Genomic DNA, 57,671 nt, shown 5'->3' with positions numbered 1-57,671 from the left:
TGAAACCAGGCCAGGCACAAAATCACAATCCCCACCCAACTGGTACCGCTCAGTTTTAGGATGTTTACAATATCAAAATTAATCTTTGAGTTAAAAATCAGCCCGAAAAAAATATCGTCGGTATCCCATACAATTTTACCGATTAGCACCATTAGGGCTGCCTGAATAATCAGTCCTACAGCCTTATTGCGTTTTATCCACTCCGGAAATTTATATTGCTCTTTGTGGTTATACATAAAAAGCAGCAACCAGGTGAGGACGATAACATTCAACAGGAAATCGCCCAATGAAGGCATCAGAAAACTATCTGCGTATATCTTTGGGTCAAAAAGATCTAAAATAAAGCGGTGGTTAAACCAACCAAAATATAAATCGGATAAGCGGAAGGCAAGAAAGAAAAAGAGCAGCAGGAAGGTACCCCAGGCTATATGCCCACGGCGGGCAATGAGCGAGCTAAGGGAATTAAAAAACATACAGATACACAATATCCCGGCGATGAACAGCCATAACTGTGTTCCCGAATAGTAGGTTTCGGCATAACCCTGCTTTACTTTAAGCCCGAACAAAAATTTATTATCTAGGCTTTTGATTACATATACATCCTTATCGGTAAAGGAAGCAAACGTTAATAATTTTGTAGTGGATAAAATCGGATCAATATCATTTTTAAAGTATTGAGTTTCTTTAAAAGGATACTGCGACTGGATGGATATCAGAAAAATAAGGCTAAAATTGCCCTGCGTGCTTTTAATCACCTCGTACCAGCCATTGGCAAAAAACAATACCGAACTACCCTCTTTAATGGTATTGGGGTCTATATCCGAAACCTTAATGGTACTCCAGTACTTAAGCTCACTGTTTTCGAAGGTTAAAAGATTTACGCCGTTTATGTCGCGATAACGATTGATAAAGTCGATCCCGCTTTTAGGATTGATGTGAAAATGCCTGGCTTTAGCTACTTCTTTTTTATTGGCCAGAAAGGCCTGTACCAATCTTTCTTTAGCCGAAAGATTCTGCTGTATCTGTTCAGCATCGTGCTCGAGCAATTCGCTTTTGGTGGTAAAACGGCTCAGCGAAATAGATGTTACCATGAGGCAACAGCCCAAAACGAGCAATAGAAACCTAATTTTTACACCAAAGCTCATTTTCATCTTAGTGATAAAGATATTAAATATTGATAAAAAGCAACGCCATAAACTTTGGGCTTATGGCGTTGGCATTGTTATATTTTATTGCATTAAATTAAGCAACAGTAGCGCTGCTGGTTTGCACTTCGCGGCTTACTTTTTTAACCAGGCCCTGTAATACATTGCCTGGGCCTACTTCAACAAATTCAGTTGCACCATCAGCAAGCATATTGCCCACTGTTTGTGTCCAACGTACAGCACCCGTTAATTGTTTAATTAAATTTGCTTTAATTTCGGCTGGATTTGTATAAGGCTTTGCATCAACATTCTGATACACCGGGCAAATTGGGGCCGAAATATTTGTAGCTTCAATAGCTGCCTGAAGTTCGATTTTTGCAGGCTCCATTAAAGGAGAGTGAAATGCACCACCTACATTTAATTTTAAGGCTCTTTTTGCTCCTGCTTCAGTTAATTTTGCACATGCCAGATCAATACCTTCAATGCTTCCGGAAATTACCAATTGTCCGGGACAGTTGTAATTAGCTGGTACCACTACCGCATCAACTTCGGCACAGATTTTCTCCACCACATCATCAGCCAAACCTAAAATGGCAGCCATAGTTGAAGGTTGCGCTTCGCAAGCTTTCTGCATGGCATTTGCACGTGCAATTACCAATCTTAACCCATCTTCAAAACTTAAGGCATTTGCCGCTACGAGAGCAGAAAATTCGCCTAAAGAGTGACCAGCAACCATATCAGGTTTAAAATCATCTCCTAAAACCTTTGCTAAAATAACCGAATGTAAAAAGATAGCAGGCTGGGTTACATTGGTTTGTTTAAGTTCTTCATCCGTTCCGCCGAACATAATATCGCTAATGCGGAAACCGATAATTTCATTGGCTTGTTCAAATAAAGCTGCAGCTTTTGGGTTTTCGTAAAGATCCTTACCCATGCCTACAAACTGTGCTCCCTGTCCGGGAAAAATATATGCTTTCATTATAATTAGTTTGGCGTATCGCGTTTGGCGGCTGGCGTTTTTTATCTATTGCCTTATCTTGATACTTATTACTTTCTACTAAATACTATTAATCTAAACTCGCTGTAATTAACCTTAAAAACTCCGCTCTTGTTTTATCGTTGCTTAAAAAAGTTCCGGTAAAGGCAGATGTTGTGGTCACTGAGTTTTGTTTTTGTACACCGCGCATCGACATACATAAATGCCTGCACTCCATTACCACGGCTACTCCCATTGGGCTGAGTGTGTTTTGGATACAATCTCTGATTTCGTTTGTTAAGCGCTCCTGTACCTGTAAACGGCGGGCAAAAGCATCAACCACACGTGGAATTTTACTTAACCCAACAATGTGCCCGTTAGGGATATATGCAATATGCGCCTTACCAAAAAACGGCAGCATGTGGTGTTCGCACATCGAATACACTTCAATGTCTTTTACCACTACCATTTGGCTGTAATCTTCCTGGAACATGGCAGATTTGAGGATTTCATCCGGTTTTATATCATAACCGTGCGTTAAATACTGCAAAGCCTTAGCTACACGTTCCGGCGTTTTCAGCAAACCTTCGCGTTCAGGGTTTTCGCCCAGTTGCCCTAATATATCTTTATAATGTGTGGCTACAGCTTCAATTTTTTCTTCGTTGTAACGGTCTACTTTTACATACCCGCGTTCCGATTCGCCATTTAATATGTCTTTATCGCTCATTAATTTAGGTTTTTAACCAAAGTATTCAACAAAATTATTTTCAGTTTCGTAGATTTTTACGCAATGCAGAACGGCACCGCTTTCTGCGATTGGCGCCTCTAACTGCTTCCAGATTTCGATGGCCAGGTTTTCGGTAGAAGCCAGTTTACCTTTCATAAAATCAACGTCGAGGTTTAAGTTTTTATGGTCAACTTTATCTACTACGTAATTGTTCATTACCTCTTTAAGCCATTTCAGGTCGACAAGAAAGCCTGTTTCCGGGTTAACTTCGCCTTTTACTGTAACATACAGCCAATAGTTATGGCCATGCCAGTTGGGGTTGGCACATTTACCATAAACTTCACTATTTTTATCATCATCCCAATCGGTACGCGCCAATTTGTGCGCCGCATTAAATGATGCTTTTCTCGTTATGTAAATCATTACTATAAAATAAAATGCAAATATACGGATAAAATGGATGATGGAAGAGGGATAATGGATGATGTAAAACATGCCTCGCCTATATTCATCTTAGATTTATTCTCTTCCATCATCCTTATTCCATTTTACATCTTACATATCTTCGCTAACTTTACCGTATGAAAACTTTAGTTGTTGCTGCTACCAAAGCCGAACTCACCTTTTTTTACCAGCACTTTAACCTGCCAGAGGGGAATTTTGTAGAAAGTAAAAATTTCGACCTATTAATTACAGGTGTGGGGATGGTGGCAACAGCATTTGCGCTGGGCAAACACCTTTCGCATCAATATAACCTGGTGGTCAATTTCGGCATTGCAGGTTCTTTCGACAAGAGTATTGCCCTGGGTACTGTATTGAACATTACTGAAGATACTTTTGCCGAGCTTGGGGCAGAAAATGGTGATGAGTTTTTAACCATAACCGATTTAGGTTTTGGGGAGAACCATTACACCGCTAAGACCCAACGAAAAGTCGGTTTGCCACTGGCTAAAGGCATTACGATGAACTGCGTAACCGGAAGTGAAAAAAGTATTCGAAACCTGATAGAAAGGCTGAACCCAACCACCGAAAGCATGGAGGGTGCCGCTGTTTTTTATGCGGCAAAACAATTGAATATAGATTGTTTACAGATCAGAAGTGTATCCAACTATGTAGAGCCCAGGAATAAAGAGAACTGGAAAATAGGCCTCGCAATAAAAAACCTGAATGACTGGGCGATTGCTTTTATTGGAGAAATGAACTGATTATGACCAATTACTATGGCGCAGTAGTTAATTTTGATTTATGAACCCGACACAATTAAAATAATTATTTTAATTGTCAAAGGCTCCATCTAACACCTGAAAACAAAAAATAAATAGATGAAACTTACACTTGGATTTTCACCCTGCCCTAACGATACTTTTATTTTTGACGCCCTGATTCACCATAAAATTGATACTGAAGGATTAGAATTTGAGGTTTTTTACGATGATGTAGAAACTTTAAATCAGAAAGCAATGAAGGGTGAGCTGGACATTACCAAATTAAGTTTTCATGCTTTTGCTTATGTAGCCAATCAATATGCATTATTGGATGCCGGTAGTGCGCTTGGCTTTGGCGTTGGCCCCTTACTGATCAGTAAAAACCATTTCGAAGAGACCCAACTTCAAACTCCCAACTCAGAACTCAAAGTCGGTATCCCGGGAAAATATACCACCGCAAATTTCTTGTTGGGTATTGCCTATCCTCATTTGCAGAACAAACAGGAACTTGTTTTCTCCGAAATCGAATCGGCCCTGCTTGATGAGCAGATTGATCTGGGACTGATTATCCATGAGAACAGGTTTACCTACCAGGATAAAGGTTTAACAAAAATTGTTGACCTGGGCGATTACTGGGAGAAATTAACCGGCTGTGCCATTCCTTTGGGCGGGATCGTAATCAACCGTAATTTAGACCGTGAAGTGCAGTTAAAAGTAAACCGTTTGATCCGGCAATCGGTAGAATTTGCTTTTGCACATCCAAAATCAGGCATCGATTTTATCCGCCAGCATGCACAGGCCATGGACGAAGCCGTGATGTACAAACACATCGAACTTTACGTAAACAAATACAGCATCAACCTTGGCGAAGAAGGCCGCAAAGCGGTTGATACTTTATTCAAACTTGCACAGGAAAGGAATATTATTCCTGCTATTAAAGAGAACCTGTATATATAGATAGTTGTAATGTTGAAAAGTTAAAAGTTGGAAGGTTGGTTTTGGCGCGCAAAACATTTCAACCTTAAAACATTCCAACCTTTAACAACTCGGGAAAATTATATGTTTAAGAATCATGCTCCGGAACATTCTAACCTTAAATACCTTAGCTCACCAACAACTTATAACCCTTCCCATGCACATTGATAATCTCTACGGCCGGATCAGCACGAAGGTATTTACGCAATTTGCTTAAAAACACATCCATACTTCTTCCGTTAAAGTAATTATCATCATGCCAGATGCTTAATAAAGCTTCTTCTCGGGTTAAAACGGTATTCTTTTTTAAACACAATAAACGCAATAATTCAGCTTCTTTGGTAGAAAGCTTCTGCTGCTGATCATCGTTGGTAATGATCTGGGTAGTATAATCAAAATGATATTTGCCAATAGAAAACTGTGTTTCTGCCGCTTCATCACTGTTATCTGTTTTATTGGCTACGCGCTTAAACATTGCGTTAATGCGCAATAAGAGTTCTTCTATACGGAAAGGTTTGGTAATGTAATCATCACCGCCCAAATCATAAGCAGCAGATTTATCTTCCAGCATGGTTTTAGCTGTTGCAAAAATGATCGGAACCTGTGTATTTACCTTCCTAATGTCTTTACCGAGCGTAAAGCCATCTTTTTTCGGCATCATCACGTCCAAAATACATAGATCGAAGTTCTGCTTATTAAATGCTTTTAATCCATCCTCACCATCAGTGCATAACACTACATCAAACTTGCCTTTAAGCTGCAAATAGTCTTGTAATAATAATCCTAAATTTGGGTCGTCTTCTACCAGAAGTATTTTTTTCATTTTCTTAATTTTATTCACGTATGTAGCATTACCTACACTGAAAGTTTGATTCTGAGTATGCATAACGGTTTAATTTATGTTGTAGATTAAATTAATACACTACTATATTAGGCAAATTAAACCCTTTGTTTTTTAATGTGTCGACAAAGCAAGCTTTTGTACCGACGGTTATCCGTTATATAAAGGTAAAGATATTTCGAACGTAGTTCCCCTATCTTTTTCGCTACTTACCTTAACCGTTCCGTTCAGTTTTTTAATAATATCCTGAACGTAGTTTAAGCCCAGTCCAAAACCCTTAACATCATGCAGGTTACCTGTTGGCACCCTGTAAAACTGATCGAAAATGCGTTTTGACTGATCTTTGGTCATCCCAATGCCTTTATCCGCTATTTCTACAATTACACTTTTATGGGTATTACGCGTAGTAATGGTAATTTCAGGAGTATCGGTACTATATTTATTTGCGTTATCAATAAGGTTATAAATCACATTTGATAAATGCAGTTCATCGCCAAAAACCACTGCATTTTCGGCATCGGTATTAACATGGATGATTGCATTTCTTTTTTGCAGCTGCAACTCCATACTATCAAGCACAATTACGATCAAGTCGTTCATATCCACCTCGGTATTCTCCAGTTTAAGTTCCCCTTTTTCTAAACGGGCAATACTTAAAACACGTTCAATGTGACTACCCAAACGCACGTTTTCATCATAAATAATGCCTGCTAAACGTTTTAAGCGGGCCTTATCTTCTGTCACTTCGGGATCCCTTAAAGCTTCGCTGGCAATCATGATCGTGGCCACGGGCGTTTTAAACTCATGCGTCATGTTATTGATGAAATCCGTTTTCATTTCGGTTAATTTCTTTTGCTTTAAAATGGCATAAAGGGTGTAAGAAAAAATGAAAACAAGTACCAGTAATAATCCTACAGACGATGCCAATGTCACGCTCAGGTTGGAAATAATGGCCGAATTTTTATTCGGAAAGCTTACAAAAAGCATCCCCGGATCGCGGAACAGATCGTTCCCGAATAAAGGGGTTTTATAAGTATTCTCTGGTAAAAATTCTCCCTTTACATTGGAAGCCGCCATAAAAATAGTCGAATCTTTTTGGGCAAGAGAAATGCGGTAAGCAGGTTCCAGGGTAATATTATGCGCTAAAAGCTCATCTTTTAATAAGTTGCCAAGGACATCGAAATTAATGCGTTTATAGATTGGTATTCTGGTTTCCTGCAGTTCTTTTGATACATCCTCAACCACACTTAACCTAGTATACGAAAAAGTATCTTTGCCCAAGGCTGCAATTTTTAATTCCAACTGCTTTTTAGCAATCTCATCTTCGCGTTTAAACTTTTTCTGTAAGTCGCTTGGTATCTTTGGAACATTGGCAAAACCCGGGCTACCATCCCTCGGGTCGAAAACCAGATATCTCAAAGTATCGGGCAAACTTTGTAAACTTTTAAACTCAAATGCTTTTGGCGGTGTAGCAAAAGGCTTTGTACGCATACTGTAACCTTTTATAATCAGGCTTTTCATATCCACGAAAACATCCACCTGCAAATCAAGCTTATCGCCGTTTTTTGAGCTTAACGAACTAAATTCCTTTTCAGAAATTACCGCAGGCGCACGGTAAGTATTACGGATAATACTATCCTGCTGGTTCAGGTAATTTTCGATCTCATTCTCTCGTTCAACTTGTTTTAATTCGCTTTGCTGCACATATTGCTGTCTTAAATCCTTAATATCAAGTGTGCGCTGCCTTGAGTCCTGGAGCTGTTTCAGCTTGTTTTCTGCGTCTTTACGGTTAAGGTGATCGGCAACATTTCTGCGTTGGATTTTATTTACAACGGTAGTTAAGGTTTGGTTTACCTGTTCATCAAAAAGCTGAGATTTTAGCTTATAGGATTCCCTGATGTAATACAACTGCATTACAAAAACACCCAGCAAAGCAACCGTCATCAAAACAGTAATTAACCAAAAACTCTTTTTCTTCATTGAACCAGAATGGTTTTAAGGATAAAAAACCAAATCGCAATCTTTTTAAATCTAAACAGATATCAAAAATACTGAATCGCAAAGCTAACTGTTTGTTTTTAACATATTTTAACAGCGCTGAGCATTGGGGAAACTTCCGAAGTTAGCTAAGGCACCTTGCCCCAGGTAAACTTCGGAAATCTGGCGAAGGGGCAAAAAAAATGCCGGAGCAAAAGCCCCGGCATGGTTCAAAATTGTTTGCTTAAAAAAGATTCTTTATTTAAAAAGGCAAATCATCATCTTCACCTGGCGTACTGCTTACATCAACCGGAGCTGCATAAGCTGGAGCTGCTGCCGGAGCGCCTGCTGCAACGGCGTTGATACGCCAGATTACCAAACTGTTAAAATATGATGTTTTACCTTGTTTATCTGTCCAAGGGCGACCACGTAAATTAAAGAACACCTCAACTTCATCACCTGCTTTAAAAGTATCTAATAATGCAGTTTTATCTTGTAAAGCCTCAAAACGGATATATTCTGGGTATGTTGGATTTTCTGCGTATTCTATTATTAAATCACGCTTTTTAAACGTTTCACTTACTTGTTGTGTGGCACCTACTTCGTGCACCTTTCCTTTAATTTCCATATCTAATACTACTTAATGTACTATAAACATCAAATCTCTATAATTTTATTGATAACTTCGCATATATTATGATGCAAGTTTTCCACAATAAAAGCAAGGTAATTATTACCTGCAACAAGCGCCTTTCTGCATATCTTCAAGATGAAGTTACGGCTTTAGGCTATACAATAGTACGCGCTTTCGCCACGGGTGTTGAGCTCAATATTACCCTTACAGAGTGTATTAAGCTCAATTTAAACCTGCGTTGTGCCAGTCAGATCCTGTACTCCATTAAAAGTTTTAAGGCCATTACGCCTGATGACCTATACAAAGAAATTTCGGCCATTGAGTGGGAAGAACTGATCGATTTTTCGGGCTATTTCTCGGTTACCTCAAATGTTGATAACCCAAATATTACGACTCCCCTTTTTGCGAATTTAAAAGTTAAGGATGCCATTGTTGACCGCATGAAAGAGAAAAAAGGCATCCGCCCAAATTCAGGATCAGACGCCAATAAAGCAGTGGTACATTTATACTGGAAAGATGCCGATGCCGATGTTTTTATGGATACCTCGGGCGAAACGCTTGCCAAACACGGTTACCGTAAAATCCCCGGAAAAGCACCCATGTTAGAAGCTTTAGCTGCCAGTGTTATCTTGGCATCCAATTGGGATAGAAAATCGCCATTCATCAACCCCATGTGCGGTTCGGGAACATTAGCCATTGAAGCAGCCCTGATTGCCACTAACCGTGCACCTGGCTTATACCGCATGAATTATGGTTTTATGCACATATTAGGATATAATGAAGAAGATTTTTTTACGGAGCGCAGGATTTTAAAAGATCAGGTAATTAAAAATGTTGACCTTAAAATTATAGCTTCCGATCTCTCGGAGGATGCGGTTGAAGTAACCCTAAGAAATGCGAAAACCGCAGGGGTTGATACTTTGATCGAATTTGAAGTTTGTGATTTTGAATTAACACCCGTTCCGGAAGATGGCAGAGGTGTTGTGGTCTTTAATCCTGAGTACGGGGAACGTTTGGGTGTGCACAGTAAACTGGAGTTAACCTACAAACGAATGGGCGATTATATGAAAACCAAATGCAAAGGTTATTCTGGTTATATTTTCACCGGAAACCCTGATCTTGCAAAGAAAATTGGTTTAAAAGCATCTAAAAAAATTGAATTTTATAATGGTAAATTAGATTGTCGTTTATTGGAATACGAATTATATGATGGCTCGCGCAGGGCACCACTAATTGAGGCATAGTCTTTTTGATTGAAAATTAATATATTACGCTCTCTTACGTACCATAACGTAGAAAATTTTGAAGAATATGGAATTTGATGACATGGACCACATGCCCGAATGGGAGCATTTTAGCCGTTTTGGCCGCGATGATGAGGATGAAGAAAATCTATCGAGTGATGACGCGGAAAAAGTTAGATTAAAGGTAACCAGGGCTAAAAGCCTTTATAACCAGGCTAGGGCTGTGTATAAATATGCGGCCCTGTTCTGCGAAACGCTTGAAGGTGAAATGGCCGAAATGACTGCAAACTTAATTATGCAGAATGCACTGATGCTCTGTCCTAAAATTGTTGGTGCTGAAGGTGCCGATATGTATATTTTAAGGATGGAGAATGCTTCCATTATCCGCACCAATTGCCGAGAACTCGAAACCCAGGTAAGGGCAGCAGATATGTTCGAAATCTGCACGCCAGAATATAAAGACATTGTTTTAGACGAAATGGAGAAATTCCGTTTGTTATTTATCGAATGGGTTAAATACTTCGAAAAAGACGAATTTGAAGATGACTGGGGATTATATTAATCCTTAGCATCTAAATTTTCAACAGTTTTTTTCTTTCCTTTTTTAACAGCCGCAGCAATTGATGGAAATTGCTTATGCCACATGCCGGTGTACATGCCATCCAACTTAATAAGCTGCTCATGCGTGCCTTCTTCTATCAGTTTTCCCTCTTTTAACACCACAATCTTATCTGCATTTACCACCGTACTTAAACGATGGGCAATTAAAATAATCGTTTTTCCTCTTTCACGGAGAAGGGAAATGGCATGGTGAATATGCTCTTCGGAAGAAGAATCGAGCGAAGATGTAGCCTCGTCCAGAATCAGGATTTCCGGTTCACGGTATAATGCTCTGGCAATGGCCAAACGCTGCCGCTGTCCGCCAGATAAATTGGTTGCATTTTCGCCCAGATAAGTATCAAATCCATTGGGTAGCCGTTCAATAAAGTCCATAATGTGCAATTGGGCGCAGATGCGAATAATTTTTTTCATATCAGGCTCCATTTCGCCCACCGCAATATTCTCGATCACATTGCCTGCAAAAAGATGCACATCCTGAGGTACCACGGCCACAATTTTGCGTAAACTTTCGTTGGTAATGTAGTTGATATCGAATTCGCCTACCATAATGTTCCCCGACTGGAGCGGATAAATATTCTGTAATAAGGACAATAACGTGGTTTTACCCGATCCACTTTCCCCTACCACAGCGGTAATTTTTCCTTTGGGCACATGCAGATCAAAACCTTCAAAAACCGTTACCCTGGTCCCATACCTGAAATTTACATTCCTGAATTTGATATCTCCTATCATATCAGGCGTTAAATCGGTACGGTTTTCAGTTTTCTCCCTTTCAAGATCCATAATTTCGAAAAGCCTGTCGGCAGCAATACGGGCATCCTGAAATACTTTGTTCATCCCGATCAAACTAATCACAGGCCCTGTAAAATACCCGATTATAGCGTAAAAAGATAAAAGCTCGCCCGGGGTAATCATATTCTGCAGTACAAAACTTGCGCCTGCCCAAAGCAGGATTACCGAGAAAATACTCGAAATAAAACCACTGGCATTACCTACTAAAAGCGAATTGGTACCAGACGTGTAAACCGTTTTTAGGAGATTGATAAACCTGATTTCTGTTTTAAGGTTTGAAAAATTTTCAAGGCCAAAACGTTTAATGGTACTTACGGAGTTTACCGATTCTACCAATTGGTTTTCGAGTTCGGCGCTTTTTTCCATCAACTGGCGCTGTGTGGTTTTATTGAGCCGGTTGGATACATAATACACTAGGGCGTATAAAGGGACCACCGTAAGCATAATGAGGGCCAGTTTCCAATAGTAGGTAAACATTAAGGCAAAAGAAAAAATCAAGATGAAAACATTAACCGCAAAACCCACGAGCACATCGTTTATAAAGGCCCTGATTTTTACCGCATCGTTCATCCGCGAAATAATCTCACCTACCCTCATGGTATCAAAAAATGCCTGTGGAAGTTTTAAAAGGTGTTTGTAATAACCGAGTATGAGCCTTGCATCAATCTGTTGACCTGTTTTAATGGTGAGCAGGGTTTTGGCATAATTGATAAAGATCTGCACCAAAATGATGATGATCATCACTGTGCCCATTAAGTTTAACAGGTTGGTATTTCCTTCGGGCAAAACATTATCTACTATTTTCTGGAGAAATATAGAGGTTGATAAACCCAGTATGGTATAAAAAATTGCACCAATCAATACCTGTAGTAAAACCGATTTATGTGGCATCAACAGGTAAAGAAATCTTTTTTCGAGTGAAATCCTTTCGGTACCTGCGGTAAAATCATCTCCCGGTAAAAGCATAATCAGTACACCCGTCCACTTTTGCCTGAATTCATCCGGTGTTAACTTTTGCATTTCGCCATAAGCAGGGTCCATCACTTCTACATACGATTCGTTGATGCTGTAAAGCACAATGTAGTGCGCAATGTTATTATGGTTTACATGTGCAATAACAGGTAAGGGAATGGTAAAAAGATTATCATAGGCGGCTTTTACACCCTTTGCCGAAAAGCCCAGTCTTGCCGATGCTTCTATCAGTCCAAGTACATTGGTGCCTTTTTTATCGGTAGAGGCATACTGCCTGATCCGTGCAATGGGCATATCCAAACCATAATGGATGGCAATTGAGGCCAAACACGCTGCACCGCAGTCGGTAACATCATGTTGTTTAATAATGGTTTTCTTCGCTTTTTTTCCTGATGTTAAAGCCCCGAAAAATTGTTTTATGCTTTTCATAGGCGGGTTACTTGGGTTTCTTTACTTTGAGGGATTACGTTCGGATTTAACCAATCATCTGCTTTATCGTAAAGCAATTGGAACAATGTTCTACGGGTAACAAAAAAGCGGGCCTGTAAGGTCATCCCTTTTTTAATTTTCCCAACATAACCATTACGGAGTTTCAAGCTGTTTTTATCGAGCAGGCACCTTACCTTAAAAAAAGGTTGTGCTCCATTCTGCATAAAAACATCGCTCGAAATGGATATTACTTTCCCGGTGGCCATCCCCCATTCATTATAATTATAGGCATCAATCTGAAACCTGGCTTTGGTGCCTACATGTAACAAGCCGATATCTTTTGGCTGTACATAAGTTTCGGCAATAAGGCCTGAATCTGGCGAAATTTCGCCTAAAATTTCGTTGGCCGAAATGGAACTTCCCGGCTGGATACCTTTTAGCTGCTGCACGGTACCCGTTAAAGGCGCTTTAATGGTATAAAATTCTTTTTCCTCCTGATATTGCCGATCACGCGAATCCAATTGCTGGTTCTGGATATTCAACTGGTTAAGTTCCGTTTGCCATTTACTCCCTTGCTCTTCCCCAATTAAAGAAAGCTCGTTAAATACATTATCTTTTTTAAGTTTTACCTCATCATATTCAAGGGCCGAAACAGCTTTTCTTTTATAGAGGTATGCATAACGGTCGTAATTTTTATAAGCGAGTTGGTAACGGGCTTTGGCCTCCGTAACCCGTTGCATAAACAAACTGTATTGCTGACCATAAACACCAGATTTTAAGGGTAGTTTTTTAGACCAGTCGTTTCTTTTATAAGCATTGATCAACAGGCCAAGGTCATGCAGCTGGTCTTCAACATCAGTTTGCTGAAACTGGTTTAGCGCATCCTGACTTTCGATATTCTCTTTTTTAATAGTGAGTAAAACCTGTCCTGCCTTAACATGCAGGTTTTCCTTAATAAAAAGCGAATCGATACGGCCGGCAATCAGTGGTTTAATCTCATTCCGCTCTGCAGTTGGCCTAAAAAGCCCCGTACTTTTCACGTTTACATCAACCTTGATGAGGAACATGGCTAAAAAAGCAAGAATCAGTACCGCCAGTATTACCTGATATATAATTTTAGTGTAGGAATTATGGGTATGAAAATGGTATTCGGCCGTATTTTCAATAACTTCTTTCGGAAATATATATTTGTCGCTATCCATATCTAAATGATATACGCATTTAAGTCGTTTTGGTTTTCTTCAAAAAAATAAAGACCAAATCAATGGTCCTTATTAAAATTATTGTTCAATTATTGTTTCTGGCCTAAAAAGCCGAGATTTAAGTTAATGCCATTACCTACCGAAAGTGTAGTAGAATTTTTGTAATCGCCATAACTCCTGGTAAAAGTGAGGTTTAGTAAACTATCTGCTGTTGCCGTAAGCAATATGCCCATAGTGGCCTTATTGCCATCAAACAAGCCACCGCCACCAATAGTTACAAGTTCTTTTTCTGATAAATTTTCCATTGCTCTAAATTAAATTGAATAGAAAAAGGAGCGTAATTTTGAATTACCACTCCTTTATTCATTTTTAACTGTTATTATTTGCTTAAGCTATCAAATAAGCCAGCTAAGCTTCCGCCAATGTTATTACCGATCGATAACGAACTTGCACTTGCTTCATCACCATCTTTACTGGCGGTTTGGAACGACAATAAATTACCGATTCCGATTGATCCCAATAAACCACCATTACTTGATGAATTGTTGTTACCAAATAAACCGCCACCATTAATCTCTTTCATTTCTGTTAAATTCAAATCTTGCATTTTCATAATAAATAGATTTAATAAGCCTACTCTGTTAAAGGTTTTCAGCATTCCCTTATCGCTGTTTGAACAGCCTTTAATTAACAAACGCATTAATAAGGACATCAGATTTCGGTAAAACCAGGTATCGAACAACAGCAGCGAATACAATAAAACAACTGGTTGTCAGTTAATTAAAACAATTTTATTATTCAAAACGTTAACCGCAGGACATAAAAAAAGGACCTCCGAAGAAGTCCCTTTTTTATAAATTGAGTCGTTACGTCAAATTAGCTGGTTAAGCTTTTGAATAATCCTTCTAAGCTTCCACCAATGTTATTCCCTAAAGAGAACGAGGTTTTACTCGATTCATCTCCGTCTTGGGTTTCATTTGAGAATGATAACAGGTTACCAATTCCGATAGACCCTAACAGCCCACCTGAACTCGATGAATCATTACCACCAAATAAACCACCACCGTTGATTTCTTTCATTTCGTTTAAATTTAACTCTTGAAGTTTCATAACGTTTTCTAATTTTAATAATGCCTACTCTGTTTGAGGTTTTCGGCTACTCCTTTTATAAACCGGCTTTTAACGCCAGGGTTATTTAAGAAACGAAGCTAGGCGGCTTAAAGTTTTCGTAATGCGCTGATTAGCAACTCACAATTAGAATACATTAAACATTTAGGTTGTTCCTTTGTTGTAATAAATAATTCTTTCTACCGTTTCGCGTTATTCCTATTAGTGCTAAAAATGTGCAGTTCCGAAATCTGTTATATCAAGATTTTCGTAGATAAGAGAAGAACATTAAAAAACTATCCCTTTTATGGAAGATGTATTGGCGTTAAAGACAAAAAATGTTGCCGGGAATATTAGAAAAATTAGAGAATACAGAGATTATACTCAAGATTATCTGGCAGCGAAACTGAAAATATCACAAAATGCTTACAGCAAAATTGAGCTCGGATATAGTAAATTAACTATCGACCGTTTATTTCAGATTGCAGCAATTTTAGAAGTTGAAGTACCACATTTATTAACTTTAAATCACAGTGATTTGATCAAAATCATTGCTGATGACGAAAACAGGGCAGCGACGGCAAGCTAAACCGTCGCTGTTGATATCATTTTTTTATCCCTGCAGATAATTCCAATACCTTTGGAGAAAATTAGATCTTATGCAGGTTACCATCCAGAAAACCATTGATTTTGTAAAAGAAACCTTAGCGCATGCTGAGGCAGGACATGATTGGTTTCACATTGAGCGTGTGTTTAAAACCGCTTTAACCATCAATCAGCAAGAAAATGGCAATGAATTTGTGGTTGCATTTGCTGCATTGCTGCACGATATTGCCGATCCTAAATTTAACAATGGTGATGAAGAATTAGGCCCCAATATGGCAGCTTCCTTCTTAAAATCTATCGAAGTTGATGCAGAGACTATTGAACATGTTAAGCTGATTATTCAGCACATGTCGTTCAAAAATAGTTTTGATGGAGCAGGTTTTACTTCAAAAGAAATGCAAATCGTTCAGGATGCCGATCGCCTGGATGCCATTGGTGCCATTGGTATTGCCAGGGCATTTACTTATGGCGGATTTAAGAACAGGGTGCTTTATGATCCAGCCATCCTACCGGAAGAGCACCTGAACAAAGAAAGTTACAAAAATACCACTGCCCCAACCATTAACCACTTTTACGAAAAACTGCTATTGCTTAAAGATATGATGAATACCGTGGCAGGTAAAAAAATAGCGATAGAAAGGCATAATTTTATGTTATTGTACCTTGATCAGTTTTACAAAGAATGGGAGGGTAATTAAACCTACAGCCGGTCTGTCAAGAATTACCTATTAATCAGTATTTCAGAACAATTTATAAGGCCTTAATTTTATAAAAAATTAATCCTTATGCATTCCTATAAATTAAAATACCACAAAAATAGTGTGTTATTAATCGCAATGGTTGGCATACCCGCGATTTTTATATCCTTAATGTTGTATTGCCTTTTTAATTTACCCACTTCACTTTCAGAACTTAGCACCTTATTTTTAGTTGCTACAGCAATGATTTCGATGGCGCTGTTTTTATTATGGATAACCAGAACGCAAATATTTGTGCACAGTACAGTGCTGATCAACGAAAACGGAATCAGCATTAAACTAAAAAGTACTTCTTTCTTGTACCGAAGAACAGATTTTTTTTGCAGTTGGGAAAATGTAACGAGCGTAACCGAAATGTTTGACAACTTTAATGGTGGTTATTTTTATCAAATTGCATTTAACAATCCTGATTTTGTGGCCAATTTCAGTCCGCTTAAAAATCATGAAACTGAAGCAGACCGATTTTTTTCAGCATTACAATACTATCAGGCAAACTATCAAATGGTTCATCAGTTGCCCTTTAATCCTTCAAACAGTTTTAGTTAAGATTACGATTATTCCTTAAACGAATAGATTTAACAAATCTATTTACTAATATTTTTAGTTATTAAGCTATATTTGTTAGTAAATATTCCCCCTATGTCTGATCGAATTCGTGAAAAACTTAATATTCTTGCTGACGCCGCTAAATACGATGTTTCTTGTTCATCAAGCGGCGGCACAAGAAAAAACACTACTAAAGGGCTGGGCGACAGTCACTCTTCCGGCATTTGCCATACTTATACCGAAGATGGACGTTGTGTTTCGCTTTTAAAAATCCTCTTAACCAACCATTGTATATACGATTGTTTGTTCTGTGTATCGCGGAAAAGCAACGACATTAAACGTGCGGCCTTTACGGTAGATGAAGTGGTAGACCTTACCATGAACTTTTACCGCCGCAATTATATTGAAGGGCTGTTTTTAAGTTCGGGGATTTTCAAAAATGCCGATTTTACCATGGAGCGTTTGCTTTTAGTGGTAAAAAAATTAAGGCTGGAGCAGAATTACAATGGTTACATCCACCTGAAAACCATTCCGGGAGCCAGCGATGAGCTGATTAAAGAGGCTGGCCTTTACGCTGACAGGATGAGTATTAATTTAGAAATGCCTACCGAAGCGGGTTTAAAACTTTTGGCACCTGAAAAAAACCACGCAGATGTGATTAAACCACTGGGCTTTGTACAGCAACAGATTACGCAGTTTACCGCAGATAAAAAACTGATTAAACATGTGCCCAAATTTGTACCTGCTGGTCAAAGCACACAAATGGTAATTGGCGCAACACCCGAAAGTGATAAAGACATTATGTACACGGCCAATGCCTTTTATAAAAATTTTGCGCTCAAAAGGGTTTATTATTCGGGTTATGTACCCATTAGTAACGATACACGGATGCCAATTTTGGGAACCCAGCCACCATTATTAAGAGAAAACCGATTATACCAAACCGATTGGTTAATGCGCTTTTACGGTTTTAAGGTGCAGGAAATTTTAAATGATGCCAACCCAAACCTGGATGTGGATATTGATCCAAAACTAAGCTGGGCGATCCGCAACATGCAGCATTTCCCGATAGATATTAATACTGCCGATTATAACATGATTCTCCGTATTCCGGGTATTGGCGTAATGTCTGCCAAAAAAATTGTGCAGGCCCGGAAATTCGGCAAACTAAGGATTGATCAGTTAAAGAAAATCGGTGTGGCTTATAACCGGGCAAAACACTTTATCACCTGTTTAGATAGTCCATACCAATTGAAAGATTATCAGGGCACACAGATTAAAGCTTTTATTTTGGCCGAAAGCCAGAGTAAATATTTAAAAACGGATAGTAACCAGATGATTTTGTTTTAAAAGCGCTCGTCATTTCGAGCGGAGTGCAACGCAGTCGAGAAATCTATCATAGATCTCTCCATTTCGCTGCGCTTCAGTCGAGATGACGATTTAACAAACAACTAATGACTTACATTTTCGATGGCTCCCTTCAGGGCCTTTTAACAGCTGTTTTCGAGTGGTTTGAGCGCAAACCGGGAAAAGTTGTGTTAAAATCGACTGAAATTTTCCAGCCTGAAGCTTTTGTAGAAAGCTTTACCGTGAACACTGATGCAGAAAAAGCAGAACGGGTTTGGGCGGGATTGGAAAAGAAACTGAGAAAGGATTGGCTGCGCAAATATTATTGCAGTTATTTGTCAGAAATTCCGGAAGCATATCATCACCTCTTTCAATTTAGCATCTATATTTTTCAGCATCCGGCCGGTGCCGAAAACAATTATGGCAATGAACATGTAATTGCACTTGCCAAATATGCCAAAAGTGTAGAGCGCGAAAAACACCGCATGGAAGCCTTTATTCGTTTTCAAAAAACAGGCGATGGGATTTTTTATGCAGGTATTGATCCTGATTTCAATGTACTGCCCTTAATATCCAATCACTTTAAAAACCGTTACGCCGATCAACAATGGGTAATTTATGATTTGAAACGTAAATATGGTTTGCATTATAATTTAAATACGGTTGAAGAAATCACCATCAGTTTTAGCAATGGCGTAAATAAGCAAAATCCTGCTCCGGTTTTAATGGGCGAAGGCGAAGCGTTGTATGCCACGCTTTGGAAAGATTATTTTAAAAGTGCCAACATTGTGGCCCGCAAAAACACAAAACTGCACTTGCAGCATGTACCTAAAAGGTACTGGAAATATTTAACAGAAAAGGCCATATAAAAGTTTTTTTCAGCATTGAAAACATAATGGGCATAAGGCCGGTAAAGTTGTCATCGCTGAAGCACTAATAAAAACAACAATAATCTGGCTAAAAAAATGAAAACTTACTGCCATGCTGACACCCACATTCTCCATTCGGGTAAAAAAATTGACAATTTGGTGAAAATTTGTCCCTCCAAACCACTTGGCACAAAAAGTGTTAAATGTATGGATAGTTAAAAAACTTAAAATCAAAATAAAAAATAATAAAAGTTATGGCGTTAAACCTTAAACCAATTGCTGGCAGTTCGAACAGAGTAATAGTTGAACCGGCTGCGGCAGAAGAAAAAACTGCATCGGGTTTGTATATCCCTGATACTGCTAAAGAAAAACCATCTAAAGGAACTGTAGTTTCTGTTTCTGAAGAAGATTCTGAAGGTAAAAAAGCCAGCGTAAAAGTTGGCGATGTTGTAATTTATGGTAAATACGGTGGTACCGAATTCCCTTACGAAGGCAAAGATTACCTTATTATGCGTGAAACTGATATCTACGCTGTTGTTGGGTAAATAATTAATGATTGAATGACTGAATTTCAAATGAGAGAATTCAGCATCAATCAACAAATAAAATCATAATGTTAGAATGAGAAGAAATAAATTGAATCATTCTCTCATACAATCATTCAAAATTCAAAAAAGAAATGTCAAAACAAGTAAAATATAACGTAGAAGCACGCGACGCCCTGAAAAGAGGTGTTGATATTCTTGCAAATGCAGTAAAAGTAACTTTAGGTCCAAAAGGTCGTAACGTAATTATCGATAAAAAATTCGGTTCACCAGCAATCACCAAAGATGGTGTTACTGTGGCTAAAGAAATCGAATTGAAAGATGCAGTTGAGAACATGGGTGCTCAAATGGTTAAAGAAGTAGCTTCAAAAACAGCTGATATTGCTGGTGATGGTACGACTACTGCTACTGTATTGGCTCAGGCGATTATTACAACCGGTATTAAAAACGTTGCTGCAGGTGCAAACCCAATGGATTTAAAACGTGGTATTGATAAAGCAGTTGCTGCTGTTGTAGAAAACTTAAAATCTCAATCACAAGCGGTTGGTGATGATAACAATAAAATTAAACAAGTTGCATCTATCTCAGCAAATAACGACGAGGTTATTGGTTCATTAATTGCGGAAGCAATGAGCAAAGTTGGTAAAGATGGAGTAATTACTGTTGAAGAAGCAAAAGGTACTGAAACTGAAGTAAAAACAGTTGAAGGTATGCAATTTGACAGAGGTTATTTATCTCCATATTTTGTAACTAACGCAGATAAAATGGAAGCTGAATTAGAAAATCCTTACATTTTAATCTACGACAAAAAAATCAGCAACATGAAAGAATTGTTGCCTGTTTTAGAAAAAACGGTTCAAACTGGTAAACCATTGGTAATCATTTCTGAAGATTTAGATGGCGAAGCTTTAGCTACTTTGGTAGTAAATAAAATCCGTGGTTCGTTAAAAGTTGTTGCTGTTAAGGCACCAGGTTTTGGCGACAGAAGAAAAGCAATGTTAGAAGACATCGCAATCTTAACTGGCGGTATCGTTGTTTCAGAAGAAAGAGGATATAAATTAGAAAATGCTGATTTAACTTATTTAGGTTCTGCTGAGAAAGTTGTTGTTGATAAAGACAATACAACTGTAATTAACGGTGCTGGTAACTCAGATGATATTAAATCTCGCGTAAGTCAGATTAAATCTCAGATCGAAACGACTACATCTGATTACGATAAAGAAAAATTACAAGAGCGTTTGGCTAAATTAGCTGGCGGTGTTGCAGTTCTTTACGTAGGTGCAGCAAGTGAGGTTGAAATGAAAGAGAAAAAAGACCGTGTTGATGATGCTTTACATGCAACCCGTGCGGCTGTAGAAGAAGGTATCGTTGCTGGTGGTGGTGTTGCTTTTATCCGTGCAGTTGAGGCTTTAGCTAACCTAAAAGGTGCTAACGAAGATGAAAACACAGGTATCCAGATCATCCGTCGTGCTATTGAAGAGCCATTACGTCAAATTTGCGAAAACGCAGGTATTGAAGGTTCTATCGTAGTTCAAAAAGTTAAAGAAGGTACTGCCGATTTCGGTTATAATGCACGTACTGATGTTTACGAAAACTTAATTGGTGCAGGTGTTATCGATCCAACTAAAGTAAGTCGTGTAGCATTAGAAAACGCAGCTTCAATCGCAGCGATGTTATTAACTACAGAAGTTGTTTTAGCAGACGAACCTGAAGAAGGTGGTTCTCCAATGCCTCCAATGGGCGGCGGCGGTATGGGTGGTATGATGTAATATCACCACCATAGCGAAACTATTTCGTGTAAAAATATTCCCTCAGGGCATTTGTGCTCTGGGGGTTTTTTATGCCTTTTTACGCTTACAAACGAAATTCCATCTGCTTATAACCTGCTCATTTAGTTATTATTGGTGTAAAAATTTAGGAAATGTAATCCAAAAATTACGTCCTTTGTTCCTGAATATTTATTGGCGCGTCTTAGGCCGGGTACTCACTCCTGAGTAGTGGTTAAAGCAGGTTCAAAACAACGCTTCCAGAACGCAATAAAATCATTCCCTAGTGTTAGAGATTTATGAAGATTCGTTGTAAAAGGAAATGGCTTTTTCTTGTCCTATTTTTTGGGGCATTTTTGTGTACGTCAGCAGGTTTCGCCCAGGTTAGTATTGGCACGGTAGATCCCGGCCCATTTACCCCACGCAGTACCATTGCCGTTCCCTTCACCGTACCATCAAGTTGTTCAACGCAGGGAAATCAATTTCAACTATACCTCTCCGATCAAAATGGAAATTTCGGCACCGAAACACTCATCGGTACCTATGCAGGTTTTTACAGCACATACATTAACGGATTACTTCCTGCCACATTAGCCCCCGGCACAGGTTACCGGGTTCGGGTAAAAACAACTACTCCTAGCTCCGTAAGTGCTGCATCCAGCGCTTTTGAAGTTAAGGCTGGTCCATCCGTTGAGGCAAAACTTACCTCAGCTTATCTAAACAACAATAATAAAGAGACTTTTGGTACCTGCACCAGCAAGCCCAATAATGCCTTTTTGCTCACTAATGAATCTACCGCAAACAGTACCGTTACGGCCACTGTAACCAATGAAGGAAGCGGAGGAGGTACTACTGCCATTAGTTTCGCTACAGCAATACAAAGTTTTACTGCTCAACAATCACACTATACCATTTACACCAAAGCCGTGATGCCTGATGGTACGGTTGCCACAAAGGCTTATCTGCTCATTAATAATAAAACGGTAACTGCTTTCGCCAATACAGGAAACACAGTAGTTTGTTTGCCATTAGGGGCATTAACTTTTAATGTGGATGTGACTTCAGCCTCTGGTATTCAAAACAACTTTCCAGGCGATATTTATACCATTACCTGGGGCGACCAGACCACAACCACTTACACCCTTTGCGAAATCATTAACAATGGTGGGATTGTAGCGCACTCTTACATCAAATCTTCATGCGGAAGTGTTTCTACCTCAAGCGCCGGAACAATTTTTAATGCTTTTGATGTTTCCATCAATGTATCGAATACTTTTTGCGGGATAATCGGTACCCCGGTATCTTCATCAGCCAAAGTTGTGGTAAAACCGGTAAACTCTTTTGTTTATAACAATCCAGGATGTACCAATACTGACATTACTTTTGTAAATACCTCTACTTTGGGAGAAAACCCAAATACCAACACACTGGGCTGCACACCGAATGAGGTAACTTATAACTGGTACGTTGATGGTGTACCCGTTAAGGCAAACCAGCCAAGATCTTATAACCTCGTTTATAAATTCCCAACAAATGGTGAGCATACGATCCGGCTGGAATCCAATAGTTCGGGTTCGTGTAATGCTGATCCGGTTGAAATGAAAATCTGTATCCAGGATCCCCCGAAACCTGCTTTTAGTTTACCGTCTACCACCATCTGCTCCGGAACAACCTTAAAGCCTACAGATCTTTCCGTTTTGGATAATATTTGCAATGCTGCTAATAACTATTTTTGGTCAGTCACACCTTCAGTAGGTTATGCCGGCGGTACAAGTGCAACCAGTAAAGAACCGCAGTTCAGCTTTACTAACCCCGGCACTTATACCATTACGCTAAGCATCTCTACCCCATCTTGCGGTCCGGTGTTAAGCCTGCCACAAACTGTTGTGGTAAACGAAAGTCCAAAGGCTACCCTTTCTCCTGACATTACACTTTGCAACCTCTCTACCTACGATTTTAACAATACCACCACCGGGCCAACCAAAACGACTATCAGCGGAACATCAAAAGATTTACCAGATACTTATACGTGGACGGTTGTTCCATCGGGTGCCGGGACTTATAGTTTTGCAGGGGGTACAACGGCGAATTCGAAATACCCATCCATTAAATTTGATAGCTACGATACTTATGCCATAACCGTTACACACAAAAACAACTGCGGAACAGCAACTGATACCCAGGTGCTCACTTTCAGTACAGCACCCGTAGTTAATGCCGGTGCTGATCAGAGCATCTGCTTTAATGACCCCAGTTTCGCTTTAAGCGCAAGCATAACAGGCACAACCGCTACACAAACCTGGATAGGCGGCGCAGGAGCGTTTACTCCAGGCAGAAACGTTTTAAATGCTGTTTACACACCAACTGCAGCTGAAAAAGCTGCAGGTACGGTTACTTTAACCTTAAGGGTAACCACCTCACTTGCGCCACCATGTAACCAGATCGATGACGATATCATCTTAAAAATAAAACCTGACATCAGCTTAACCAGCGCGTCTACCAAAACCATCTGTACAGGCAATAACGTCGCCTATACGCCAGCATCTGCAGCTACTGATGTAACTTACACCTGGACAGCTACAGGAACAGCCTCAGCTAGCGGCTACACCACAAACGGAACCGGAAATATTAATGATGTATTAACCAATACAGATCTCAGTGCTGATGCCACGGTAACCTATACCATTATCCCACATTTAGATGGTTGCGATGGCACGCCATTTAATTTGGTGGTTACGGTTAAACCAACCCCAATGGTAACGGCAACGGCTGCTAACCCAACCATTTGTAATAAAACATCATCAGCCATTACCCTATCGGCCAATTTAACAGCAGTAAATTATACCTATACCAGCACAGTAACTGGTAACATAACCGGAAATACCACCAGGGCTGTTGCATCGGCAGGCACACAGATTAATGATATTTTAACCAATTCGGGCACTACATCAGGCACAGTAACTTATACCATTACACCAGTATCTTCAAATGGTTGTCCGGGTGTAGCCACAAGCGTTACCATTACGGTATTGCCAAGCGCAACATTGGCAAATGCTGGTCCTGATGATGCAATATGTAACGCAACTACTTATACCCTAAAAGGAAATGCTCCTTTAGTAGGTACGGGTAAATGGGCCATTGTTTCGGCCCCCACCGCTATAACTTTTACGGATGATACACAGGCTACAACCGACATCAGCGGCTTAGTGCCCGGTAACGCCTATATTTTAAGGTGGACGATTGCAGACGCCAACTGCTCTACCTCAAGTGATGATGTTCAAATTACCGTTAATCCATTGAGTATAGGCGGAACCACTGCCGGAGATGTAGATGTTTGTGCAGGCGCCAATGGCGGTAATATTACGCTAAGCGGACAGGTTGGAAATCTCATCCGCTGGGAACGTTCTATTGATAACGGCGTAACCTGGGCCACCATTACTTCAACAGCCAATCCTTACGTATTTTCTAACCTTGGTATTAGCACTAAATTCCGGGCAGTAGTACAAAGTGGTAGCTGCGCAGAAGCCATTTCAACGGCAACCACCATCACGGTAAATCCCGGAACGGTAGCTGCGAACGCTGGCTCAGATCAAAATTTATGTAGCGGAAATGGAATTACCTTAAACGGGAATAATCCTGCACCAAACAGTGGTAACTGGACTTTAACCTCCGCACAAACGGGCGTTACCATCACCGATCCCACGTTATATAATACCACTGTTACGGGTTTGGTGCCAGGACAAACTTATATCTTCAGGTGGACCATTGCAGGTTTTAATGGTTGCCCGCCCTCTGTAGATGAAATAACGGTTACTTATTATTCACCTGTTACCAATAACATTTCAGCATCAACTGCCCCGGTTTGCGCAAGCCAGAGCATTACCATTACGGGCGACACTCCCACTGGTGGTACGGGAACATTTGCCTATCAATGGCAAAGCAGCGCAGATGGAAATACCTGGACCAATGTTCCATCGGCAACCAATAAAGATTTAACCTTAATTGTAAGTTCATCAACTTATTTCAGGCGGCTGGTGAACAGCACCATCTGTACGTCGATCAGCAACTCAGTTCAGGTTACCGTGTTACCGGGATTAACCAACAACACCATTTCAGCCGATCAAACCATCTGTATTGGTACAGCTGCAGCACCGCTTACAGGCTCAGTACCAGGCGGAGGTAGCGGTAGTTATACCTATCAATGGCAATCAAGCACTAACGGAACGGTGTGGAGTGATGTATTGGGAGCAACCGGTGTTAGTTTTACGCCTCCAGCCCCTACCGCAACCATTTATTACAGGCGATCGGTAACCAGCGGCGCTTGCAGTAACAATTTAAGTAACCAGGTTAAAATAACGGTTAACCCTCCTGCTAAAGCCGGGTTGGTTTTTAATACCGACAAAGGTTGTCCACCTTTCATTTTAACGGCATCCAACATATCTGCAACACCTTATACCGACCGCAACAGTACATATACCTGGTTTGCTAACGGCATACAGATTGGCACAGGGATTACTTTTCCAGGTTATACCATTGCAAATGATAACGAAAGTGTTGTGATCAAACTGGTGGTAACGAGCAGCCTGGGATGTAGTAGTGATGAAACCAGTCATACTTTTAGTACCATACAAAGTGTAACCGCTGCTTATACACAGAGTGCAATATCGGGCTGCGGACCGTTAAATGTTGTTTTCACCAATACTTCCAATTCATTAACGGCGGCAACCTTCAACTGGGATTTCGGAAACGGTACCACTTCAAATTTAGCGCAACCACCAGCGGTTACCTACCAGGCAGATCCAACAGGAAAAGACCTGACTTATACGGTCACATTAAAGGCAACTACCGCCTGCGGCACCACTACACAAACTTCAACGGTATTGGTAAAAGCAAAACCGGTTTCCGTTTTTTCTCCAGATAAAACAACAGGCTGCTCACCTCTGGCGGTGGCATTTAGCAATACCTCACCAGGAAATTATACCAGTTATACTTACGATTTTGGGGATGGCTCAGCACCTTTAACTGTAACCGATAAAAACAGCGTAAGCCACACTTACACCACGTTGGCGGTTAGGGATTATGTGGTAAAAATGACCGCGACCAATGAGTGCGGAAGCAATGAATCACAATATTCAATTCGTGTGGCACCTAACGACATTACTCCGGAATTGGTGGTCAACAGCAATCAGCTTAAAGGTTGTGCACCTTTAAAAGTCGATTTCTTTAACAATACCAAAGGCGCCAGCACTTTTGTTTATGATTTTGGTGATGGCAGCACTACGGTTACCCATACCGCTCCCGAAACCATATCGCATACCTTTACCCAGCCTGGGAAATATACCATTACTTTATACGCATCAAACAATTGCTCCAACGCTTCAACAACCGAAACCGTTGAAGTTTTGCCACAACCCAGCGTAAGTTTCACCGCAGACAAAACAAGTGGTTGTGACGGAGTTACCGTAAAATTTAAAAACACCAGTACCGGTGCAATAGGTTATGTTTGGGATTTTGGAGATGGTTCGCCAACATCAAATACCATAGAACCCACGCACACCTTTAATGGTCCGGGTAAAAATTATGCAGTTACCCTAACAGCAACCAATGCATTGGGCTGTACAAACAGTACTACCATAGCCGATTATATTCGTGTTGTGGCCCCACCGGTAGCTAGCTTTACAGTTACTCCGGGTAACGAAATTTCGATCCCAAATTATTCATTTGGCTTTAAGGATATTAGTACCGATGCAGTGAGCTGGCAGTGGACCTTTGGCGATGGCGCCGTTTCTACCCTGCAAAATCCAACCCACACTTATGCCAATGAGGGCAATTACAACGTAACCCTTAAAGTATTAAATAAAGAAGGTTGTTCTTCTACCACTTTCCAATCCGTAAGGATTATTGGAGTACCAGGGTTTCTGAATATTCCAAATTCATTTATGCCCGCCAGTGCTAAAAACGAAATCAAGATTTTTAAGGCGAAAGGCCGTGGCATAAAAGAGTGGCAGATGTCTGTTTTCAATAAATGGGGACAACAGTTATGGACAACGACCAAATTGGATGACGGGGCGCCTTTAGAGGGCTGGGATGGTACCTATAACGGACAAGAGCAGCCACAGGGCGTGTATTATTGGAAAATAGAGATAAAATTTATTAATGGCAGCGATTGGAAAGGAATGACTTACGATTCATCTCCTCCAAAGAAAACGGGCGTAATATATTTAATAAGATGATGAGGAGAAGGGTAATATTATTTTTGTTTTGGTTGCTGCCAATGGTTTCGTTGGCGCAGGACCATATTTATTCGCAGTTTTACAATGCGCCGATTTACTTAAATCCCGCTTTAACCGGGCAGTTTGAAGGCGACATCAGGTTTAATGCCTTATACCGCAACCAGTGGACGGGGTTGGCGAGTGATTTTTCATACATGACGGCTTCCGGCGACCTCAACCTAAGGAGATTAAACAGTGGTATTGGGATTATTTTTAACCGCAGCAGTGAGGGTACTGCTTACCTGGTGAAGAACAATGTTGCCCTAAGTTATTCTTATATTATCGGTGGAGACGATTTTGCTTTATCATTTGGCTTACAGGGAGGCATTACCAACCAAAAGTTAAACTGGGATAAACTTGTTTTTGGTGATCAGATCGATATCAGTACTGGTTATATTCCGGGTAGTGTTTCTGGCGCCGAAAGGCCAAGCGTAGATAGCCGGTATTATTTCGACTCCAATGCTGGTGCCAATCTCGTGGTGGGGAAATTTATGATGGGACTGGCCGTGCATCACCTTAACCGTCCGGATGAATCCTTATCGGGTTTTCAGGCCAAATTGCCGATGCGCATCTCAGGTAATTTAAGTTACAAGTTAACCCTGGTGCCTGATGAGTACGATCGCGATGGCAATTACCTCATCCCGTCTATTGTTGCCTACAAACAGGGCAACGTAAAATCGTTCAGCGTGGGCATGCAATATAAATATGCGGGCATCAACGCAGGTATCTGGTACCGCAACGATGGTAATTCTAACGGAAATGATGCTGTTGTTTTTTCGGTGATTTTTGACATTTTCAACAGGCGCACCAACGGCGAAAAATTCAGATTAGGCATCAGTCACGATGCCACAACCTCTAAAATCAACTACAGCAATACAGGCGGAACATCCGAAATTGGCGTAGGTTACGAAAAATATTTTCCAAATAGTTCCAATGGTGGCCGTGCAAATGGCCTAAGATGTTACGATTTTTATTAATTTGCCTCTGATAACCCCGGGCAATGAACGACATCTTAGATCAAAACCATTTCATTACACAAAGTGAGATCAATAAATTTCTATTGGCTACCCTGCTTTGTGGCATCATCGGTGCCGAACGCGAATATAGAAGTAAATCTGCTGGTTTAAAAACCATGATGATGATCGGTTTGGGCGCTACCCTATTCACCATTTTATCCATAAAAATCGGGCCTACCAGTCAGGATCGTATTGCCTCGAACATTGTTACCGGTATTGGTTTTCTTGGTGCAGGCGTAATTTTTAAAGAAGAAAACCGCGTTAAAGGGCTAACTACAGCCTGTATCATTTGGATTGTGGCCGCCATTGGCATGGCCATAGGCTCTGGTTATTACGAACAGGCCATTGGCGTTACCATTGTGGTATTATTGGCCCTGATTATTTTTCCATTTTTAGAAGAAATCGGCGACCGCCGCTTTACCAAACGGGTTTACCGCATTGTTAAAAGACAACATACCCATGGCAATTTAGAAAGCTACGAAGAAGTTTTTAGAGAAAGTAAACTCAAACCTCAACGCGGCAAACATCAATTGGTTGATAATATCATTACCGGAAACTGGGTAGCGACAGGAACGCCACAAAACCATCAGAAGTTTGTGGAGCGCATGTTAAAAGACGATGATATTATTGAATTTGATTTTTAACCGAATCAAACAGATCTACCCTTTGGGTTTGCAAGGCCATTTTTTTCTCGTCAATCACCATGGTATCCGACCAGCGATCATGCCAGGGATCACAAGGATTACTGAGCGCACTAATTGCATTAAAAGGAATTACACGGATCATATTTCGCGTAAACGCTTTTCCAAAATCAATCTCGCTACCATCTAAGTTTACGGCCTTTGTTCCTGTAATGAGTTTCCCGATCGATTTTCCACGTGAAACGGCTTCTATTAAACACATAATAAAGCCATAACAAACCATCGCGATCAACCTATCTAAAAGATCATTGATTCCGTCTAAAATACCAGGAATTAAAATTCCGATAAAGATGTAAATGCCAAAAAGAATGATGTAAAAAACAATAACGTCGATGATGTAATTAGCGAATCTTTTGCCCGAGCTGGCACGGCAGTAGTTTAAATCAATTTCTTGATAATTGTTGTTAAAGTCCATTTTTGGAGCGTTTGGATTAGATTTTCCTAAGGTAAAATATTTTGATGTTCAGTCAAAATTAATTTAGCCAAAATCATAAAACAATCATAGCTTTGTGTAACTATATTCATAAATGATCAAGGAACAAATTTCAGTTTTCGATATTTTTAAAATAGGCATTGGCCCGTCAAGTTCACATACTTTAGGTCCCTGGCGTGCTGCCCAACAATTTACCGCTTCACTTGCACAGCAAAACCTGCTTAACGATGTTGAAGGCATTAAAATATTGCTGTATGGCTCTCTTGCCAAAACAGGCAAGGGCCACGGAACTGATGTAGCCATTTTATTGGGTTTAACCGGAGCCGATCCCGTAACTTTTGATGTAGATGCAGTTACACCCACTTTCGAAGGCATCCAACGGGATAAAAAACTGAACCTTGCTGGTCATTTAACCATCAATTTCGATTATAATCAAGATTTACTCTTTCTTTTTGCCGAAAGTTTACCTTTTCACCCTAATGCAGTTACTTTTCAGGCATTTTTAAATAACGGAAAGGCTTTTTCCGAAACCTATTACTCTATTGGTGGTGGTTTTGTGGTGAAAGAAGGAGAAGATAACAGTAAAAAAGCCCAGGTTGATCTGCCATTTCCGGTAGAAAAAGCAAAAGAACTGTTGCACTGGTGTCTGTCTACCGGTTTAAAAGTGAGCGAAATCGTAATGGAGAACGAACTGGCCTGGCGTACCGAAGCTGAGACCAAAAAAGGTATTTTACAACATTTCGCCGTCATGCGCGATTGTATTTATCGTGGCTGCCATACCACTGGCTTTTTACCGGGTGGTTTAAATGTAGCCAGAAGGGCTTTCCCCTTAAATAAACGCTTAATTAGTAAAAGTGAATATTCCAATTATAATACTTGGGTAGAAGCCATCAGGAAAGGTGGTAACGGATTTAATTATACTTTAGATTGGGTAAGCTGTTTTGCGCTGGCCGTAAATGAAGAAAATGCCTCATTTGGCAGGGTAGTAACTGCCCCTACAAATGGTGCTGCCGGGGTAATTCCGGCCGTACTCCAATATTTTATAACCTTTTGCGATGGTTATAGTGAAGAAAAAATCATCCAGTTTATTGCCTGCGCTTCCGAAATAGGCAGTATTTTCAAAAAAGGTGCTACCATATCCGCAGCAATGGGTGGCTGTCAGGCCGAAATTGGCGTTTCCTCAGCCATGGCTGCAGCAGCGCTTACAGAATGCCTGGGCGGCTCGCAAAGGCAGGTTTTAATGGCTGCAGAAATTGCCATGGAACATCATTTAGGTTTAACCTGCGATCCGATTGGTGGTTTGGTACAAATTCCTTGTATCGAACGGAATACCATGGGCGCAATTAAAGCCATTACGGCCAGTCAGTTGGCTTTACAAAGCAATCCCGATAAAGCAAAAGTGAGTCTCGATGCCGTGGTAAATACCATGTGGGAAACGGCTCTAGATATGAATGCCAAATACAAAGAAACCTCTGATGGAGGCCTGGCAACCAATATTCCGATCAGTTTGCCAGAATGTTAAATCAACTTTGTTGCATTTAAATGACTAATGTTATCGATTTATTACAAACTTTTTGACCCCAAATCATCAAGTATTTCTACATTCGCTGACTTTTTAATAATTATTCATAAAAAAATGATCAACTACACAAAAATCAGTGTGATTGGTTTGGCTTTGTCGTTATCTATATCGGCAGTTTATGGTCAAGACAATCTTGTTAATTCTTTAAAAAACAACCAAAGTGAAAACAGTGCAGCTTCTTTCAAATTCACAGAAGTAATTAACCTGGCCAATACACCGGTTCAAAACCAAGGCTCTTCGGGCACTTGCTGGAGCTATTCAACCAATTCATTTTTAGAATCAGAAATGATCAAAGCAGGTAAACAACCTGTAACCTTATCCCAACTTTTTTCTGCCCGCAATGCTTACGTAGAAAAAGGAAAAAATTATGTACGCATGCATGGTGCAGTTTCATTAGGCGATGGTGGTGCTTTGCATGATGTAATCAACATGTACAGAAAATACGGTGCGGTTCCGCAAGAGGTGTACACTGGTTTAAACTATGGTACTAAAATCAACAAAACTGCCGAGCTTGGCGATATCGAAAAAGGTGTTTTAGACGCAGTAGTAAAAAATTCGAACGGCGAGTTAACACCAAACTGGTTAAAAGCTTATACGGGCGTAATTGATGCTTATTTAGGTGCTGTGCCAGAAAATTTCACCTATAACGGTAAAAAATATACCCCACAAACTTTTGCCAAGGAAGTTGTAGGTTTAAATCCAGACAACTATGTAGAATTATCTTCTTTTAATGATCATCCTTTCTACAGCAAATTTACTTTGCTGGTACCCGATAACTGGTCATTTGATCAGGTTTACAATGTTAAGGTAAACGAATTGACAGACATTATTGATAATGCCTTAAAAGGTGGTTATACTGTTGCATGGGCTACAGATGTGAGCGAAAAAACCTTTAGCTGGAAAAATGGTGTTGCTTTTGTTCCGCAGACACCTTTTGCTGATATGACGATGAAACAAAAAGCGGAGATGTTTAACGGCCCACAGCCAGAGATGGAAATTACTCAGGAAAACCGTCAATTGGCATTTGATAATTACCAAACCACTGATGACCATGGGATGCATATCGTTGGTTTAGCAAAAGATCAGAATGGTAAAGAATATTATATCGTAAAAAACTCCTGGGGTGCTACAAACGATTATAAAGGTTATTTATACGTAACCAAAAACTACGTTAAATATAAAACGACAGCCATTTTATTAAACAAAGCAGGTATTCCGGCAGCAATTTCTAAGAAATTAGCCTTGTAAAGGAAGTTAAATTAGTTTAAAAGAGCCGTAGAAGAAATTTTGCGGCTCTTTTTGTTGGTTGTAACCGCATAGGGCGCTAAGCGATTGGCGGTAGGCGAAATTCCTCCAATACGTCAATTCGAGCGGACCCGACAGCTATCGGGTGCAACGAAGTCGAGAACCACGGAGTGCTCAGCAAAGCTAAATCTATCTCGAGACAGATCTCTCCAATCCGCGGTGATTCGGTCGAGATGACGATTTTACGCTACTTGTCGCGATAAATCAACTTCCCCGTGTTAATCAGTGCATCTTGGCAAAAAAGCCTCTGTGTTCTCTGTGATTTTCTCCGTGGCCTCTGTGGTAAAAAAACGAGGTAAATTAAACCAACCCTGAATAAGTCAGTACCAACCACCATAAACCCGTGGTGATAAATGAAAGCAATATCCCGATCCCCACTACTAAATTGGAAAGTTTTGGGTTAAGGTTATACTGATCAGCCACTACCCCTGCCGTTAATAAAGTTGGCATGGCCATTTCGAAAATGGTTATTTTGGTAATTGTTCCGCTCATCCCTAAAACTACAGCAATCAGCATCACCACCAAAGGAGCTAAAATCAACTTATATAACAAAGCAAAACTGATATGCTTCAATTCACTAAACCAGCCCCCAAACTTGAGCTGCAAACCAATTGAAAACAAGGCCAACGGACCAACCGTTCCGGCAAGCTTATCAAACAATGGATCAAGAACAGAAACATCGATAAAACGTGGAATGGTTAAAGCCAATACACAACCGATCAGCGGCGGAAAGGTTAATACTTTTTTAAGCACCAGTTTGGCGCTTAATTCCTGGTTCTGTGAGGATCGGATGGCCACAATCACCCCAATAGTCGATAGCAGCGTAAAAGTAACCTGATCGCAGATAATGGCGATTCCCAATTCCTTTTCACTAAAATAGGCCACAATTAAAGGAAAACCTACAAAAGAAGTATTACTTAAGGAGCTTGTTAATTTTAAACCACCTGAGCTTGCTTTGCTGATGTTCCTGATACGACTATAAACCGTGATGAATAACCAACCGAACAGCCATACACAAACTGGTGCCAACGCCGGGAAAAGCAAATCATTTGTCCAGGTAATATGTGGCAGGTACTTAAACGAAACTGCTGGTAAGGCAATGTAAATAATCCAGGCGTTAATACCTTTGTGTGCATCTTTAGGCAACGATTTGCTCTTTCTGAAAAGAATACCTGCCAAAATGCATAAACCGATAAGGATGAAATTTGCCATTGAATAACAAAGTTAAGCGATAAAAGAAAATGGATGAATTTCCTATCGCTAGCTAAATCATCCATTTTACATCTTCCTTTTTACATTTTAAGCTGAAGGTTTCGGTTTTTTCTTTTTATGCCAAACCTTTTTCTTGCCATTATGCTGAGGCCTTTTTTCTTCCACATGTGTAATTTCCATTGCAGCAATGCTTTCTGGCAACGGCATGCGGGGAACAGGCTTTTCAATTAGTTTCTCTATGTTATCGAACTTACGCTTATCCCTTCCGTTAACCAGTGTAATGGCTGTGCCTTTAGTGGCCGCCCTTGCGGTACGACCAATGCGGTGTACATAATCAGCAGGATCGCCGGGAACATCATAATTGATTACTAAATCAATACCTTCCACATCAATTCCTCGTGATAAAACATCGGTACCGATTAAAATAGGCAATCTTCTGTTTTTAAAGGCCAATAAAATATCTTCACGTTCTTTTTGTCCCAGATCTGAATGGAAAGCTTCTGCTTTAATGCCTAAGCCTTTAAAAGTCTTGTATAAAGCTTTTACTTTTTCTTTGGTAGAAACAAAAATGATACTGCTTTTATATTGTCCGCTTTTGAAAATCTCACTCAACAAAGCCTGTTTCTGCTGATCATGGATATTGTAAGCCTGCTGATCAATACCTTCGGCAGGTTTAGCTATCGAAATGGTAATTTGCTTGGGTTCGTGCAGGATTTTGCCGGCCATCGTCCTTATTTTTGGTGCCATGGTGGCCGAAAATAAAAGCGTTTGCCTTTTCTTTGGCAGGTAGCTGATGATCCGGATAATATCGTCATAAAAACCCATATCCAACATCCTGTCGGCTTCATCCAGGATTAAATGCCGTAAATGCTCCAGTTTTAACACACCCGAGGATAAATGGGCCATTAACCTGCCCGGCGTAGCGATAATGACATCTACACCTTCGCGCATAGAGCGTTTTTGCTGTTCATAAGCAATTCCATCTCCCCCACCATATACCGCTAAAGAGCTGATGTTGGTAAAATAAGCCAATGCTTCAACCTGTAAATCAATCTGTTGAGCCAGTTCGCGGGTTGGAGCCAGGATCAAGGTATTGTTATGCCTGTCGGTAGCTTTGCTGATCTTATCCATTACGGGCAAAAGATAGCTGGCCGTTTTCCCTGTACCGGTTTGGGCGCAGGCAATCAGATCATGGTTATCTAAAATTACCGGTATGGCTTGTTCTTGTATTGGAGTAGCGCTTTTATACCCCATGGCCATTAAGCCTTCGTATAAATCTGGGTTAAAATTAAAGTCGTTAAAATTCAATCTATTGTATTTATGTCTTTTAGCAAAAGTACCTTAAAATACCGCCAATAGCAAACGGCATTTCAATATCGCTTCAACAAACCCATTATGTAAGCCAATGCCAAAATAAAATAGCCCCAATTGTACTGAACAATTGAGGCTTGGAAATTATAATAGACGAAACTTAGTGAACCTGAATATCTTTTTCGGGTGTATTCGTTTCGGGGTTTTTAGGTAGGGTAACCTTTAAAATTCCATCAGCGTAGTGCGCCGAAATATTATCTGATAAAACCTTTCCGTTTAAGGCAAAAGCCCTTTCAAAAGTTCCATTACTGTATTCTCTCCTGCTGTATTTTTTAGCCGATTCAGCTTCTTCTTTAGGCTGGTAAGAGATGGTTAATACATCATCTTTGGTCACTACTTTTAAGTGTTCTTTAACCAGTGCTGGCGCATAAAGTTCGATGATGAAACTGTTTTCTGTTTCTTCGATATTAACCGGTACTTTTCTAAATCCCTGGTTAAACATCCCAAATTTGTGGTGCCCAAAATGTCCACCAAAGTGACCTCCAAATCTTCCTTCTCCTGCGCCGTAACGGCCGTGCATCCTGCCCGAGTGGCATCTATGTTCTTTGTACATGTTATTTAATCTTATTGTTATTTATTTTGTTAATTCACAGGTTTTAACCAATCGTTAATTGATAACCGCCTGTTCGGTTTTTGGTATACCCAAAAGCTGGGTAATGATGTTTGCATAAGGATAAGCTGGCGAAAAAACGGCATAATCAAATTTTAAACCCCTTATCTGCACCAAAATATCATCGATAAATTTCATGGGTTCGAGTAAGGCGCTGATTAATCCCGATTTCGGTTTTTCTTCATCGCTTTCATTTCTCTGCTGAAAAACATCCACCTCCCGATTGTAGGCTTTAAATTCAGCCCCGATTTCTTCTATAGGCCCCTTAAACACATCAGAACTAAAAAAGGTAACCTTTTCCCCACGGGTAATCAGCTCATTGGCCATACCCAAAATCGGACTTACATCTGCCTGGGATGGATCACTCAAAAAAAGTACTTGCGACATAACCTTATCTGTTTAGGGTGTTTACACTATCAATTGGGGTGATCACGGCCTCAGTAGCCTTTCTATTGTGATGGCTGAAACCATGATGTCTGCTGTATTCGTGCTGGCAATCTTCGGTATAGTTCCTGTTTTTAAAATCCAGGCGATCGCAGTATCCGTTTTGAACAGCCAATACATTTAAGCTGTAAAAAGTTCCTGCGGCAACAGCCAATGCCAGTAATATTCTAAATGTTCTCATCGCTAATAATTTACGTTGATGTTGTTAACGGTTCCATTGCTTTGTACATTTGGCTTGTACCACTGATTATCGATCGGCACAATCGGGTTGAAATGGTTTTCGAAACCATTATAGCGGTTGTGAAAATAATGGCGTCTTCTGCCGGCAAATACCCTGAACATAAAACCGATTAGCACGAAGGCTAATATAAATTTGAATACAAACGGGATAAAGAAAGCGGCTGCACCTAGTACGATCCCAAATCCTATAGCTTTTAATATTTTTTTCATTTTCTTATCTTTTTAAAGATTGGTAAGCAATTCACTTTAAATGAGTTGAAGCACCAACACTGTTGTTTTTGTTATTTATATAGGAAGACGGAGCAGCTTTATTTTTACTTTAAATTATTTTGATTTTTTTTTTATTTATTGAGGAATATCCCGTAGTTATGTCATCCTGAGGAATAATTATTTCATAAAATCAATATAAAAGACCGTGCTTTTTGGCAAAATGATAGGCTGCGTGAGATCGTCATTCCCAACCCGATAGCTATCGGGTCGATTGGGAACCACGGAGTGCTCATGAATGCCTCTGAAAAAAGAAAAACTTATGAATAATCGTAATGCAAGCGCTTTAAGATTCCCGCCTGCGCGGGAATGACGGCCTTGCTAATGAATTCTGTCTATTGTAGTGTAGTGAGGATCTTTTTAGTAGATTAACTTGTTGATTAGTGAGACAATAAATAGGTCGTCATTGCGAGGCACGAAGCAATCTTAATGCTTTAGTTATAGCAGCGATCGTTGTAAGATTGCTTCGTCGTTCCTCCTAGCAATGACGATACCTCTCAGAATGATCGGGTAATAAAACAAAAAAGCTCCGAATTTCTCCGGAGCTTTTAACTATTCTTTATTGCGGTGGTGGCCCCATCCGCCACACCTTCGCTTATACTCTTCTTTAAATTTTACCCGTTCCTCATCATCCATGGTTTCCCATTTGGCACGCATGCTCCTCGCCCGCTCACGGAAACCATTATGGCCCTCATGACCGCCTTTTTTAAAATTGCCGAAGAGCAACCGGCAAAGTACCAGTAAGCCCAGCGCCTGCCAATAATTTAGTTTGCCTGCATGCGCCACCTCAGGTAAAATCCAGTTCCATAAAAACATAACCACATAACCCAGTACCGCTGCAATAAGCACCGCTACGGGTAAAAAGAAAATAAATTTCTTGCGCCGATTAAAATTTCTATTCATCATGTCTGCAAATTTAATAGTTAATAAATTCCTGATATAAATTTTGTAAGCGGTTACGCAGGTGTTTCACCGCATAACCTTTTCTTGATATTAATGTTTTTATATTTTCGCCGCTTTCATCTGCCAGTTCCTGAAAAGTACGTTCTTCAAGTTCATTCTGCACAAATACATAGCGTTGATTTTCAGGCAGTTCTTCGAGCGCTAAAAACAGCTGGTCCCAGAATAATTTTTTTAAACTTTCTTCTTCCGGCGAGTAGGTTTCGGCCAATAAAATTTCTTTGAAGTTAATTTCGCCATCTTCCCCTTCGAAACTGAAATCTTCCAGCGATTCTTCCTTTTGTTTCCGGTATTTATCGGTAATCTTATTTCTGGCTACGCGGTAAAGCCAACCACTAATCTGCTCAATCGTTCCTACTTCGGGCTGATTGCTCAACTGGAACCAAACATCCTGCAAAATATCTTCCGCGTCCTCATCGGTATTCACCCTCCCGCGGATGAAACTGAACAGGCGCTTACCATAATTGGCAACGGTTGAAATGATATTTTGAGGTTCGTTTGTTGGCACTAAATTTTGTTTAATAATTCAGTAGACGGATGAAACTCAATATTACTTTAAATTTTTGTTATTTTTTTCGGCAAACTTTCGAAGTGTGATGTTGGGAAAGAGCAGGGCAAACTTCGAAAGTATTTAAAGGCCTTGTGTGCAGAAAGGATAAGGTTTTCATTCTCTTTTTTTGAAAATGAAAGGAGGATGGTCCTGGCAGACTGCAGCCCTGCTTTTTGCTATAGTCCCGACGTAAAGTCGGGAGCTGCCGCTGCCATCAGGTTTATTAACAAAGTGTGTGCACCCTGCAAACTCTAAAATGAAATGCTATTTTGGCCACCTAGCCCCGGGTGAAGCGCTACCCTGCATCCCGGGTAGCGGGGCAGCGTATAAGCGGAACACGGGAACCAGCTTATTTTTTTGTACAGGCATTGCGCTCCAAAAAACAGAATTAATCCTTTTCAGGCTTACGAAGACTCTCCTACTTTAGCGCACCAGTTGGGTTAGTCCCTTTATCAACCACCGTTTTAATGTTTCCGCTTAAATCTGACACATAAATTTTGCTCTGTGTATACGGCTTTTCTTCACCGCTATAAAAAATACGGTCGTCGGCAGTAACAAATAGGAAAGGCACATGAACGCCTTTGGGTGAGATTGGTAATACTTTTTTACTGGCAACATCAAGAATATAAGCAGCCTCGGCCCTATCATGTAAGCCATCCAGCACCTCACCATTACTGGCATTAAAGATTAATTTTTTGCCATCTCTGCTGTAGAAGAAATTGTTGCTACTTGATATGTAATATGCATTTCCGATTAGCGCTTTAATAGATTTTGTATCTATCAGTTTTCCAGCAAGATTAAATGTGTAAAGGTTATCCAGGTCATGTGCAATGATTTCTTTTTCATTTTTCCAGGCAGGCCCATAAACATTTATTTTCGATGCACTATCTAACATTATATAACCCGAATTATCAGCTTTAATTAAACCTATTTTCCAGATACTATTTTTGTTAAAAATACTAAAAGCAATATTGCTTCCATCTGCCGACCACACCGCACCGTAATAGTTGTTGCTATTTACCTGCAATTTGCCCTGGCTTTTATTTTCCATATCTGCAATCCAGATCGATCTGTTCCCTACAGAATCATTAAGCGTATAAGCCAGTTTATTTCCATCAGGTGAAATTGCCGGATCGCTAGCACCACCGAACGAAATCTGTTTCATGGTATCAATGCTAGTCGCTACAATTTTATCGCCATCCTGATAAGCCAGTGCGAAATTTTTATTGCTTAAAGAAACGGTATCTAAAACGGCTTTGGTACTTTCCTTACCTGATTTATTGTTATTACAAGCGGTGATTAACGCCACACAGGGAATTAAAACAGAAACTAATCTGATACTGATTTTCGTCATGCACAATTTTACAAATAGTTTTTGTTTCTGTTCATTAGAAACCTGCGATCGGACGATATTTTACTTAAAATAAACTTAATCAGTGGCCATGGTTCGTGTCGCCACGAACCACATCTAAACTAAATCTTTTTCTTATCCGCATAACCGAAAACTTTCTGCAATAGGGTTGTGCTTCTTGAGTTTAGGTTACCCCTTATTTTCAATTCTTCTTTGGCTACTTCAACAAATAAGCCATCTATTGCTTTTTGGGTAACATATTCTGTTAAGTTGGTATTTACAGGTTTTACCAAAGGTAAACGGTTATATTGAGAGGTTAAATCGCTGTAATATTTGGTAGCATTTACTTTGCTTAAACTGGTGGTTACAATCGGGCTGAATTTTTCCATCAGTTGCGATGTAGTTACCCTTTTAAAATATTCAGTAGCTGCATTGTTATTGCCCAGCAGAATATTAGTGGCATCAGTTAAAGTCATTTGTTTAATGGCAGAAATAAAAATAGGTTTCGCTTCCGTAGCGGCATCTTCTGCAGCACGGTTTAAGCTTACAATTACATTATCACAAAGTTTGTTCAAACCTATGCCTCGCAGTGTTTTTTCCACTTTTTGTGCTTCAGGTGGCATTAATATTTTAACAGCAAGGTTGCCTAAAAATCCATCTTTAACCGAAAGCCTGTCGGCACCGGCCGAAACTCCAATCTGTAATGCTTCTTTAATTCCCTGACCAATTTCGAAAGTAGATGGGGTTCCGGTGGCACTTGTTGAGGTGGCACCTTGCTTTTCAGTTACTTTTTTAAAAATATCGCTCAGTTTAATCTGCGCATTTGCGTTAATGCTGATGGATAGCAGCACTATCGATGTAGCTAAAATATTGATCCTTTTCATTTTGTGTGTTTAGTGATGGTTAGCAAAACAACTGCCATAATTTATTGATGTTTCAAATATAAGTGTTTGTGTGCTGCTAATCGGGAATTAATAATGCCCAATAATCCCTAAATAATTAGTTTATGTGCCATCACTCAGAAATATTTTTTATACTTGAAAGATAATTCGAAATAGCTACCATTTTTTTTGAGATTTATAAAAAACACAGCTGGAAACAACCAGCAGGATGATGCCAAATTGATTGCTGAGTATAAAAATACCGGCGACTTAGATGCATTGGGTACGCTTTATAATAAATACATGCACCTGGTTTTCGGGGTTTGCCTCAACTACTTTAAAGATGAAGAGCAGAGCAAAGATGCTGTAATGCAGATTTTCGAAGAACTGGTAACCAAATTAAAAGTGCATGAGGTACAGAATTTTAAAAGCTGGCTTCATGTTTTAACGCGGAACCATTGTTTAATGGCGCTGAGAAAATCAGCAAAGCAAAATAACGTTTCGATAGATGATACTTTTGTGGAAAACAGCGAGTTTGTGCATCTGGATATAGACAACACAAAAGAAACGCAGCTTACCATTATGGAAAAGTGTATGGAAACTTTGCCCGAAGAACAGCGAAAAAGCGTAGATTTATTTTATTTACAAGAAAAATGCTACAAAGAGGTAGCCGATATTACCGGCTACGATATGCTTAAGGTAAAGAGTTACATCCAAAACGGAAAGCGGAATTTAAAGATTTGTATAGAAAAAAATAGTGGTGAATAACGACTGGTTAGATATTGATGTGCTGGAAGATTACCTTGACGGTAAGCTTGATGCCAAAGCCATGCACTTTGTAGAAAGGCAGGCTTTGGAAGATCCTTTTGTGGCCGAAGCATTGGAAGGACTTAAACAATCGCCAAAACGCAAACAAACGCTTTCTATTTTACAAAAACAACTTTACGACCGCGTTTCGGAAAAACCGATAAAACGTAAACTTTGGGGTATTACCACACAAAGGTTAAGTATTGCAGCAACCGCTACCGTTGCTTTTATTGCTGTAAGTATTCTGTTCTTTATGCGCGAAACCAACCGCAGAAATGCAGAAGTTGCAGCACGTAAAAAGGACGGAGTGATTGTTAGGCTGGATAGCAGTACAGCTGTTGCTTCAACTCAGCCAAAAACGGATACTGCAGTACAAAGCGCAACTCAAACTGCTTTGGTAGATAAAGCCATAGCCGATGCGAAAAATACTGATCTGGCTAAAAATACGAAGACTAATACCATTATACAACCAGCTCCACAAGAGATTGTTGCTGCAAAACCAACAATTGGCTATAACCGCGCAAAATTGGCGAAAGCTGAAAAGATGAACACTTATGCTGAAAAAGCAAAAGCGGATCAAAGTGTATTAAATGAAGTTAAAGTTGCAGCGGCTCCTGCCATTGCCTCAAATAAAATTGCATTTACTGGAAATGTGGTCGATCAAAGCAATGGTCAACCCATTCAAGGAGCTGTGGTAAAATTGGCTGGTTCTAAAAATGTAACCGCAACAGATGCCAAAGGTTATTTTTACTTACCTGCCGATAGTAATGCAAAAGATAAAGATCTGCTGATTAATGCAATCGGTTTTAAAGAAGCGCCTGTTGTTGGCATACAAGACCCAAATGCTATTAAAAGTGCATTAAGCGGGAATAAGTCATTAAATGAAATTGCGTTGATTACAGGATCAAACGGACAAAAGAAAGAAAATATTCCAGCGCCAAAAATCACGCTCCGCGCAGAACAAAACCTCGACGGAAAAGCAACAGGTGAAATTACCAAACCCGTTCCGGTTTCGACGATAAACTATACCCAGTACCTGGAGAACAATAATAAGCTCTACAACCCAAAAGGCCCTGAGCAATTTGTTATTTTAAGTTTCAAGGTAAAAAAGAACGGCCGGCCCAGTAACATCGTCGTTATAAAATCGCTTAATAAAAAAGCCGATGCAGAAGCGGTCCGGCTTATCCGGGTCGGTCCGGATTGGGTGCTACCCAAAAAAGGAACTGATTTAGTAGAAATCAGCGTTAAGTTTTAACTTCCCTTTATTCAACCACTGAGTACACGAAGAGTTACACAAAGAACACAGAGGATAATATCAGCTTAGTGTTCCCGGTGAAACCTTCTTTTCTCTGTGGTAAAAATTACAACCAATGTACAAGCTCCCACATTTTACAGCTAATAATCAAGATGAAATTCTTGAATTTATGCACCAGAATACTTTTGTAACCTTAATTGGTTTCGATGGCGAATATCCTGTTGCTACACAAGTACCGGTTAAAACGGTAATTGATGGTGAATCGATAAAACTGATTGGCCACGTTATGACCAAAACCGACCATTGTAAGGCCTTTGAACAAAACCCAAATGTAATGGCCATTTTTACTGGTGCCCATGCTTACATCAGCGCCTCCGTTTATGAAAAGCCGGCTTCGGTATCCACCTGGAATTACAAAACTGTTCAGGCTAAAGGCATTATCAGGCTGATGAGCCCGGAAGAAACCTACCAGGCCATAAAAGAGCTGACCAATAAATATGAAGATCCGGAGACAAGTCCGGCTGCATTTAATAAAATGGATGAGGACTATATCCAGAAACATTTAAAAGCGATTACTGGCTTTGAAGTTTTAGTGAAGCATATTGATCATGTTTTCAAAATGAGCCAGAACCATTCAGCTAAAAACCAGGAAAGTATTGTGGCAAATCTGGAGAAAAGTGATGATATATTTGCAAAGGAAGTAGCGAAAGAGATGAATAAAAATTTGTAAGTAAGTCTATTATTTTACCACCGAGTCACACCAAGAAAAGGCACAGAGGGCGCTGAGAAGCGATCTATGTCAGTGTCTGAGCGGAGTCGAAGACTAGCCACGGAGACACAGATTAACACGGAGTAGTTTTCGCTTATTGAGCTCTCTCCCAAAGTTCGGGAATGCGCTGCAGTTGGGATGACCTTCTCTGTGTTACTCGGTGTAAAATTCCGTGGCCTCTGTGGTAATACAAAGTCGCTTTGCGAAAAACTTAGCGTTCTTTGCGTTAAAAAATGTGAAAACGAAAAAAGACCAAAGCTAATGCCTCGGTCTTCGAATATATAAAGGATTTTGTTTTTATTTAAAGAAGTGGATTGCAGCATAAATAATGGCTGCTAATGTAGCTGAAACCGGGATGGTTAATATCCATGCCCAGATTAAGTTGATGGTTACCCCCCAACGAACTGCCGAAACACTTTTTACCACGCCTACCCCAACAATCGAACCTGTAATGGTGTGTGTAGTAGAAACCGGAATACCGAAATGCTCTGTGATTCCCAATGTAATGGCACCTGCACCCTCGGCAGCTACACCTTCCAATGCGGTTACCTTGGTGATTTTCGATCCCATTGTTTTAACGATTTTCCAACCGCCACTCATGGTACCTAACGATATTGCCGAATAACAAGATACCGGAACCCACCAAGGCATGGCCTCGAAATTTGGAATAACCTTAGCGGCGATTAATGCTGTTGCAATAATACCCATAACTTTTTGGGCGTCGTTACCACCATGGAAGAAACTTAATGCTGCAGATGAGATCAGCTGCAAACGTTTAAACCATTTCTCTGCTGTTGCAGGTTTAGCATTACGACAGATATTAATAATAATAAGTGTTAAAACAACTGAAATGACCAATCCGATTACTGGCGCAAGTACAATAAATGAAACGATTTTAATTACATAACCCATTTCTACAGCAGCAAGCGGACTCGCTCCGATTAACAAGGCATGTGTCATACCCGCACCGGCAAAACCACCAATAAGCGTGTGAGATGAACTTGACGGGATACCATACCACCATGTTAAAAGGTTCCAGATAATTGCGGCGATTAAACCTGCCAGGATAACTTCTAATGTGATATAACTTTCAATTACTGTTTTTGCAACCGTATTGGCCACTTTGTGGTCGGTAAAGTAAAAGTAAGCCGCGAAATTAAAAAGCGCAGCCCACAAAACCGCCTGAAAAGGCGTAAGAACTTTCGTAGAAACAACTGTTGCGATCGAGTTAGCGGCATCGTGAAAGCCGTTAATGTAATCGAAAGCAATAGCCAGAATTACAACAATAACCAATAAGACCATGTTTATTTTTTATTAAGCGTTTTTAACCAAGATAGTTTCAAGCACATTCGCCACATCCTCACACTTATCTGTCGCTTTTTCTATCGTTTGTAAAACCTCTTTTTGTTTAATTAATTCAATCGCATTGGTTTCGTATTCAAATAAACGGGCAACCGCTAATGTAAATACATAATCGGCCTGGTTTTCGCCACTGTTAATGCGGATACAGGCATCAGCAATTACACGGATGTTTTTGAAACTGCGTAATTCTTTAATGGCTTTATCAATATCAGTACACATCTCTACCAAAAGTTCGGCGATTTTAACAATCGGCTCGTTAATGGTATTCATATTATACATTTGCATACGGTTTGCAGTTCCGTAAATATAATCGGCAACATCATCAACAGCAGTAGCCAGTTGGTGAATGTCTTCTCTATCAAATGGAGTGATAAAGTTCCTGCTAAGCTCAAGAAAAATCGAATGGGTAATATCGTCACCAACGTGCTCTAAGCGTTCAATCTCTTTAAAAATTGTTTTTCTGCTTTCAGCATCACCTGTACTAACCATTTCTAAAAGGGTTTCGGCAATCTTTAATGCATTGCTACCAGCTTGTTCGAAAAGTGGATGAAACTTTTTGTCCTGAGGCGTAAAGAACTTAAAAATATTGTTCATGTTAATTTTTAATATGTTGCAAAGCTACAAGCCCAATGTTAAGTTAATGTTAATTCATTAATTATATTAAGAAATTATTACCTGTTTTCGTTACATTTTATTGCTTTCAACTTTCTTTTAGGTATTTGATAATGAAACCGATAAAGGTTTAGGAAAATAATAAAGGTAATTCGGAATGGTTTTGAGGTGATCCGTGAAATAGAAACACGCAGCAACTTCCGCTGGACTATGGAGAACGTTGCTACTGAAGAATTTTTAGCCACAGATAAACACGGATTTTATACCTGCGATTAAATTATATTCACTCGCAAAAACAAAAAGTTGTTCGTGGAGACACGAACCACGGCTATGGAAGACATCCTGGTACATCTCTTTCCGTGCTTCTGTGTTTCCGTGGCGAAAAAAAAGGTTCGTGAAGTATACGAACCACGGCATTTTAATTATTAACCACAGATGCACACAGATAAACACGGATATACCTTTTTGCATCCTTTTTTATTTGTGGTTATTTATTTATATCACTCGCGAAGGCAAAAAGTGTTTCGTGGAGACACGAACCACCGCAAAGAAATGAAGACCTTCACTCAGTGTTCTTCGTGCCTTTTCTCTTTCACTCTGTGGTAAAATTCCGAGCTATCCCCCCTTTTGCAACGTAAATGCAAAGGTTGTACCAATGCCAGGCGTACTTCTTACTGAAATGGTTTGCTGATGGGCTTCTAAAATGTGCTTCACAATCGCCAATCCTAAACCCGTCCCACCCACTTCTCTTGCTCTATGGGTATCGATGCGGTAAAAACGCTCAAACAAGCGCAGCAGGTGTTTTTCTTCAATCCCAATACCATTATCGGTAACCTCAATTAAAACCTGATCATGAAGTTCGAAAATTTTGATGGCTGTTTCGCCACCATCCACACCATATTTAATGCTGTTTACGATCAGGTTAATCAACACCTGACGTACTTTTTCCCTATCGGCTAACACAGGGGTTAGTGCAGTATATTTATCTTTAAAGAAAAGCTTAATGTGTTTTGCCTGTGCACGGTCTTCGAGGTTTTCCATCACCTCTTTAGCCAGTTGCACAAAGTCGAATTTTTGATAGTTAATGGGCGATTCGCCGGTTTCGAGTTTCGAAATCACATCCAGATCGTTGATCAGGTAACTTAATCGCTCTACATTGTTTTCTGCCTTTTTTAAAAACAGCACGGCCTGATCAGGATCATCCACTAAACAATCCTGCAGGGTTTCGATATATCCCTGGATCGCAAATAAAGGTGTTTTGAACTCGTGTGAAACATTGGAAAGAAATTCCCTCCTAAATTGTTCCTGTTTTTTTAAAAGATCTATTTCTTTTTTCTTGGCTCCGGCCCATTCTTTCACCTCATGTTCTACATCGTTAATCGGATCAGCGCTTACATATTCGCCCAGTGCATCCTTTAAATCTTTACCTAATTTAAGGTTATGGATCAGCTTGTAAATCAGTTTGATTTTAGTGTAAATGTATTTTTCGAGCAGGTAATAAAAAACCAGAAAACTACACAGAAACGATACACCAAAAGAAATAGCCAGGTAATACCAGCTATGCTGAAAATAAAAATTAACCATCCCGATGGATAGGCCCACGGCAAGAGCAGTAAATAAAACCAGCACACTTAATTTCATGTTGCAATTTAAGATTTTTATGTTAAATGTGTGTTAACAACCATTTCTATTGCAATAAATGCCGAAAACAAAAAAGCTTTCCCTTTTGAGGAAAGCTTTTAAAATAAGTTGATTATAAATTATTTCTTTGTAGAATCGCTTTTAGCTGGAGCAGGAGCTGCCGGTTTAGTGCTGTTCAAACTTCCGCCAATTGGAGATGGTGATGGCGTTTTATCTAAACGTTCCTGAATAGCTGAGTTTCCAACTGCCGCAGAACCACCACTGGTTTTAGCAATTGTAGTAACAGCAAGGGTTAATACAACGATTACGGTTAACAATACCCACGATCCTTTTTCCAAAACATCGCCAGTACGTTGTACACCAAACATGTTGCTGGTGCCACCGCCTGTAGCTAAACCTCCACCTTTAGGGTTTTGTATTAAAACAAACAAGCCTAAGGCTACACACGCAATAATTAATAAAATGATTAAAAAGGTTACCATGGTAATATTATATTTTTTAAAATTTCTTTTCTATAGATTGGATAAGGTCGGCAAAGTAACGGCTTTTTTCCGGATATTTCAAACTTAATTTTTTATAAGTATCTATGGCTTTGTGGTAAAGCATCTGTTCGATATAAATTTTGGCTAAAGTCTCCGAAACGAGGTCGTAATTGTCTTCTGCACTCTTCTTTGCTTTGTTTTCACTATCAATCTGCTCTGGTTTTGGCGGCCTAATGGTTGGGTCTTCTTTTAAAAAGCGCTCAATAATTTCTGCACCCTTAGCATCTTTAACTTCGGCAGCAGGATATTCGGCCAAATGATCTGCCACCTCAAAAGGGGTTTGGATATGGAAAATATGCTCCACGTATTGCTGCTGAAACTCGGCACGATCCTGTTGCTGATTATTTTGTGGCTGTGGTTTTAATGGCCCTTGTTTAGCTGGCGCATAAGGCTGAAAAATCTGCTCATGCTCTTTACGTGTTTTAGCCAGCCACCATAAAAAGGTATATGGAAGTTTATCGTCGTTATACTGCGAAACAAAACTGTGTTCCGGATCGTCAGGTATGACCGTTTCTATTTGTGGTGCCTCTGTTACCACATCGGTACTCATTTTCTGCTCAAACGCAAAAAAATCTACAGCGGCAACACTTTCTATAAACGAATCATCTACAGCAGGCCAATCCATTAATTGATCGGTGACCGGAAGGTAATCTGGCATTTCTACCTCAGCTATTGATTTTAAAGGAGAGGTTTCACCAGGACTAATTTCACCAATCTCTTCAAAAACTTCCTGTTCATCATGATTATCTTCGGCAACAGTAGGATCAGTTTCAGCTAATTGAACCGGATTTTCAATTGCAGGCTCAATAACTTCCTCAATAACCTCTTGCTCATCAGCATCATGAGCTACAGTTGCCCCGTTATTGCTAACCGGCAATTCCTCTTCATCATAAACAGGAACCATATTTAACACATGGAACAATACATGTCCCTGACCATATAATGCGGCCTTAGGCACAAACGATGCATTGGCCTTGGCTAAAAGTAAATGGATGGGCTGTGAATACGGAAATTGCTGAACCATTTCCTGCAACATGGATGCATGCTCTGGCCTAACCTTTCCAGGTTGCGCAAGTAAATCTGCCAGTAGCTTTTTGTTATCCATTATCGAGGTTTGCCGCTAAGTTAAAAAAATGTAGCCGGGTTTTTAAAATTTTGTCTCTTACAATCCTGCTTTATTTACCACTGCGCAAAGGCACGGTTAAAAATATCTTCCGATAATTGCTTGTTAATGTTTTCGATAGCACCCGGCAACAGGGTTTGGATCGGTGCGCCATTTATCGGGAAATCGAAAAATTTGGTAAAGCTTTCTTCAAAACTTTCTTTTTCGTGTTCTTTTAGGTTGTTTTTATACTTTACAGAAACCGTAATGGTTAACCTGTTTGCTCCTGAAGTAGGTGTAGCACTGTTTTGAAGGGCTACGGGTTTGATATCATAACCTGTTATTTTACCCTCAAATGATGCATCGCCTTCACCAGTTGGCGAAATAATCAATTTGGTTTGATTACGGATACGGGTTTTTAACGATTCGGTAATCTGGTTGCTCAGGGTAGGTACCACAAGCGGCGCATTGTTTTCGAATACACGCACCACCACCGTTTTTAATCCTGTTGTAGAGGCTCCGCTAAATTTATAAGAACAGGCGCTAAAAACCGAAGCAAGCAGGATTAAGGCAAATATTTTAATTTTCATCATGATTGAAAAAATGTTATCTAAATTATGGAAAACGTGCTTTTGGTGGAGATTGATATCAGCTGTTGGGGAAATTACAGATTTAATTCTTTAATCTTCCTGTACAAGGTACGTTCTGATATACCCAGCTCCTGAGCTGCAAATTTGCGTTTGCCTTTATGCTTTTTAAGTGCTTTTTTTATCAGATCCGATTCTTTATCAACCAGCGAGAGCGATTCTTCAACCTCTTCTGCCTCGTGCGCAAAATAATCGTTATTGTTATTATTGTTAGCGTTGTTATTTACAGGGTTTGGATGCTGGATGGTAAAAGCATGCTCCTGCCCCACCGGCAATTCTACATCACGGTACAATTGATTAATATACTGCGGATTATCAGCTAAAACAGTAGCGGTATTACCACCATGCTGGATAATTTCGGCAACGAGTTTTTTAAGCTCAACCATGTCCTTTTTCATATCGAAAAGCACTTTATACAAAATATCACGTTCTGTAAAATCTTCTTTCGACTGCGAGTTGATGGCCATAGGCAGGTTACTGCCAGCCTCATTAGGGATATAGTTTAATATGGCCTGGCCGGTAACATTGCGCTCTTTTTCTAACACACAGATCTGCTCGGCAATGTTTTTTAACTGACGAACATTACCTGGCCAGCTGTAATTGGTTAAAATCTGAATGGCATCAGGCTCCAGGTGTAAAGCCGGACTACGGTATTTATCGCTAAAATCGGCAGCGAATTTTCTGAACAACAGGTAAATATCTTCTTTACGCTCTTGCAAAGCCGGTATGCGCAATGGAACGGTATTTAACCTGTAATATAAATCCTCGCGGAATTTTCCGTTTTTAACACGGTTGTATACATCAACATTGGTGGCGGCAATAATGCGGACATCAGTTTTCTGCACCTTAGATGAACCTACGCGTAAATATTCGCCGCTTTCCAAAATACGCAATAAACGGGCCTGAGTACCTAGAGGCAGTTCGGCTACTTCATCTAAAAAGATGGTACCGCCATTTGCCACCTCAAAATATCCTTTACGGGCTTCGTGCGCACCGGTAAAGGATCCTTTTTCGTGACCAAAAAGCTCAGAATCTATTGTTCCTTCGGGAATAGCACCGCAGTTTACCGCAATAAAGGCACCGTGTTTACGGGCACTCATTTGATGGATAATCTGCGAGAAAACCTCCTTACCACTACCACTTTCACCGGTAATTAATACCGACATATCGGTTGGTGCTACCTGGCTTGCAATATCTATGGCACGGTTAAGTAAAGGCGAATTGCCAATTATACCGAACCGCTGTTTAATATTTTGTGTATCCATTCTTTAGATTTGAGTATTGAGATTTGAGATATCAGACCTTATGTCCACTACCTCTACCCTCAACCTTTCTTAAACTATTTTCCCGATCAGCGTAGCTGAAGTACATTTTTCGATCAATACATTGGCGTATTCACCAGGTTTAACACCTTCGATGGCAGGAAAAATAGCCATTGCGCCACTGTCGCCCCTTCCGCAATAATCAAGATCTGATTTTTTAGAAGTGCCTTCAATCAGTACGCGCACGGTTTTACCTACCCATTCCTGTAAACGCATTAACGAATGTGCCTGTTGTTTGGCCAAAATTTCGGCTAAACGGCGTTTTTTCACCTCTTCAGGAATATCATCTTCCAGTTTACGGGCCGCTAAAGTTCCCGGTCTTTCCGAATAGGTGAAATTATAGGCAAAATCATATTGCACATAATCCATCATGCTCAGGGTTTCCTGGTGCTCTTCTTCCGTTTCGGTGCAGAAACCTGCGATAATATCGGTAGAAATTGCACAACCAGGAATAATATTTCGGATGGCATCAATGCGGTTAATGTACCACTCACGGGTATAAGTCCTGTTCATTAATTCCAACACACGGGTATTACCAGATTGAACGGGCAAGTGAATGTAATTACAGATGTTATCGTATTTGGCGATGGTATATAAAACCTCGTCAGTAATATCTTTTGGATGTGAAGTAGAGAAACGCACCCTTAAATCAGGGCTAACCAAAGCAGTTTGCTCCAACAATTGGGCAAAGTTTACGGTTTCTGTTCCATCTTCAGAGGTCCAGGTATACGAATCCACATTCTGACCTAAAAGCGTCACTTCACGGTAGCCTGCTTCAAACAATCCTTTTGCTTCTTCCACAATCGAATGGGCATCGCGGCTACGTTCGCGGCCACGGGTAAAAGGCACCACACAGAAAGAGCACATATTATTGCAACCTCTGGTGATGGAAATAAATGCAGTGATTCCGTTGCTGTTTAAACGAACCGGACTGATATCTGCATAAGTTTCTTCGCGTGATAACAACACGTTAACAGCTTTATGCCCGCTTTCTACCTGTTCAATTAAATTAGGCAAGTCGCGGTAAGCATCTGGCCCAACCACTACATCAACCAAACGTTCTTCTTCTAAAAATTTAGATTTTAAGCGCTCGGCCATACAGCCCAATACCCCAACAATTAATTTCGGGTTACGGCGTTTTTCTACCCCAAATTGCGATAAACGATTTCTTACCCTGGTTTCGGCGTTTTCGCGGATAGAGCAGGTATTAATGAAGATCACATCTGCCTGATGGTAATCCCCGGTGGTTTCAAATCCAGTTTCCGAAAGAATAGAAGCAACAATCTCGCTATCAGCAAAATTCATGGCGCAGCCATAACTTTCGATATATAATTTACGGGCATCGGCTTTTACTGGCGCATCTAAAATTAAAGCTTCACCTTGTCTGGCTTCATCATGCGTCTTATCTGGAACTTGTAAATCAATCATTATTTAAAAACTTTTGGGGATTGCAAAAATACATAAATTTAATTAAAAGTGACAATTTGACATATTTTGTTTAAATGTTTACAGTGGGATTATGATCTGCGGTTAGCGACATTATGGTTTCCCATTCTTACGGACTGAGATAAAAAGTTTTTGGAAATGTAAGGTTCGTTGTTAATGGCGGACTTCAGTCCCGCCACCGCTTCTGCCCCAATTGAAAAAATTGTGGCATCCCGCTACGGTCGGGTTACGTTACAACTGTTCTTGCGGCTATGAGGGGTTTCCATGCCACAAGCCTAACCAAATTAGCCCTTGGCGAAGCGGTACCCTGCAGGCCATTAGGCACGACGGCCAAAGCTTACAAGCGAAGCAAAGGAGCAAACAATGTTACTTATACCGCCTCTGCGCTCCAAAAGCAATTTTAACAATAAAATAATTTAACAATACGCTGCCCTTTAGTCTTTTCGCTTTCTATCAAAAAACCTTTCGCGTTTCCATCTGTTACCTATCGATAAGCCATCCCCTTATGAACACGCAGAATAGAAATAAAATTTGGACCTGGATAGGAAGTATATTCGGCATACTGGTATTAATTGTAGCGTTTGGCGCCATGCTTTTAAGCGCCAGATGGAAACCTATACTTAGCGAAAAAATAAAAGAGGGCGTTTACAATGGCTCTCACCATTTGTACCGGATCGATTTTAAAAGCATTAACTTGAATGTAATTACAGGCAGTTTGGCCTTAAGGGACGTTACGCTAATGCCGGATACTTCGGTTTTCGACAGCCTGAAGAAAAAACAACTGGCACCCGCCCATACTTTCGAACTTAAATTAAAAAAACTGCAGATTACGAGGGTTGGAATATTAACGGCCTACTTTAAAAAGCGGATAGATGTAAATGAAATTCTTTTACAGCAACCCTCCATCAACATGATTTTTAATAAGGTTACCAGGAAACCCGATACCATAAAAGATGAAAAATCGCTTTATGAGCAGATTTCGAAAACCTTTAAATCGGTACATGTTAAAAGCATTAAAATTGTAGATGCTGATTTCGATTACATCAATAAATCCTCGGCTAAAAAGACCAAAAACTCTATTAAACACCTGGATATTACCGTGAAAGACTTTTTGTTGGATTCTCTATCCGGCAATGATACCACGAGGTTTTATTATACCAAAGATGTCTCTTTTCAGCTGGCTGGTTGTAAATCGGTCACTAAAGATAAAATGTACTCGATGAAGGTTGATACAATTAAAGGTTCTACTTCATCAAAAAAAATTACGGTTAAAGGCTTTAAACTTACCCCCCTATATGACAAACTGACTTTTGCGCGCAAATATAAGGTACAGAAAGACCGCTATAATTTAGGTTTTGAAAAGATAGAATTTAATGGAGTCGATTTTATTGGCTTAAATACTAATCAGAAACTATACGCAAAATCGCTAAGGATCGGACCGGCCAATGTTGAAGTATTTATGAGCCGCGAATCGCCACCGCCACCGGGTTTTGATAAAGGTCAAAATTACCCACACCTGGCGCTGAAAAGGTTAAACATGCCAGTGTTAATAGATACCGTGAAGCTGAGAAATGTAAGCGTAAAATATTCGGAATTTAATCCAGCGAGCAAAAAAACCGGTTCAGTTGATTTTAAAGCAGTTACCGGAAATATCTTTAATGTAACCAATGATAGCCTGCAACTCAGCAAAAAGAACCATGCAGTGGCTGATTTAAACACACTTTTAATGGGATCGGGGAAACTGAACGTAAAAATTGATTTTAACCTTACCGATAAGAATGGTGCTTTCAGTTATAGCGGAAATTTGGGCAAATTCTACCTTAAAAACTTAAATCCGCTATCAAAATCATTGGGATTGGTCGAAATTGAAAGCGGCGACATCCAGCACATTGATTTTAAGGCGAATGGTAATTTAAGATCGGCAACAGGATCGATGAATATGCTGTACACCAATTTAAAAGTTAAACTGTTATCGGATAATATTGATGGGGAAGGCACCAAGGAAAAAGGATTTTTATCTTTTTTAGCGAACGCGATCCTGGTTAAAGATGAAAATCCACTAAAAGGTGAGGCACCAAGAACAGCAACGATGACCAATAACAGGATTAATTCGGCCTCGTTTTTTAACCTGATGTGGAAGACCGTTTTTGTGGGCATAAAAGATATTGTAGGTGTTGGCATTGTACCCGAAAAAAATCCGGTAAAACAGCAAAAAGTAATTGCCAAGAAAATAAGGGAACAAAAACGCTCTGACAGGAAAGCGGCAAGAAAAGCGAGAAGGGAAAAAAACTAAGCGCACATTTCTGTAATTTATGTTATAAGCGTATATTGCTGATAAAAACACAGCCTACCCTTTTTTAATGCCTGATACAAAAAGATACCGTTATAAAGCTTTGAAATGGATTGCGGGTACATTACTCGGTATTTTTATCGTACTCGCCGGTTTAACCTGGTTTTTAAATATAAAATCGCGGCCAATATTAACCGATAGAATAAAAACACTCCTTTACAAATCGACTGACAGTTTATATACGATAAGTTTTACCAAGGTATCAACCAATGTAATTACGGGCAATGCTACTTTACAAAATGTAAAAATAACGCCCGATACTAACCGTTTTAAACAGCTTATTGCCTTAAAAAGAGCACCTAACAACCTTTATACCGTTTCATTAAAAAAACTGGTGGTGAAACATTTTCACCCTTTAACCTTATACCGCGAAAAAAAGCTACAGCTGGAAGAGATCATTTTTGATAAGCCAGAGGTAACCATGGTTAACCGGCAGTTCGCATTTAACGAAGGGCGTGCACCAAGGCCAATTAAATCGCCTTACGATATCATTTCCAAAAACCTGAAGGAGTTTAGCATTAAAAGCATCCGTTTTAAAGATGTAAGCTTTAAATATGTGAATAAAAATGTGCCCAATTCGGTACCCTTCGATATTGACGACCTTAATATTACCTTAACCGATCTTTTAGTCGACTCTACCTCTGCTGATGACCCAAGCCGATTTTACCTGTTAAAAGATATTGTTATCAACCTCAATAACTATGTGTACCATACACCTGATAAAATGTACGACATTAAGCTTGATCAGCTTGATTTTAGGGCTACTACAGGTAAACTAAGGGTTAATAGCTTTGCGTTGGTTCCATTGTATGATGAAATGAAATTCGGCAAGGTTGCGGGATACGCGAGAGAACGCTTTGATATTGGCATGCGCGATATTATACTCAATGGCATCGATTTACCGCTTTACATCAGCAAACAGGAGCTCTGGGCAAAAGAAATGGCTATTTCTAATGGTTTTATATCCGTTTTTAACCAAAACGGCCTCCCAAATAAACCACAGGAAAATAAGATCGGTAAATTTCCGCACCAGCTTTTACAGTTGCTTAAAGCGCCGATACTGGTACAGAAAATCCAGCTGAAAGATGTAAATGTAAATTATTCAGTTTTTAATAGCGAGAGCAACCAGAGGGGCGGATCAGTTTTGAAAACACCTCTGGAATTATAAAAAACGCCACCAACCTGGATAATATTAAGGCCATAAATCCAATTATGGAGGTTAACCTGAATACTTACCTGTTTGGCCAGGGAAAACTCGATGTAAATTTCAAATTTAACCTCACCGCAAAAGATGGTGAATTTTCTTACAATGGGGTTTTACATAATTTTAACGCCAGGGTATTAAACCAGATTACCAAACCACTTGGTCTGGTACGCATTAACCGGGGCAACGTTGATCAATTGAAATTCAACTTTAAAGCGAACGATTCAGGTGCAAAAGGCACGGTGGCCTTTTCTTATTACGATCTTTCTGTGGCACTGATGAAAAACGACCCTGAAAAAGATCATCTGGTTACCCGTGGATTTCTTTCGTTTTTGGCCAATGCGCTCATCATCAAATCCGAAAATCCTGGTGCAAATGGAAAACTGGTTGCTGTAGCTGTTAATTACAGCCGGCCATCAAACACCTCATTTTTTAACCTGATCTGGAGAAGCCTTTTTACCGGCATAAAATACAGCATTGGCATTACCGAAGAAAAACAAAAAGAAGTGCAGGAGCATATCGCACGTTTTAAAGCCATGCGGGCCAGTCATAACTTACGGGTACAAAAAAGATTAGAGCGCAGGCTGCAAAGGGAACGAGAACAAAATGAAAAAAGGTAGATTTTGTAACCTTTTCTTATATTTATTCTCTAATTCCTAAATCTAAATTATGATCATCGTTATTATTATTGTAGTTATACTTCTAATCGGCATTTTTTTCTACAATTCGCTAATTGCAAAGAAAAATCAGGTCACCAATGCATTCTCAGCTATAGATGTAATGCTTAAAAAACGTTTTGATCTTATCCCAAACCTTGTTGAAGTGGTAAAACAATATACTACTTATGAGCAGGGTACCTTAACCAAGATTGTTGAGCTAAGGGCAAAAGCAATTTCCGGGAATGTAAACAATGCAGAAAAAGCCGAACTGGATGCCCAATTGAGTAGCAGTATAAAAGGCTTAATGGTAAACGTAGAAAACTATCCCGATTTAAAAGCCAATACCAACTTTATCAACCTGCAAACTACCTGGACAGAAAGCGAAGAACAGATTGCAGCAGCAAGAAGAACTTACAATTCGTCGGTAACAGATTATAATAATTCGATTATGATGTTTCCCGGCAGCTTATTTGCCGGCATATTAAACTTCCAGCCTATTGCTGTACTGGAAACTGCTGCAGAAGAACGTAAAAACATCAGCGCCAAAGAACTTTTCAATAATTAATGTTTAATACTGAAAGCAATGTAGCCTTACAGCAAGTTTTGGCTGCATTGGAAGAGCAACGAAAAAACATTGCTGCCGGTCAGAAAAAAGGCTACTTCATCATTGCAGGCGGAATAGCCATACTAATTCTGGCCTTTGTTTTGGGTTTTCCAATTCCAGGTTTTATTGGCATTTTAGCTTTAGGCATATTTGGAGGTATAAAACTCTCAGGTGCTTATTCAGCACAGCGTATTTATAGCGATAAGTACAAGCGTAACGTGATAGGCACTGCGCTTAAATTTATAGATCCAAGCCTTACCATTGAGCCGAATAATGGTATTGGGGAAAACGAGTTTAGGCACTGCCAGCTTTTTAACACCGATCCCGACCGTTATAAAACTGAAGATTTAGTGATGGGCAGGGCTGGCAGAACAGGTTTTTACTTCGCAGAAGTACATGCTGAATATAAAACGGTTGAACGTACGAAAGAAGGAACCAGAACCGAATGGCATGAAATTTTTAAAGGGATTATTTTTGTAGCTGATTTTAATAAAAACTTTAACGGCATTACCATAATAAGGCCAAAAGATTTTGGATCCGCTTTTGGTGCGTGGTTTTCAAAAAACCTGTTTTCCATCGGCAGCAATGATGTAGTTAAACTGGAAAATGCCGATTTTGATAAAACTTTTGTAACCTACGGATCAGATCAGATTGAAGCAAGGTACATCCTTACTCCGGCAATGATGGAAAGAATTTTAAACCTTAATCATCAATCGAAATATTCCATCAGTTTATCGTTTATCGAATCAAGAATGTATATCGGTTTTCCGCTGGCAAGAAATTATTTCGAAGCTCCTGTTTTTAAATCCTTATTGGATCCAGCTATTATGGATGAAGATATCACCGCAATTAAATTTATGTACGATATTG

General features: G+C 39.9%; 55 protein-coding genes (2 of these 55 cut by a window edge). 24 read left to right on the top strand and 31 right to left on the bottom strand.

Features of this window, described 5'->3' with window-relative positions:
* From H9L23_RS22895 to H9L23_RS22880, 4 genes are all read right to left on the bottom strand, one after another.
* Positions 1-1,151: the 5' portion of a sensor histidine kinase gene (locus H9L23_RS22895; RefSeq protein ID WP_187592483.1), read on the bottom strand. Its footprint begins 2,581 nt before the window's first position; 1,151 of the gene's 3,732 nt are visible here — the first part of the coding sequence; it begins with the start codon at positions 1,149-1,151; its stop codon lies beyond the left edge, outside the window.
* 91 nt (positions 1,152-1,242) lie between these two features.
* Positions 1,243-2,124, bottom strand: a complete 882-nt coding sequence (fabD, locus tag H9L23_RS22890; RefSeq protein WP_187592482.1) for an ACP S-malonyltransferase — start codon at positions 2,122-2,124, stop codon at positions 1,243-1,245.
* Positions 2,125-2,212: 88 nt separating this feature from the next.
* Positions 2,213-2,848 (bottom strand): GTP cyclohydrolase I FolE, encoded by a 636-nt coding sequence (gene folE / locus H9L23_RS22885; protein ID WP_187592481.1) that lies wholly within the window; start codon positions 2,846-2,848, stop codon positions 2,213-2,215.
* 12 nt (positions 2,849-2,860) lie between these two features.
* Positions 2,861-3,271: a 6-pyruvoyl trahydropterin synthase family protein gene (locus H9L23_RS22880; protein ID WP_187592480.1), complete on the bottom strand. Its 411-nt coding sequence runs from the start codon at positions 3,269-3,271 to the stop codon at positions 2,861-2,863.
* 158 nt (positions 3,272-3,429) lie between these two features.
* Between H9L23_RS22880 and mqnB the strand changes: the two genes are divergently transcribed.
* Positions 3,430-4,053, top strand: coding sequence for a futalosine hydrolase (gene mqnB / locus H9L23_RS22875; RefSeq protein ID WP_187592479.1), 624 nt, complete (start codon positions 3,430-3,432; stop codon positions 4,051-4,053).
* A 117-nt stretch (positions 4,054-4,170) separates the two neighbouring features.
* Positions 4,171-5,010: a menaquinone biosynthesis family protein gene (locus H9L23_RS22870; RefSeq protein WP_187592478.1), complete on the top strand. Its 840-nt coding sequence runs from the start codon at positions 4,171-4,173 to the stop codon at positions 5,008-5,010.
* 145 nt (positions 5,011-5,155) lie between these two features.
* Here the strand turns inward: H9L23_RS22870 and H9L23_RS22865 are convergent, their stop codons facing one another.
* The 3 genes from H9L23_RS22865 to H9L23_RS22855 all read right to left on the bottom strand — a co-directional run bounded on the left by H9L23_RS22865 (position 5,156) and on the right by H9L23_RS22855 (position 8,474).
* Positions 5,156-5,851 carry a response regulator transcription factor gene (locus tag H9L23_RS22865; RefSeq protein ID WP_187592477.1) on the bottom strand — a complete coding sequence of 232 codons (696 nt, stop codon included), beginning with the start codon at positions 5,849-5,851 and terminating at the stop codon, positions 5,156-5,158.
* Positions 5,852-6,019: 168 nt separating this feature from the next.
* Positions 6,020-7,849 carry a sensor histidine kinase gene (locus H9L23_RS22860; protein ID WP_187592476.1) on the bottom strand — a complete coding sequence of 610 codons (1,830 nt, stop codon included), beginning with the start codon at positions 7,847-7,849 and terminating at the stop codon, positions 6,020-6,022.
* A 259-nt stretch (positions 7,850-8,108) separates the two neighbouring features.
* On the bottom strand, positions 8,109-8,474 hold the full coding sequence (locus tag H9L23_RS22855) for a DUF3127 domain-containing protein (protein WP_187592475.1): 366 nt from the start codon (positions 8,472-8,474) through the stop codon (positions 8,109-8,111).
* Positions 8,475-8,545: 71 nt separating this feature from the next.
* On the opposite strand from H9L23_RS22855, the gene H9L23_RS22850 reads away from it, so the two are divergent.
* Positions 8,546-9,724, top strand: coding sequence for a THUMP domain-containing class I SAM-dependent RNA methyltransferase (locus tag H9L23_RS22850; RefSeq protein WP_187595562.1), 1,179 nt, complete (start codon positions 8,546-8,548; stop codon positions 9,722-9,724).
* A 67-nt stretch (positions 9,725-9,791) separates the two neighbouring features.
* Entirely contained in the window at positions 9,792-10,286 is a 495-nt protein-coding gene (locus tag H9L23_RS22845) for a hypothetical protein (RefSeq protein ID WP_187592474.1), read from the top strand.
* On the opposite strand, the gene H9L23_RS22840 is transcribed toward H9L23_RS22845, so the two are convergent.
* The 5 genes from H9L23_RS22840 to H9L23_RS22820 form a co-directional block, all read right to left on the bottom strand.
* Entirely contained in the window at positions 10,283-12,538 is a 2,256-nt protein-coding gene (locus tag H9L23_RS22840) for a peptidase domain-containing ABC transporter (RefSeq protein ID WP_187592473.1), read from the bottom strand. The two genes, H9L23_RS22845 and H9L23_RS22840, sit on opposite strands and share 4 nt — an antisense overlap.
* The gene (locus H9L23_RS22835) at positions 12,535-13,740 is read right to left on the bottom strand and encodes an HlyD family secretion protein (RefSeq protein ID WP_187592472.1); all 1,206 of its coding nucleotides are present in this window, start codon (positions 13,738-13,740) and stop codon (positions 12,535-12,537) included. The genes H9L23_RS22840 and H9L23_RS22835 overlap by 4 nt, the downstream gene beginning before the upstream one ends.
* Before the next feature lie 89 nt (positions 13,741-13,829).
* On the bottom strand, positions 13,830-14,045 hold the full coding sequence (locus tag H9L23_RS22830) for a hypothetical protein (protein WP_187592471.1): 216 nt from the start codon (positions 14,043-14,045) through the stop codon (positions 13,830-13,832).
* Between the two features lie 74 nt (positions 14,046-14,119).
* Positions 14,120-14,353: a hypothetical protein gene (locus tag H9L23_RS22825; RefSeq protein WP_187592470.1), complete on the bottom strand. Its 234-nt coding sequence runs from the start codon at positions 14,351-14,353 to the stop codon at positions 14,120-14,122.
* A 263-nt stretch (positions 14,354-14,616) separates the two neighbouring features.
* Positions 14,617-14,850, bottom strand: a complete 234-nt coding sequence (locus tag H9L23_RS22820; RefSeq protein ID WP_187592469.1) for a hypothetical protein — start codon at positions 14,848-14,850, stop codon at positions 14,617-14,619.
* A gap of 304 nt (positions 14,851-15,154) precedes the next feature.
* Between H9L23_RS22820 and H9L23_RS22815 the strand changes: the two genes are divergently transcribed.
* The 10 genes from H9L23_RS22815 to H9L23_RS22770 all read left to right on the top strand — a co-directional run bounded on the left by H9L23_RS22815 (position 15,155) and on the right by H9L23_RS22770 (position 29,216).
* Entirely contained in the window at positions 15,155-15,436 is a 282-nt protein-coding gene (locus tag H9L23_RS22815) for a helix-turn-helix domain-containing protein (protein ID WP_187592468.1), read from the top strand.
* A gap of 70 nt (positions 15,437-15,506) precedes the next feature.
* The gene (locus H9L23_RS22810; protein WP_187592467.1) at positions 15,507-16,151 is read left to right on the top strand and encodes an HD domain-containing protein; all 645 of its coding nucleotides are present in this window, start codon (positions 15,507-15,509) and stop codon (positions 16,149-16,151) included.
* Between the two features lie 87 nt (positions 16,152-16,238).
* Positions 16,239-16,757, top strand: a complete 519-nt coding sequence (locus tag H9L23_RS22805) for a hypothetical protein (RefSeq protein ID WP_187592466.1) — start codon at positions 16,239-16,241, stop codon at positions 16,755-16,757.
* A gap of 93 nt (positions 16,758-16,850) precedes the next feature.
* Positions 16,851-18,107: a putative DNA modification/repair radical SAM protein gene (locus tag H9L23_RS22800; RefSeq protein ID WP_187592465.1), complete on the top strand. Its 1,257-nt coding sequence runs from the start codon at positions 16,851-16,853 to the stop codon at positions 18,105-18,107.
* A gap of 104 nt (positions 18,108-18,211) precedes the next feature.
* On the top strand, positions 18,212-18,973 hold the full coding sequence (locus H9L23_RS22795) for a TIGR03915 family putative DNA repair protein (protein ID WP_187592464.1): 762 nt from the start codon (positions 18,212-18,214) through the stop codon (positions 18,971-18,973).
* A 254-nt stretch (positions 18,974-19,227) separates the two neighbouring features.
* A complete protein-coding gene (locus H9L23_RS22790; protein WP_025141798.1) occupies positions 19,228-19,518 on the top strand; it encodes a co-chaperone GroES in 291 nt (96 codons plus the stop codon).
* A 134-nt stretch (positions 19,519-19,652) separates the two neighbouring features.
* Positions 19,653-21,287: a chaperonin GroEL gene (groL, locus tag H9L23_RS22785; protein WP_187592463.1), complete on the top strand. Its 1,635-nt coding sequence runs from the start codon at positions 19,653-19,655 to the stop codon at positions 21,285-21,287.
* 353 nt (positions 21,288-21,640) lie between these two features.
* Positions 21,641-27,517 carry a PKD domain-containing protein gene (locus H9L23_RS22780; protein WP_246474764.1) on the top strand — a complete coding sequence of 1,959 codons (5,877 nt, stop codon included), beginning with the start codon at positions 21,641-21,643 and terminating at the stop codon, positions 27,515-27,517.
* Positions 27,514-28,533 carry a PorP/SprF family type IX secretion system membrane protein gene (locus tag H9L23_RS22775; RefSeq protein ID WP_187592461.1) on the top strand — a complete coding sequence of 340 codons (1,020 nt, stop codon included), beginning with the start codon at positions 27,514-27,516 and terminating at the stop codon, positions 28,531-28,533. Before H9L23_RS22780 ends, H9L23_RS22775 begins: the two co-directional genes overlap by 4 nt.
* Before the next feature lie 23 nt (positions 28,534-28,556).
* Entirely contained in the window at positions 28,557-29,216 is a 660-nt protein-coding gene (locus H9L23_RS22770) for an MgtC/SapB family protein (protein WP_187592460.1), read from the top strand.
* Here H9L23_RS22770 and H9L23_RS22765 read toward each other — a convergent pair.
* Positions 29,197-29,688 carry an RDD family protein gene (locus H9L23_RS22765; protein WP_187592459.1) on the bottom strand — a complete coding sequence of 164 codons (492 nt, stop codon included), beginning with the start codon at positions 29,686-29,688 and terminating at the stop codon, positions 29,197-29,199. The genes H9L23_RS22770 and H9L23_RS22765 overlap by 20 nt on opposite strands.
* 112 nt (positions 29,689-29,800) lie before the next feature.
* Between H9L23_RS22765 and H9L23_RS22760 the strand changes: the two genes are divergently transcribed.
* Positions 29,801-31,228 (top strand): L-serine ammonia-lyase, encoded by a 1,428-nt coding sequence (locus H9L23_RS22760; RefSeq protein WP_187592458.1) that lies wholly within the window; start codon positions 29,801-29,803, stop codon positions 31,226-31,228.
* Positions 31,229-31,342: 114 nt separating this feature from the next.
* Complete coding sequence (locus H9L23_RS22755) at positions 31,343-32,536, top strand: C1 family peptidase (RefSeq protein ID WP_187592457.1); 1,194 nt, start codon at positions 31,343-31,345, stop codon at positions 32,534-32,536.
* 357 nt (positions 32,537-32,893) lie between these two features.
* Here the strand turns inward: H9L23_RS22755 and H9L23_RS22750 are convergent, their stop codons facing one another.
* The 10 genes from H9L23_RS22750 to H9L23_RS22705 all read right to left on the bottom strand — a co-directional run bounded on the left by H9L23_RS22750 (position 32,894) and on the right by H9L23_RS22705 (position 40,482).
* A complete protein-coding gene (locus H9L23_RS22750; protein WP_187592456.1) occupies positions 32,894-33,805 on the bottom strand; it encodes an AEC family transporter in 912 nt (303 codons plus the stop codon).
* Positions 33,806-33,892: 87 nt separating this feature from the next.
* Positions 33,893-35,113, bottom strand: a complete 1,221-nt coding sequence (locus tag H9L23_RS22745) for a DEAD/DEAH box helicase (protein WP_187592455.1) — start codon at positions 35,111-35,113, stop codon at positions 33,893-33,895.
* Positions 35,114-35,276: 163 nt separating this feature from the next.
* Positions 35,277-35,729 carry an Hsp20/alpha crystallin family protein gene (locus tag H9L23_RS22740; protein ID WP_187592454.1) on the bottom strand — a complete coding sequence of 151 codons (453 nt, stop codon included), beginning with the start codon at positions 35,727-35,729 and terminating at the stop codon, positions 35,277-35,279.
* Positions 35,730-35,783: 54 nt separating this feature from the next.
* Positions 35,784-36,173, bottom strand: coding sequence for a glycosyltransferase (locus H9L23_RS22735; protein ID WP_187592453.1), 390 nt, complete (start codon positions 36,171-36,173; stop codon positions 35,784-35,786).
* A gap of 4 nt (positions 36,174-36,177) precedes the next feature.
* On the bottom strand, positions 36,178-36,411 hold the full coding sequence (locus tag H9L23_RS22730; protein ID WP_187592452.1) for a hypothetical protein: 234 nt from the start codon (positions 36,409-36,411) through the stop codon (positions 36,178-36,180).
* A gap of 2 nt (positions 36,412-36,413) precedes the next feature.
* Positions 36,414-36,680 carry a hypothetical protein gene (locus H9L23_RS22725; RefSeq protein WP_187592451.1) on the bottom strand — a complete coding sequence of 89 codons (267 nt, stop codon included), beginning with the start codon at positions 36,678-36,680 and terminating at the stop codon, positions 36,414-36,416.
* A 609-nt stretch (positions 36,681-37,289) separates the two neighbouring features.
* The gene (locus tag H9L23_RS22720; RefSeq protein WP_223191008.1) at positions 37,290-37,643 is read right to left on the bottom strand and encodes a hypothetical protein; all 354 of its coding nucleotides are present in this window, start codon (positions 37,641-37,643) and stop codon (positions 37,290-37,292) included.
* A gap of 10 nt (positions 37,644-37,653) precedes the next feature.
* The gene (locus tag H9L23_RS22715; protein WP_187592450.1) at positions 37,654-38,205 is read right to left on the bottom strand and encodes an RNA polymerase sigma factor; all 552 of its coding nucleotides are present in this window, start codon (positions 38,203-38,205) and stop codon (positions 37,654-37,656) included.
* 460 nt (positions 38,206-38,665) lie between these two features.
* Positions 38,666-39,601: a TolB family protein gene (locus tag H9L23_RS22710; RefSeq protein ID WP_187592449.1), complete on the bottom strand. Its 936-nt coding sequence runs from the start codon at positions 39,599-39,601 to the stop codon at positions 38,666-38,668.
* Positions 39,602-39,720: 119 nt separating this feature from the next.
* Positions 39,721-40,482: a DUF4197 domain-containing protein gene (locus H9L23_RS22705; RefSeq protein ID WP_187592448.1), complete on the bottom strand. Its 762-nt coding sequence runs from the start codon at positions 40,480-40,482 to the stop codon at positions 39,721-39,723.
* A gap of 186 nt (positions 40,483-40,668) precedes the next feature.
* On the opposite strand from H9L23_RS22705, the gene H9L23_RS22700 reads away from it, so the two are divergent.
* The 3 genes from H9L23_RS22700 to H9L23_RS22690 all read left to right on the top strand — a co-directional run bounded on the left by H9L23_RS22700 (position 40,669) and on the right by H9L23_RS22690 (position 43,271).
* Positions 40,669-41,247 carry an RNA polymerase sigma factor gene (locus H9L23_RS22700; RefSeq protein WP_187592447.1) on the top strand — a complete coding sequence of 193 codons (579 nt, stop codon included), beginning with the start codon at positions 40,669-40,671 and terminating at the stop codon, positions 41,245-41,247.
* Positions 41,237-42,541, top strand: a complete 1,305-nt coding sequence (locus H9L23_RS22695; protein WP_187592446.1) for a carboxypeptidase-like regulatory domain-containing protein — start codon at positions 41,237-41,239, stop codon at positions 42,539-42,541. The genes H9L23_RS22700 and H9L23_RS22695 overlap by 11 nt, the downstream gene beginning before the upstream one ends.
* Positions 42,542-42,656: 115 nt before the next feature.
* Positions 42,657-43,271, top strand: a complete 615-nt coding sequence (locus H9L23_RS22690; RefSeq protein ID WP_187592445.1) for an FMN-binding negative transcriptional regulator — start codon at positions 42,657-42,659, stop codon at positions 43,269-43,271.
* 336 nt (positions 43,272-43,607) lie between these two features.
* Here the strand turns inward: H9L23_RS22690 and H9L23_RS22685 are convergent, their stop codons facing one another.
* The 8 genes from H9L23_RS22685 to miaB all read right to left on the bottom strand — a co-directional run bounded on the left by H9L23_RS22685 (position 43,608) and on the right by miaB (position 51,966).
* Positions 43,608-44,612: an inorganic phosphate transporter gene (locus tag H9L23_RS22685; protein WP_394355225.1), complete on the bottom strand. Its 1,005-nt coding sequence runs from the start codon at positions 44,610-44,612 to the stop codon at positions 43,608-43,610.
* Between the two features lie 12 nt (positions 44,613-44,624).
* The gene (locus H9L23_RS22680) at positions 44,625-45,266 is read right to left on the bottom strand and encodes a DUF47 domain-containing protein (protein ID WP_186828578.1); all 642 of its coding nucleotides are present in this window, start codon (positions 45,264-45,266) and stop codon (positions 44,625-44,627) included.
* 633 nt (positions 45,267-45,899) lie between these two features.
* A complete protein-coding gene (locus H9L23_RS22675) occupies positions 45,900-46,925 on the bottom strand; it encodes a sensor histidine kinase (RefSeq protein WP_187592444.1) in 1,026 nt (341 codons plus the stop codon).
* A 119-nt stretch (positions 46,926-47,044) separates the two neighbouring features.
* A complete protein-coding gene (secG, locus tag H9L23_RS22670; protein ID WP_187592443.1) occupies positions 47,045-47,407 on the bottom strand; it encodes a preprotein translocase subunit SecG in 363 nt (120 codons plus the stop codon).
* Positions 47,408-47,423: 16 nt separating this feature from the next.
* Positions 47,424-48,572: a hypothetical protein gene (locus H9L23_RS22665; RefSeq protein WP_187592442.1), complete on the bottom strand. Its 1,149-nt coding sequence runs from the start codon at positions 48,570-48,572 to the stop codon at positions 47,424-47,426.
* 74 nt (positions 48,573-48,646) lie between these two features.
* Entirely contained in the window at positions 48,647-49,162 is a 516-nt protein-coding gene (locus tag H9L23_RS22660; protein WP_317175270.1) for an LptE family protein, read from the bottom strand.
* Positions 49,163-49,233: 71 nt separating this feature from the next.
* Positions 49,234-50,481, bottom strand: a complete 1,248-nt coding sequence (locus H9L23_RS22655; protein WP_187592441.1) for a sigma 54-interacting transcriptional regulator — start codon at positions 50,479-50,481, stop codon at positions 49,234-49,236.
* A gap of 69 nt (positions 50,482-50,550) precedes the next feature.
* Positions 50,551-51,966 (bottom strand): tRNA (N6-isopentenyl adenosine(37)-C2)-methylthiotransferase MiaB, encoded by a 1,416-nt coding sequence (miaB, locus tag H9L23_RS22650; protein WP_187592440.1) that lies wholly within the window; start codon positions 51,964-51,966, stop codon positions 50,551-50,553.
* 523 nt (positions 51,967-52,489) lie between these two features.
* Here miaB and H9L23_RS22645 point away from each other — a divergent pair.
* The 5 genes from H9L23_RS22645 to H9L23_RS22630 form a co-directional block, all read left to right on the top strand.
* Positions 52,490-54,277, top strand: a complete 1,788-nt coding sequence (locus tag H9L23_RS22645; protein ID WP_187592439.1) for an AsmA family protein — start codon at positions 52,490-52,492, stop codon at positions 54,275-54,277.
* 67 nt (positions 54,278-54,344) lie between these two features.
* Positions 54,345-55,502 carry a hypothetical protein gene (locus tag H9L23_RS26730; RefSeq protein ID WP_246474763.1) on the top strand — a complete coding sequence of 386 codons (1,158 nt, stop codon included), beginning with the start codon at positions 54,345-54,347 and terminating at the stop codon, positions 55,500-55,502.
* Between the two features lie 44 nt (positions 55,503-55,546).
* Positions 55,547-56,158 (top strand): hypothetical protein, encoded by a 612-nt coding sequence (locus H9L23_RS26725; RefSeq protein WP_246474762.1) that lies wholly within the window; start codon positions 55,547-55,549, stop codon positions 56,156-56,158.
* Between the two features lie 49 nt (positions 56,159-56,207).
* Positions 56,208-56,762: a LemA family protein gene (locus H9L23_RS22635; RefSeq protein ID WP_187592438.1), complete on the top strand. Its 555-nt coding sequence runs from the start codon at positions 56,208-56,210 to the stop codon at positions 56,760-56,762.
* Positions 56,762-57,671, top strand: the 5' portion of a protein-coding gene (locus H9L23_RS22630; protein WP_187592437.1) for a DUF3137 domain-containing protein. 44 nt of this gene lie beyond the right edge of the window; 910 of the gene's 954 nt are visible here — the first part of the coding sequence; the start codon lies at positions 56,762-56,764; its stop codon lies off the right edge, out of view. Before H9L23_RS22635 ends, H9L23_RS22630 begins: the two co-directional genes overlap by 1 nt.

Source organism: Pedobacter roseus (genome assembly GCF_014395225.1).
GTDB classification, from domain to species: domain Bacteria; phylum Bacteroidota; class Bacteroidia; order Sphingobacteriales; family Sphingobacteriaceae; genus Pedobacter; species Pedobacter roseus.
Note: the sequence above shows the minus strand (reverse complement) of the source record. Positions and strands in the feature narration are given on the sequence as shown.

Coding starts and splice junctions, on each gene's coding strand:
- H9L23_RS22775 (WP_187592461.1), top strand. CDS start 27,514: ATGATGAGGAGAAGGGTAATATTATTTTTGTTTTGGTTGCTGCCAATG.
- H9L23_RS22800 (WP_187592465.1), top strand. CDS start 16,851: ATGTCTGATCGAATTCGTGAAAAACTTAATATTCTTGCTGACGCCGCT.
- H9L23_RS22750 (WP_187592456.1), bottom strand. CDS start 33,805: ATGGCAAATTTCATCCTTATCGGTTTATGCATTTTGGCAGGTATTCTT.
- H9L23_RS22870 (WP_187592478.1), top strand. CDS start 4,171: ATGAAACTTACACTTGGATTTTCACCCTGCCCTAACGATACTTTTATT.
- folE (WP_187592481.1), bottom strand. CDS start 2,848: ATGAGCGATAAAGACATATTAAATGGCGAATCGGAACGCGGGTATGTA.
- H9L23_RS22770 (WP_187592460.1), top strand. CDS start 28,557: ATGAACGACATCTTAGATCAAAACCATTTCATTACACAAAGTGAGATC.
- H9L23_RS22850 (WP_187595562.1), top strand. CDS start 8,546: ATGCAAGTTTTCCACAATAAAAGCAAGGTAATTATTACCTGCAACAAG.
- H9L23_RS22705 (WP_187592448.1), bottom strand. CDS start 40,482: ATGAAAAGGATCAATATTTTAGCTACATCGATAGTGCTGCTATCCATC.
- H9L23_RS22655 (WP_187592441.1), bottom strand. CDS start 50,481: ATGGATACACAAAATATTAAACAGCGGTTCGGTATAATTGGCAATTCG.
- secG (WP_187592443.1), bottom strand. CDS start 47,407: ATGGTAACCTTTTTAATCATTTTATTAATTATTGCGTGTGTAGCCTTA.
- H9L23_RS22725 (WP_187592451.1), bottom strand. CDS start 36,680: ATGAAAAAAATATTAAAAGCTATAGGATTTGGGATCGTACTAGGTGCA.
- H9L23_RS22740 (WP_187592454.1), bottom strand. CDS start 35,729: ATGTACAAAGAACATAGATGCCACTCGGGCAGGATGCACGGCCGTTAC.
- H9L23_RS22675 (WP_187592444.1), bottom strand. CDS start 46,925: ATGAAATTAAGTGTGCTGGTTTTATTTACTGCTCTTGCCGTGGGCCTA.
- H9L23_RS22855 (WP_187592475.1), bottom strand. CDS start 8,474: ATGGAAATTAAAGGAAAGGTGCACGAAGTAGGTGCCACACAACAAGTA.
- H9L23_RS22660 (WP_317175270.1), bottom strand. CDS start 49,162: ATGATGAAAATTAAAATATTTGCCTTAATCCTGCTTGCTTCGGTTTTT.
- mqnB (WP_187592479.1), top strand. CDS start 3,430: ATGAAAACTTTAGTTGTTGCTGCTACCAAAGCCGAACTCACCTTTTTT.
- H9L23_RS22810 (WP_187592467.1), top strand. CDS start 15,507: ATGCAGGTTACCATCCAGAAAACCATTGATTTTGTAAAAGAAACCTTA.
- H9L23_RS22880 (WP_187592480.1), bottom strand. CDS start 3,271: ATGATTTACATAACGAGAAAAGCATCATTTAATGCGGCGCACAAATTG.
- H9L23_RS22680 (WP_186828578.1), bottom strand. CDS start 45,266: ATGAACAATATTTTTAAGTTCTTTACGCCTCAGGACAAAAAGTTTCAT.
- H9L23_RS22835 (WP_187592472.1), bottom strand. CDS start 13,740: ATGGATAGCGACAAATATATATTTCCGAAAGAAGTTATTGAAAATACG.
- H9L23_RS22710 (WP_187592449.1), bottom strand. CDS start 39,601: ATGACGAAAATCAGTATCAGATTAGTTTCTGTTTTAATTCCCTGTGTG.
- H9L23_RS26730 (WP_246474763.1), top strand. CDS start 54,345: ATGCCTGATACAAAAAGATACCGTTATAAAGCTTTGAAATGGATTGCG.
- H9L23_RS22865 (WP_187592477.1), bottom strand. CDS start 5,851: ATGAAAAAAATACTTCTGGTAGAAGACGACCCAAATTTAGGATTATTA.
- miaB (WP_187592440.1), bottom strand. CDS start 51,966: ATGATTGATTTACAAGTTCCAGATAAGACGCATGATGAAGCCAGACAA.
- H9L23_RS22820 (WP_187592469.1), bottom strand. CDS start 14,850: ATGAAACTTCAAGAGTTAAATTTAAACGAAATGAAAGAAATCAACGGT.
- H9L23_RS22825 (WP_187592470.1), bottom strand. CDS start 14,353: ATGAAAATGCAAGATTTGAATTTAACAGAAATGAAAGAGATTAATGGT.
- H9L23_RS22645 (WP_187592439.1), top strand. CDS start 52,490: ATGAACACGCAGAATAGAAATAAAATTTGGACCTGGATAGGAAGTATA.
- H9L23_RS22685 (WP_394355225.1), bottom strand. CDS start 44,612: ATGGTCTTATTGGTTATTGTTGTAATTCTGGCTATTGCTTTCGATTAC.
- H9L23_RS26725 (WP_246474762.1), top strand. CDS start 55,547: ATGGAGGTTAACCTGAATACTTACCTGTTTGGCCAGGGAAAACTCGAT.
- H9L23_RS22860 (WP_187592476.1), bottom strand. CDS start 7,849: ATGAAGAAAAAGAGTTTTTGGTTAATTACTGTTTTGATGACGGTTGCT.
- H9L23_RS22730 (WP_187592452.1), bottom strand. CDS start 36,411: ATGAGAACATTTAGAATATTACTGGCATTGGCTGTTGCCGCAGGAACT.
- groL (WP_187592463.1), top strand. CDS start 19,653: ATGTCAAAACAAGTAAAATATAACGTAGAAGCACGCGACGCCCTGAAA.
- H9L23_RS22815 (WP_187592468.1), top strand. CDS start 15,155: ATGGAAGATGTATTGGCGTTAAAGACAAAAAATGTTGCCGGGAATATT.
- H9L23_RS22790 (WP_025141798.1), top strand. CDS start 19,228: ATGGCGTTAAACCTTAAACCAATTGCTGGCAGTTCGAACAGAGTAATA.
- H9L23_RS22720 (WP_223191008.1), bottom strand. CDS start 37,643: ATGATGAATAGAAATTTTAATCGGCGCAAGAAATTTATTTTCTTTTTA.
- H9L23_RS22690 (WP_187592445.1), top strand. CDS start 42,657: ATGTACAAGCTCCCACATTTTACAGCTAATAATCAAGATGAAATTCTT.
- H9L23_RS22830 (WP_187592471.1), bottom strand. CDS start 14,045: ATGGAAAATTTATCAGAAAAAGAACTTGTAACTATTGGTGGCGGTGGC.
- H9L23_RS22765 (WP_187592459.1), bottom strand. CDS start 29,688: ATGGACTTTAACAACAATTATCAAGAAATTGATTTAAACTACTGCCGT.
- H9L23_RS22635 (WP_187592438.1), top strand. CDS start 56,208: ATGATCATCGTTATTATTATTGTAGTTATACTTCTAATCGGCATTTTT.
- H9L23_RS22755 (WP_187592457.1), top strand. CDS start 31,343: ATGATCAACTACACAAAAATCAGTGTGATTGGTTTGGCTTTGTCGTTA.
- H9L23_RS22795 (WP_187592464.1), top strand. CDS start 18,212: ATGACTTACATTTTCGATGGCTCCCTTCAGGGCCTTTTAACAGCTGTT.
- H9L23_RS22665 (WP_187592442.1), bottom strand. CDS start 48,572: ATGGATAACAAAAAGCTACTGGCAGATTTACTTGCGCAACCTGGAAAG.
- H9L23_RS22840 (WP_187592473.1), bottom strand. CDS start 12,538: ATGAAAAGCATAAAACAATTTTTCGGGGCTTTAACATCAGGAAAAAAA.
- H9L23_RS22735 (WP_187592453.1), bottom strand. CDS start 36,173: ATGTCGCAAGTACTTTTTTTGAGTGATCCATCCCAGGCAGATGTAAGT.
- H9L23_RS22760 (WP_187592458.1), top strand. CDS start 29,801: ATGATCAAGGAACAAATTTCAGTTTTCGATATTTTTAAAATAGGCATT.
- fabD (WP_187592482.1), bottom strand. CDS start 2,124: ATGAAAGCATATATTTTTCCCGGACAGGGAGCACAGTTTGTAGGCATG.
- H9L23_RS22845 (WP_187592474.1), top strand. CDS start 9,792: ATGGAATTTGATGACATGGACCACATGCCCGAATGGGAGCATTTTAGC.
- H9L23_RS22805 (WP_187592466.1), top strand. CDS start 16,239: ATGCATTCCTATAAATTAAAATACCACAAAAATAGTGTGTTATTAATC.